Origin of the sequence: Nesterenkonia ebinurensis, assembly GCF_008711175.1 — a bacterium.
GTDB lineage: Bacteria > Actinomycetota > Actinomycetes > Actinomycetales > Micrococcaceae > Nesterenkonia > Nesterenkonia ebinurensis.
In genome coordinates, this window is record NZ_VWNF01000006.1 from 1 (window position 1) to 55,566 (window position 55,566).

The 55,566-nt window shown below is 62.7% G+C and carries 58 protein-coding genes and 3 pseudogenes (1 of these 61 only partly in view); 26 read left to right on the plus strand and 35 right to left on the minus strand.

Translation table 11 applies throughout. The features are described 5' to 3' along the window. Window positions 1–125: 125 nt before the first annotated feature. Window positions 126–651: pseudogene (locus F0311_RS02625) on the minus strand (IS5 family transposase); the annotation flags it as partial. A 47-nt stretch (window positions 652–698) separates the two neighbouring features. Between F0311_RS02625 and F0311_RS18335 the strand changes: the two are divergent. Beyond that, window positions 699–1,073 (plus strand): annotated as a pseudogene (locus F0311_RS18335) (transposase); the annotation flags it as partial. Here the strand turns inward: F0311_RS18335 and F0311_RS02635 are convergent. The 8 genes from F0311_RS02635 to F0311_RS02670 form a co-directional block, all read right to left on the minus strand. Then, on the minus strand, window positions 1,036–1,905 hold the full coding sequence (locus F0311_RS02635; RefSeq protein ID WP_150460414.1) for a hypothetical protein: 870 nt from the start codon (window positions 1,903–1,905) through the stop codon (window positions 1,036–1,038). The pseudogene F0311_RS18335 and the gene F0311_RS02635 sit on opposite strands and share 38 nt — an antisense overlap. Before the next feature lie 20 nt (window positions 1,906–1,925). After that, the gene (locus tag F0311_RS02640) at window positions 1,926–2,522 is read right to left on the minus strand and encodes a hypothetical protein (RefSeq protein WP_150460415.1); all 597 of its coding nucleotides are present in this window, start codon (window positions 2,520–2,522) and stop codon (window positions 1,926–1,928) included. A 319-nt stretch (window positions 2,523–2,841) separates the two neighbouring features. Beyond that, the gene (locus tag F0311_RS02645; RefSeq protein ID WP_150460416.1) at window positions 2,842–3,627 is read right to left on the minus strand and encodes a hypothetical protein; all 786 of its coding nucleotides are present in this window, start codon (window positions 3,625–3,627) and stop codon (window positions 2,842–2,844) included. Further along, window positions 3,624–4,262: a helix-turn-helix domain-containing protein gene (locus F0311_RS02650; protein ID WP_188686837.1), complete on the minus strand. Its 639-nt coding sequence runs from the start codon at window positions 4,260–4,262 to the stop codon at window positions 3,624–3,626. Before F0311_RS02650 ends, F0311_RS02645 begins: the two co-directional genes overlap by 4 nt. 37 nt (window positions 4,263–4,299) lie before the next feature. After that, on the minus strand, window positions 4,300–4,632 hold the full coding sequence (locus F0311_RS02655; protein ID WP_150460418.1) for an antirestriction protein ArdA: 333 nt from the start codon (window positions 4,630–4,632) through the stop codon (window positions 4,300–4,302). A 183-nt stretch (window positions 4,633–4,815) separates the two neighbouring features. Further along, complete coding sequence (locus F0311_RS02660) at window positions 4,816–5,337, minus strand: antirestriction protein ArdA (RefSeq protein WP_150460419.1); 522 nt, start codon at window positions 5,335–5,337, stop codon at window positions 4,816–4,818. 270 nt (window positions 5,338–5,607) lie between these two features. Then, window positions 5,608–7,455: a hypothetical protein gene (locus F0311_RS02665; RefSeq protein ID WP_150460420.1), complete on the minus strand. Its 1,848-nt coding sequence runs from the start codon at window positions 7,453–7,455 to the stop codon at window positions 5,608–5,610. After that, window positions 7,452–8,849 carry a hypothetical protein gene (locus F0311_RS02670; RefSeq protein ID WP_150460421.1) on the minus strand — a complete coding sequence of 466 codons (1,398 nt, stop codon included), beginning with the start codon at window positions 8,847–8,849 and terminating at the stop codon, window positions 7,452–7,454. Before F0311_RS02670 ends, F0311_RS02665 begins: the two co-directional genes overlap by 4 nt. A 166-nt stretch (window positions 8,850–9,015) precedes the next feature. Here F0311_RS02670 and F0311_RS02675 point away from each other — a divergent pair, with 166 nt between their 5' ends. Further along, a complete protein-coding gene (locus F0311_RS02675; RefSeq protein ID WP_150460422.1) occupies window positions 9,016–9,438 on the plus strand; it encodes a hypothetical protein in 423 nt (140 codons plus the stop codon). Here F0311_RS02675 and F0311_RS02680 read toward each other — a convergent pair. Next, complete coding sequence (locus F0311_RS02680; protein WP_150460423.1) at window positions 9,435–9,743, minus strand: hypothetical protein; 309 nt, start codon at window positions 9,741–9,743, stop codon at window positions 9,435–9,437. The two genes, F0311_RS02675 and F0311_RS02680, sit on opposite strands and share 4 nt — an antisense overlap. Before the next feature lie 135 nt (window positions 9,744–9,878). Between F0311_RS02680 and F0311_RS18925 the strand changes: the two genes are divergently transcribed. From F0311_RS18925 to F0311_RS02695, 3 genes are read left to right on the plus strand one after another with little or no spacing between them, the layout of a single operon-like run. Further along, entirely contained in the window at window positions 9,879–10,187 is a 309-nt protein-coding gene (locus F0311_RS18925) for an HNH endonuclease signature motif containing protein (protein WP_150460424.1), read from the plus strand. 2 nt (window positions 10,188–10,189) lie between these two features. Next, window positions 10,190–11,368, plus strand: a complete 1,179-nt coding sequence (locus F0311_RS02690) for a hypothetical protein (protein WP_150460425.1) — start codon at window positions 10,190–10,192, stop codon at window positions 11,366–11,368. Beyond that, a complete protein-coding gene (locus tag F0311_RS02695; RefSeq protein ID WP_150460426.1) occupies window positions 11,365–12,609 on the plus strand; it encodes an AlbA family DNA-binding domain-containing protein in 1,245 nt (414 codons plus the stop codon). The genes F0311_RS02690 and F0311_RS02695 overlap by 4 nt, the downstream gene beginning before the upstream one ends. 16 nt (window positions 12,610–12,625) lie before the next feature. On the opposite strand, the gene F0311_RS02700 is transcribed toward F0311_RS02695, so the two are convergent. Next, on the minus strand, window positions 12,626–13,186 hold the full coding sequence (locus F0311_RS02700; protein WP_150460427.1) for a hypothetical protein: 561 nt from the start codon (window positions 13,184–13,186) through the stop codon (window positions 12,626–12,628). An 83-nt stretch (window positions 13,187–13,269) separates the two neighbouring features. Between F0311_RS02700 and F0311_RS02705 the strand changes: the two genes are divergently transcribed. Next, complete coding sequence (locus F0311_RS02705) at window positions 13,270–14,046, plus strand: NAD(P)H-dependent oxidoreductase (RefSeq protein ID WP_191089700.1); 777 nt, start codon at window positions 13,270–13,272, stop codon at window positions 14,044–14,046. 179 nt (window positions 14,047–14,225) lie between these two features. On the opposite strand, the gene F0311_RS02710 is transcribed toward F0311_RS02705, so the two are convergent. Then, window positions 14,226–14,588, minus strand: coding sequence for a MerR family transcriptional regulator (locus F0311_RS02710; protein ID WP_150460428.1), 363 nt, complete (start codon window positions 14,586–14,588; stop codon window positions 14,226–14,228). Window positions 14,589–14,667: 79 nt separating this feature from the next. Here F0311_RS02710 and F0311_RS02715 point away from each other — a divergent pair, with 79 nt between their 5' ends. Then, window positions 14,668–15,864, plus strand: coding sequence for an MFS transporter (locus tag F0311_RS02715; RefSeq protein ID WP_150460429.1), 1,197 nt, complete (start codon window positions 14,668–14,670; stop codon window positions 15,862–15,864). A 100-nt stretch (window positions 15,865–15,964) separates the two neighbouring features. Here the strand turns inward: F0311_RS02715 and F0311_RS02720 are convergent, their stop codons facing one another. Genes F0311_RS02720 through F0311_RS02730 form a run of 3 tightly spaced genes read right to left on the minus strand, consistent with a single transcriptional unit; the run spans window position 15,965 to window position 17,642 of the window. Further along, complete coding sequence (locus tag F0311_RS02720) at window positions 15,965–16,372, minus strand: MerR family transcriptional regulator (RefSeq protein WP_150460430.1); 408 nt, start codon at window positions 16,370–16,372, stop codon at window positions 15,965–15,967. After that, on the minus strand, window positions 16,369–17,265 hold the full coding sequence (locus tag F0311_RS02725; protein WP_150460431.1) for a thioredoxin family protein: 897 nt from the start codon (window positions 17,263–17,265) through the stop codon (window positions 16,369–16,371). Before F0311_RS02725 ends, F0311_RS02720 begins: the two co-directional genes overlap by 4 nt. Before the next feature lie 29 nt (window positions 17,266–17,294). After that, window positions 17,295–17,642 (minus strand): MerR family transcriptional regulator, encoded by a 348-nt coding sequence (locus F0311_RS02730; RefSeq protein WP_150460432.1) that lies wholly within the window; start codon window positions 17,640–17,642, stop codon window positions 17,295–17,297. A 42-nt stretch (window positions 17,643–17,684) separates the two neighbouring features. Between F0311_RS02730 and F0311_RS02735 the strand changes: the two genes are divergently transcribed. Next, complete coding sequence (locus F0311_RS02735) at window positions 17,685–18,146, plus strand: VOC family protein (RefSeq protein WP_150460433.1); 462 nt, start codon at window positions 17,685–17,687, stop codon at window positions 18,144–18,146. 91 nt (window positions 18,147–18,237) lie between these two features. Here F0311_RS02735 and F0311_RS02740 read toward each other — a convergent pair whose 3' ends face one another. Both F0311_RS02740 and F0311_RS02745 read right to left on the minus strand, forming a co-directional pair. Then, window positions 18,238–18,441, minus strand: a complete 204-nt coding sequence (locus F0311_RS02740) for a hypothetical protein (RefSeq protein ID WP_150460434.1) — start codon at window positions 18,439–18,441, stop codon at window positions 18,238–18,240. 54 nt (window positions 18,442–18,495) lie between these two features. Beyond that, the gene (locus F0311_RS02745) at window positions 18,496–21,618 is read right to left on the minus strand and encodes an AfsR/SARP family transcriptional regulator (RefSeq protein WP_150460435.1); all 3,123 of its coding nucleotides are present in this window, start codon (window positions 21,616–21,618) and stop codon (window positions 18,496–18,498) included. A gap of 132 nt (window positions 21,619–21,750) precedes the next feature. Between F0311_RS02745 and F0311_RS02750 the strand changes: the two genes are divergently transcribed. From F0311_RS02750 to F0311_RS02770, 5 genes are all read left to right on the plus strand, one after another. Further along, window positions 21,751–22,389: an NADPH-dependent FMN reductase gene (locus tag F0311_RS02750; RefSeq protein WP_150460436.1), complete on the plus strand. Its 639-nt coding sequence runs from the start codon at window positions 21,751–21,753 to the stop codon at window positions 22,387–22,389. 41 nt (window positions 22,390–22,430) lie between these two features. Continuing rightward, on the plus strand, window positions 22,431–22,832 hold the full coding sequence (locus F0311_RS02755) for a RidA family protein (protein ID WP_150460437.1): 402 nt from the start codon (window positions 22,431–22,433) through the stop codon (window positions 22,830–22,832). Window positions 22,833–22,884: 52 nt separating this feature from the next. Further along, window positions 22,885–24,564 carry an MFS transporter gene (locus F0311_RS02760; protein WP_150460438.1) on the plus strand — a complete coding sequence of 560 codons (1,680 nt, stop codon included), beginning with the start codon at window positions 22,885–22,887 and terminating at the stop codon, window positions 24,562–24,564. Window positions 24,565–24,585: 21 nt separating this feature from the next. Then, window positions 24,586–25,470, plus strand: coding sequence for an NAD(P)-dependent oxidoreductase (locus tag F0311_RS02765; protein WP_150460439.1), 885 nt, complete (start codon window positions 24,586–24,588; stop codon window positions 25,468–25,470). A gap of 305 nt (window positions 25,471–25,775) precedes the next feature. Continuing rightward, window positions 25,776–26,327 (plus strand): RDD family protein, encoded by a 552-nt coding sequence (locus tag F0311_RS02770; RefSeq protein WP_150460440.1) that lies wholly within the window; start codon window positions 25,776–25,778, stop codon window positions 26,325–26,327. A 36-nt stretch (window positions 26,328–26,363) separates the two neighbouring features. Here the strand turns inward: F0311_RS02770 and F0311_RS02775 are convergent, their stop codons facing one another. Together F0311_RS02775 and F0311_RS02780 are read right to left on the minus strand one after the other, a co-directional pair. After that, entirely contained in the window at window positions 26,364–26,927 is a 564-nt protein-coding gene (locus F0311_RS02775; RefSeq protein WP_317982541.1) for an SAM-dependent methyltransferase, read from the minus strand. Beyond that, window positions 26,818–27,669 carry a helix-turn-helix transcriptional regulator gene (locus F0311_RS02780; RefSeq protein ID WP_150460442.1) on the minus strand — a complete coding sequence of 284 codons (852 nt, stop codon included), beginning with the start codon at window positions 27,667–27,669 and terminating at the stop codon, window positions 26,818–26,820. The genes F0311_RS02775 and F0311_RS02780 overlap by 110 nt, the downstream gene beginning before the upstream one ends. Before the next feature lie 164 nt (window positions 27,670–27,833). On the opposite strand from F0311_RS02780, the gene F0311_RS02785 reads away from it, so the two are divergent. The 3 genes from F0311_RS02785 (at window position 27,834) to F0311_RS18345 (ending at window position 29,497) form a co-directional block, all read left to right on the plus strand. Beyond that, the gene (locus F0311_RS02785; protein WP_150460443.1) at window positions 27,834–28,397 is read left to right on the plus strand and encodes a YceI family protein; all 564 of its coding nucleotides are present in this window, start codon (window positions 27,834–27,836) and stop codon (window positions 28,395–28,397) included. 17 nt (window positions 28,398–28,414) lie between these two features. Continuing rightward, window positions 28,415–28,957 carry an LLM class flavin-dependent oxidoreductase gene (locus F0311_RS18340; protein WP_223881090.1) on the plus strand — a complete coding sequence of 181 codons (543 nt, stop codon included), beginning with the start codon at window positions 28,415–28,417 and terminating at the stop codon, window positions 28,955–28,957. A 168-nt stretch (window positions 28,958–29,125) separates the two neighbouring features. After that, entirely contained in the window at window positions 29,126–29,497 is a 372-nt protein-coding gene (locus F0311_RS18345; protein WP_223881091.1) for a hypothetical protein, read from the plus strand. Between the two features lie 736 nt (window positions 29,498–30,233). On the opposite strand, the gene F0311_RS02795 is transcribed toward F0311_RS18345, so the two are convergent. The 3 genes from F0311_RS02795 to F0311_RS02805 all read right to left on the minus strand — a co-directional run bounded on the left by F0311_RS02795 (window position 30,234) and on the right by F0311_RS02805 (window position 33,298). Continuing rightward, the gene (locus tag F0311_RS02795) at window positions 30,234–30,995 is read right to left on the minus strand and encodes a TetR/AcrR family transcriptional regulator (protein WP_150460444.1); all 762 of its coding nucleotides are present in this window, start codon (window positions 30,993–30,995) and stop codon (window positions 30,234–30,236) included. Window positions 30,996–31,136: 141 nt separating this feature from the next. Then, on the minus strand, window positions 31,137–32,666 hold the full coding sequence (locus F0311_RS02800) for an MFS transporter (protein WP_150460445.1): 1,530 nt from the start codon (window positions 32,664–32,666) through the stop codon (window positions 31,137–31,139). Then, window positions 32,663–33,298, minus strand: coding sequence for an NAD(P)-dependent oxidoreductase (locus F0311_RS02805; protein ID WP_150460446.1), 636 nt, complete (start codon window positions 33,296–33,298; stop codon window positions 32,663–32,665). Before F0311_RS02805 ends, F0311_RS02800 begins: the two co-directional genes overlap by 4 nt. A gap of 118 nt (window positions 33,299–33,416) precedes the next feature. On the opposite strand from F0311_RS02805, the gene F0311_RS02810 reads away from it, so the two are divergent. After that, a complete protein-coding gene (locus F0311_RS02810) occupies window positions 33,417–33,989 on the plus strand; it encodes a PadR family transcriptional regulator (protein ID WP_150460447.1) in 573 nt (190 codons plus the stop codon). A gap of 273 nt (window positions 33,990–34,262) precedes the next feature. Here F0311_RS02810 and F0311_RS02815 read toward each other — a convergent pair whose 3' ends face one another. The 3 genes from F0311_RS02815 to F0311_RS02825 all read right to left on the minus strand — a co-directional run bounded on the left by F0311_RS02815 (window position 34,263) and on the right by F0311_RS02825 (window position 38,182). Further along, the gene (locus tag F0311_RS02815) at window positions 34,263–35,291 is read right to left on the minus strand and encodes a hypothetical protein (RefSeq protein WP_150460448.1); all 1,029 of its coding nucleotides are present in this window, start codon (window positions 35,289–35,291) and stop codon (window positions 34,263–34,265) included. After that, window positions 35,288–35,935: a MerR family transcriptional regulator gene (locus F0311_RS02820; protein ID WP_150460449.1), complete on the minus strand. Its 648-nt coding sequence runs from the start codon at window positions 35,933–35,935 to the stop codon at window positions 35,288–35,290. Before F0311_RS02820 ends, F0311_RS02815 begins: the two co-directional genes overlap by 4 nt. 780 nt (window positions 35,936–36,715) lie before the next feature. Next, entirely contained in the window at window positions 36,716–38,182 is a 1,467-nt protein-coding gene (locus tag F0311_RS02825; protein WP_223881092.1) for an MFS transporter, read from the minus strand. Window positions 38,183–38,310: 128 nt separating this feature from the next. Between F0311_RS02825 and F0311_RS02830 the strand changes: the two genes are divergently transcribed. After that, the gene (locus tag F0311_RS02830; RefSeq protein ID WP_150460450.1) at window positions 38,311–38,919 is read left to right on the plus strand and encodes a TetR/AcrR family transcriptional regulator; all 609 of its coding nucleotides are present in this window, start codon (window positions 38,311–38,313) and stop codon (window positions 38,917–38,919) included. A 15-nt stretch (window positions 38,920–38,934) separates the two neighbouring features. Here the strand turns inward: F0311_RS02830 and F0311_RS02835 are convergent, their stop codons facing one another. Next, a complete protein-coding gene (locus F0311_RS02835; RefSeq protein ID WP_150460451.1) occupies window positions 38,935–39,174 on the minus strand; it encodes a hypothetical protein in 240 nt (79 codons plus the stop codon). 253 nt (window positions 39,175–39,427) lie between these two features. Next, window positions 39,428–40,024 (minus strand): TetR/AcrR family transcriptional regulator, encoded by a 597-nt coding sequence (locus F0311_RS02840; protein ID WP_223881093.1) that lies wholly within the window; start codon window positions 40,022–40,024, stop codon window positions 39,428–39,430. 220 nt (window positions 40,025–40,244) lie between these two features. On the opposite strand from F0311_RS02840, the pseudogene F0311_RS18930 reads away from it, so the two are divergent. The 3 genes and pseudogenes from F0311_RS18930 to F0311_RS02850 form a co-directional block, all read left to right on the plus strand. Beyond that, a pseudogene (locus F0311_RS18930) lies at window positions 40,245–40,580 on the plus strand (MFS transporter); the annotation flags it as partial. Between the two features lie 91 nt (window positions 40,581–40,671). Continuing rightward, entirely contained in the window at window positions 40,672–41,352 is a 681-nt protein-coding gene (locus F0311_RS18355) for an MFS transporter (protein ID WP_223881094.1), read from the plus strand. Between the two features lie 319 nt (window positions 41,353–41,671). Beyond that, complete coding sequence (locus F0311_RS02850) at window positions 41,672–41,917, plus strand: hypothetical protein (protein ID WP_150460452.1); 246 nt, start codon at window positions 41,672–41,674, stop codon at window positions 41,915–41,917. 659 nt (window positions 41,918–42,576) lie between these two features. Here F0311_RS02850 and F0311_RS02855 read toward each other — a convergent pair. From F0311_RS02855 to F0311_RS02875, 5 genes are all read right to left on the minus strand, one after another. Further along, a complete protein-coding gene (locus tag F0311_RS02855; RefSeq protein WP_150460453.1) occupies window positions 42,577–42,927 on the minus strand; it encodes a hypothetical protein in 351 nt (116 codons plus the stop codon). Between the two features lie 244 nt (window positions 42,928–43,171). Then, the gene (locus tag F0311_RS02860; RefSeq protein WP_150460454.1) at window positions 43,172–44,053 is read right to left on the minus strand and encodes a hypothetical protein; all 882 of its coding nucleotides are present in this window, start codon (window positions 44,051–44,053) and stop codon (window positions 43,172–43,174) included. Next, window positions 44,043–45,155 (minus strand): site-specific integrase, encoded by a 1,113-nt coding sequence (locus F0311_RS02865; protein WP_150460455.1) that lies wholly within the window; start codon window positions 45,153–45,155, stop codon window positions 44,043–44,045. The genes F0311_RS02860 and F0311_RS02865 overlap by 11 nt, the downstream gene beginning before the upstream one ends. Before the next feature lie 77 nt (window positions 45,156–45,232). Continuing rightward, entirely contained in the window at window positions 45,233–45,769 is a 537-nt protein-coding gene (locus F0311_RS02870; RefSeq protein ID WP_150460456.1) for a hypothetical protein, read from the minus strand. Between the two features lie 116 nt (window positions 45,770–45,885). Then, entirely contained in the window at window positions 45,886–46,482 is a 597-nt protein-coding gene (locus F0311_RS02875) for a hypothetical protein (protein ID WP_150460457.1), read from the minus strand. A gap of 363 nt (window positions 46,483–46,845) precedes the next feature. Here F0311_RS02875 and F0311_RS02880 point away from each other — a divergent pair, with 363 nt between their 5' ends. Together F0311_RS02880 and F0311_RS02885 are read left to right on the plus strand one after the other, a co-directional pair. Next, complete coding sequence (locus tag F0311_RS02880) at window positions 46,846–47,040, plus strand: hypothetical protein (protein ID WP_150460458.1); 195 nt, start codon at window positions 46,846–46,848, stop codon at window positions 47,038–47,040. Between the two features lie 745 nt (window positions 47,041–47,785). Beyond that, the gene (locus F0311_RS02885) at window positions 47,786–48,499 is read left to right on the plus strand and encodes a YitT family protein (protein ID WP_150460459.1); all 714 of its coding nucleotides are present in this window, start codon (window positions 47,786–47,788) and stop codon (window positions 48,497–48,499) included. On the opposite strand, the gene solA is transcribed toward F0311_RS02885, so the two are convergent. From solA to F0311_RS02900, 3 genes are all read right to left on the minus strand, one after another. Then, on the minus strand, window positions 48,496–49,653 hold the full coding sequence (gene solA, locus F0311_RS02890) for an N-methyl-L-tryptophan oxidase (protein WP_223881095.1): 1,158 nt from the start codon (window positions 49,651–49,653) through the stop codon (window positions 48,496–48,498). The two genes, F0311_RS02885 and solA, sit on opposite strands and share 4 nt — an antisense overlap. Continuing rightward, window positions 49,646–52,138, minus strand: coding sequence for a GcvT family protein (locus tag F0311_RS02895; protein ID WP_150460461.1), 2,493 nt, complete (start codon window positions 52,136–52,138; stop codon window positions 49,646–49,648). Before F0311_RS02895 ends, solA begins: the two co-directional genes overlap by 8 nt. Window positions 52,139–52,253: 115 nt before the next feature. Beyond that, on the minus strand, window positions 52,254–53,045 hold the full coding sequence (locus F0311_RS02900; RefSeq protein ID WP_150460462.1) for an IclR family transcriptional regulator: 792 nt from the start codon (window positions 53,043–53,045) through the stop codon (window positions 52,254–52,256). A gap of 180 nt (window positions 53,046–53,225) precedes the next feature. Here F0311_RS02900 and F0311_RS02905 point away from each other — a divergent pair, with 180 nt between their 5' ends. The 3 genes in view from F0311_RS02905 to F0311_RS02915 are tightly spaced (at most 37 nt apart) and all read left to right on the plus strand, a layout consistent with a single transcriptional unit that may run on beyond the window. Further along, window positions 53,226–53,573, plus strand: a complete 348-nt coding sequence (locus tag F0311_RS02905) for a bifunctional 3-phenylpropionate/cinnamic acid dioxygenase ferredoxin subunit (RefSeq protein WP_150460463.1) — start codon at window positions 53,226–53,228, stop codon at window positions 53,571–53,573. After that, window positions 53,570–54,796 carry an NAD(P)/FAD-dependent oxidoreductase gene (locus F0311_RS02910; protein ID WP_150460464.1) on the plus strand — a complete coding sequence of 409 codons (1,227 nt, stop codon included), beginning with the start codon at window positions 53,570–53,572 and terminating at the stop codon, window positions 54,794–54,796. The genes F0311_RS02905 and F0311_RS02910 overlap by 4 nt, the downstream gene beginning before the upstream one ends. 37 nt (window positions 54,797–54,833) lie before the next feature. Then, window positions 54,834–55,566, plus strand: partial view of an aromatic ring-hydroxylating oxygenase subunit alpha gene (locus F0311_RS02915; RefSeq protein WP_317982542.1) — the 5' portion only. The gene runs 497 nt beyond the window's last position; only the first 733 of its 1,230 coding nucleotides appear in the window; the start codon lies at window positions 54,834–54,836; its stop codon lies off the right edge, out of view.

A 55,566-nucleotide genomic window follows, 5' to 3' on the forward strand; every position in this document is an offset into this window, starting at 1 on the left:
AGAGGCGACGCGCTGAAGGCCGCACCACCAAAGAGATTCGCCGATGCCTGAAACGCTACCTCGCGCGCCAGATCTACAAGATCCTCAACGCCACGACCATGACTGGACAAACATAGAAGGATCCCTAGGGGAATCAGTGCTGGGGCATCGTTGGCCTGACCCGGGGAAACGATGGTCGCTAAGGGTAGTCCGTGGCCGTCGACGAGCTGGTGAACCTTCGAGGTCAGCCCGCCGCGGGAGCGGCCAAGGGCATGATCAGGCGGCTCGTTGCCAGGATTCGTGTAATTCGATGAAGCCCCCTGTGTGGCGGGTGATGTTCGTTGCGTGCTGATGCGCACGGGCAGCGGTGGAGTCTACCGACACCGTCCAGTCGATGAGTCCTTCAGCATCGGCCTGGGCTTGTAGTTTCTGCAGGATCTGTTCCCAGGTGCCATCGGCGGAAAGGCGGCGGTGCCAGGTCCACACCGTCTGCCAGGGGCCGAAGGTATTTGGCAGGTCCCGCCAAGCGATCCCACACCGGTACCGGTAGATGATCCCCTCCACCACTGTGCGGGCATCAGCGAAGGGCCGTCCCTTACGGCCGGTGGGCTTGGGCAGCTGATCAGCGATCAGCTCCCACTGAGCATCAGAAAGCAACTGGAAACGAGACATGCCCTCCAGGCTTCCAGACCCTCCCTCACACAATTCTCAGACACGTCCTAGTCGAACAGATCGAAGTCCCCCGCCTCAGAGGCGGCAGGGCCAGGACCCGGCCCGATGAACTGCTAGGAGATAAGGCCTACTCGTCCAAAGCAATCCGGAAGTACTTACGGGACCGGGTCATCACCGCGACCATAGCTGAACCCAGCGACCAGGCCAGGCACCGGAAGAACCGCGGAAGCCGCGGCGGCAGACCCCCGGCGTTCAACGCCGAGCGGTACAAGCGCCGCAACATCGTCGAACGAGGCTTCTCCCACCTGAAGCAATGGCGAGGCATCGCCACCCGCTACGACAAACTAGCCACCACATACCGCGCAGCAGCCCTACTGCACGGAGTCATCGCCCGGACCAAACATTTATCAGACACGCTCTAGTTCCCTGGGCTTTCAGATCGTAGATCCGCTGCTGAAAGTCTTCGTGCCCGGATCCGTCATCTGGATAGTCACCACTTCCGGTCTCGAAGTGCGGGTACATGGCGTTGGCATCGACGATGTTCTCTCCGGTGCGGCGTGCGATGCGCTCAGATCCTGCCAGTGAACGGAGATCGGTTTGAGTCACCTGCTGATGGGCGGCGATGTCGCCGTGGGCGCGCCTGAGTTCGAACGTCTTCATCTTGTTGTGACTGCCGTCGGTGACCAGAAGCCACCGCTGGACTCGATCTCCGCGGTGATTGGTGTCCCCCATCTTTGCCAGCCAGCCGCGGGTCGCGTCCTTCGAGGCAGTGCTTAGCAGGGCTTCGTCGTCATCGATGCGGGCGAGATCAGTGACGTGATCCAGACCGTTGATCAGCTCTTCGGCCTGCTCATCGGTCATCGCTCGGTTCTCATCCAGTGTCGAAACGCTGTGGCAAAGCCGGCCAGCCAGCCCTCGGTTGTCGAAGTATCGACCGGCCATCCCTCCGGGTTCGGAAAGGGCATCAGCGAGTTCGTCAAGGTCCGAGCCGTTGCGCCACCCCAGGGTTTTGCCGCGCAGGTCTGCGCTGAAGAAGCGTGTGGGCACGCCTTCGAAGTCGGTGTTGAACTTCTCCTCTGCCTGCTCGAACTCTGCGGTGAACGAATAACGGATCTCGTTCTTCCGCTGTTGCTCTTCGAGGCCGAGGACGTCGACTGAGTCCTCAGCCTCACCGTGGGTTCTCTGCTGCCACTTGCCGGCCTCATCCCGGTTGTCGAGCTGGGCCTGCTGAGCGACCGAAAGCTGTGCTGCCATGCCTAGAAAGTGTCCGGCGGTCAGCGCGGGATGTGAAGCTTGCCGTCGTCGCCGATCTCGGCATTCTCGAAGGTGGAGCGGAAGGTCTCCGAAGCTGCGTCGTCGAGCCTCTGGGCGACCTCACGGTCCTTGACGTGCATCGGGTTGATCCGATCGCGGAAGCCGACTCCTCCCCCGGAGCCGGACAGATAGGCGTCTGCGCCGAGGTCGTGCATATCCTGGTCAGTTGCATCAGCGAAGGCCTTCAAATCGGTGTAGTTGTTCGACATGAAGGTCTCGGTGAGCTCGTCGAGCCGTGTGGAGGAGTCGTCGCCGAGCTCGAGCTCGCTGGCAGCGATCTCCTCGTCAGGGATTTCCCCGTCGGCGGAGAAGGCTCCGTCGTTGTAACTCATCGTGAGGTCCTGCTTCAGCGTGGATACCAGTCCGGCGCGCATGTCGCCGTAGCCCTTCTGCTGGACCGGCACGGACTCACCGGCAGATTCCTCCACAGCTTCGATGGCCGGCTTGTGGGCGCCGATGCGTTGGAGGGCCTGCGCTCCGCGGGAAGTGTAGCCGGGAACGGGCCGGCCATCTGCAGCACTTGGTTGGCGACCGGCATCTTGGACCCCCCAAGACACCAGCGGGGTCATCGGGCTCTGCGTGGGCCCTGGTCTTCCACCGCCCGGTCTCGTCGCGGTTGTCCATCTGGGCCTGCTGTTGTGCGGAGAACTGCGTCATGACCAGTGAGTGTCCGGGGTCGGCGCACTCACTGCCGCGGTCATAGCGGAGCACTGCCCGACGGCACGGCTCCTGTAGACACTACCGTTGCGCCTGCGATACACATGTGTCTATATCGAGGGGATCAGGCTCACCAATCTTCACTGACAGCCGCTGGTCTCCGAGTGATGCCCCCTGAGCGAACGACCCGGCTTCGGGCAATCTCGCAGACTTGCATGGCTAGGCTGTCGAGTGCCCCGCCTCCCCCGGACGCAGGGGCTTCTTCCTCGAAGGTGGGGTCGAGTTCTCCAGGATGGAGCGAATCATGTCCACGCCTTCTTCCGCCCCTTCAACATGGCCCCATAAGGCGGAGCGCTTGGCCATCCCCGCCAGCATCTTGGCGAGGTACCTGCGGTCGTTGCTGGAAGCCTCGTGCACTCTGTCACTTCGACGCATCACCGAAGCCAGTGCGGCGAAATCTTCGATATGACGCTCACGGCGGTCATCGACGGTGCTGGTGTATGCCGCCGCCTTCGAGACCAAGGCACCGAGCATATTCGGCCTCGGGACGAACCCAGTGCGCGAGCCCACGGTCATCTCGACCACCTCACTGCGATTGATCGCCTGCTGTCCGCCCGGACTCTGGATGGTGGGCGATCCCCCTGCACCCTTCTTCCCGGAGGCATGGTCGCCGAGATTGGTGGGGATGAGGACGTCGACCTGCGCCCCCTCGTCGTTGATCCATCGGTGCTGTCTCTCGTTCCTGCTGGTCCGGTCGATACGCATCCCGAACTCCTTCAGAACCGTCGTGAGCTCGAAGTGGATGTTGGGGCGACTACGTACGTCGAGGACTGCATCGGCGTCATCTGTCGACCGAGTGGGGAATACACCCCGCTCAGCGCAGTGCAGGTGGACCATCTGCCCGCCGATGAGAGTCCAGCCCTCCGGATGCCGCTTCTGAAGATCGAAGACTACACCCCAGGACTTCTCCTGCTTCGAGGTGGTGGCCGGGAGGATGAAGCTCAAACGCTCTCCTGAATCAACCGGCGTGCCTGGCCCAATTCACGGGCAGAATCGTAGTCAGCGAGGTCGGCGGCGATGAGCAGGGGCGAGACTTCACCGGGCAACTCATCGACAACGTGCAGGAAGACGTTCTGGCCGCTCCGTGAGCGCGGCACAACCAGCAGGTGCTCTGCTATGAGGCCTTCCAGCTCACCGGAGCGCACGTAGCCCTCCACAGCCGATCCGCCCGACATGCCCGAACGAGGGTCGAGGATTCCGGAGTGGTGCAGTCGTTGGTCGTGGGCGAGGTCGTCCGAGCGCGAATGCAGGACTAGCCGCGCTGCCCGACTGGAGACCCAGTCGCGCAGCAACAGTTCCGGCTCCGCGTCGCCTGCGAGCTTGCCTAGACGCTCCTTGACGCGCAGACGCTCTCGCGCCGAGATGAACTTCATTCGCTCCGGGTCAAGGATCGCCCATGCCAAGCGCTGGCTCATCGGACGAATGCGGCGCGGATATCTGGGCAGGGAGTCAGCCTCGATGAGCCAATGGCCGCCCACCTTCTGCCCTCGCATATGACCACGCTGAAGCTGAGCGCGCACCCGCGGAGGGCTTACGCCCAGGACATCTGCGGCATCAGCCACACTCAGCAACCTACTCACGGACACAAGGGTATCGATATCGATACCTCAGTGTCCATCAGTTGTAAAAGACGTGGACTCCGCCGAGTCCGTCGTGCTTATCAAGGAAGGTCGCCGATCCTTCCATCTCGGCATCACGGGCGTAGGACTCGTAGTCGAGGTTGGTCTTGATGGATTCGATGTCGCCGTTGTCCACCCAGGACTTCACCAGCTCCTCTGCCTCATCGGCGTAGTCCTTGGGCTCGATGTGCTGGTCGATCGCACCGTGATCCTCATCGGCGATCCACTCCTCGACCTTGGACTGGACAGCCTCGTCGAGATCATCAGGCACTTCCCCGCCGTTGTCTTCGATGATCTGGGATTCGACCGACTCCCGCTCGACATGTTCCATGACCTCGTCGAGGTCGTCGTAGTCGACTCCGGGGTCTTCGATCTCCAGGTCGCGTTCCAGACGGTCAGTGTCGACATGGTATGAAAGGCGATCTAGGGTTTCGGAATCTACATCACTGGGAAAGGTGTCGTCGATGAACTGTTCGGCCCACTCCTCCTTGGAGCCGTAGTCTCCCGCGTAAGCCTAGTAGAACTCGTCGGGTCCGGGCTTGTGGTCACCAAACCCCTGGTCACGGATCATCGCTTTGTAGGCCTCGACACCATCCTCGCCGTGCTCGGACTCGACGGTCTCGAAGTCCTGGGCGAGTTCGACTGCATGAGCAGGGGAAAGAGTGACATGATCGCCGACGTCGAAGCCCTCGTGATCCATGACTGCGATCTCATCCCCGGCATCCGGGTCGGGTTCTTCGCCATTGGCGCGGTACAAGTCGGCGACGGTGACATCCTCGGCGTCCTCGGCGGCGTACCAGTCGCCGACCAGGCGTCCGGCGGCATATGCCCCTTCGGAACCGAGCCAGACCTTCGGCTCTCCGCGGTCCCGGTTCGGTGACATGTCCAGTGGTTCGGGGCGATCTGCGTCGTCGACACCGACCCCGAGCACTCCTGCGGTGTCTTCGACATCGGTGTGAGACTTCTGCTTCCACTTGCCGAAGTCGTCGCGGTTGTCCATCTGGGCCTGCTGAGCGGCCGAAAGCTGTACGGTCATGGTCGGTAAGTGTCCGGCGGCGTACGAGGTCCCGAAGAGCGGGTTGTTCTCGGAAGCGGTCTGAACTTGTTCTCGGATCTAGCCTCGGAATGTTACGAAGCTGTCTGCAAGCTAAGTGTCCGCGGGCTAGATTCGGTCTGCGCCGCCGCAGTCCGCCGATTTCGCTGCCTGCGCAGTGAGTTCATCGGTTCCGAGCACGTTTGTGGGCATGAAAAAGCCCCGCCATGACGTGTCAGGGCATGACGGGGTTGGGTCGGAGCGGGTTTAGCTCTACATCGCGGATTCTCCTCTGGTGGGTGGGCTCCAGTCAGGGTCGCGTGATCGCTGCCGTCGCTTCTTCGGTGGTCGGTTCCAGGGTTTGGGTTGTTCCGCTCCCCAGGTCAGGTCGCGCAGGCGGGGCTTGTCTTTCCGCTCGGGGCCGCGGCCGCGGGAGTCGACATGGATGTTTTGTGCCATGTAGCGTTCGGTCTTGCGCATATTGGTAGCGATCAGTGCCAGAGCAGCGAAGAGGTAGTTGGCCGCCACGCCACGGACTCGGCGGCGATCGGGGTTTGCCAGTGCGGAACCGGCACCGTTCTTAGCTGAGGCGTTGAGGGATTCGATGGTGTTGCGGGCATGGGAGTACCAGGAATGCCATTCGCCGGTGCCGTACTGGATGCGGGGGTCCATCGCTTCACGGTCGTAGATGGGGCCGCGGATGATTTGGGTGCCTCCGGCATTGGTGCAGAGCCCGCCGCGGGTGTGCTCGGCGGGGACGTTTTTGGGCATGATCGGCAGCAGGGTCAGCTGTTTGCCGGTCTCTGCTTCGAGGTCGCGGGGCCGCAGCGGACAGTCTACTGTCGGGTTGGGGCCGGAGGCGGGGCAGCGCATTTGCTGGCCTCCACCAGGGCGAGGTGTGGCCTCATGGGGCTGGAGCATGTGTTTCGCACGCTGGTGAAGGCGTTTCTGCCAGGTGTCGTAGTCGATGCTCTTGTCCACCCGGTAGTGGTAGCTGGCATTGATGAGGGCCTCTTTGCCACGCAACCCAGGGCTGTAGAAGTTGCCTTCCAAAACGATGAAGTGACCAGCGTCGTGAACCTTGCCTATATCGTGCTGTTTCATGTCGAAGAGCAGCTGGTAGCCCATTTCTCGGGCAGGAATCTGGAAGTTCTCCGCCAGTGGGCTGTTGCCGTAGGCACGGTCCCCGATGAGCGTCCCGGCAGGAAGCCCGGCCTGGTGCATGTGGCTGATGGCGATGATGGCGTTTGGCCCGGGGTCCTTGGCGGGTTTGTCCATGCTCATGCCCACGGCAAGCTGTGGAAAGGTGGTTTCACGGCTGGGGTTGTTGGTCGCCATGGAGACGATCGCGGCGTCATAGCCGTAGATAGCCTTCGACAGCTCCTTGGAGGGGGCATCGCTGTCGAGGAAGTGATCACCCTGGCGTTTGTACCAGCCGGCCTCCCATTCGGTGGAGGCCCACTTACTCTTTCTGCGTGTTGCCCGTGAATGCACGGGCAACACGGTCCCGTCGACCACGGCGTTGCCCTTCCACCTGCGGCGCACATGACGCGGCAAATCGCGAAAGCACTGGACCAGCAGTGTGTTGCAGACCTGGTGAAGACGCTGCCAGCGCTTGGCCCTGGTGTCTTTGGTGATGGAGGCGCGGTGGTCTTCGAGTTCATCTTTGAGCAACCTCTTCCCACGTGGTCCAGGTTCGGGGTTGATGGTGTCCAGCAGGCGGTGCAGGGAGCCGTCTATGCGGTCGTAGATTGCCTTGCCAGTGGTGTCCTCGTCGATTTCGATACCAAGCCGTCGGCGGCTCTGCTCGCTCAGGCCGTGCTTGATCAAAGTGGCGGCGTTGCGGATGGTTTGAGCCTGACCGGCACAGGCCAGGGTGAGGAAGATGGCCAGCACACTGGCGAAGTCGACCGAGGGCCCCGGTCCGGCGTGTTTTGCTGCGACGATGCGGTCTTGTTCCATCCACTGGTGGAGTTCTGCGGTGATGTCGCTGCGTTTGATCAGACCCAGGGTGCGTTCGATATCGGCCTCGGTGGCATTGAGGCGCTGATCGAAGACCCCGCGCCACTGACGGTCCTTAGGCAGTACATAGTCATCCTCGAAAACAGGTTGCACAGTCATGTCTGTGCCCCTTCGAGCCCCATGGCTCGTTTGAGTTCCTTGCGTTCGCGGCGCAGCCGGTTGCAGTTCTCGCGGTTGGCCTTGCGGTATGCGGCCTTCCGTGTTGCGTCGTAGGCGCGCAATGCCGCCACAGCCTCCTTGTAGGGTTCCTCGTCGAGAAAGGGAATGACCCGATCCAGCGCACTGGGTGTCCTCAGCCCGGCGGCTTTGATGACGGTGTTCAGCCGCACTCCAGAGTTCAGCAGCCGGAGGTACCAGGTGGTGCGCAGACGCTTGGTATTGACCCGGATGCCGAATCGCCTGGCTTGGGTGCGGGTGCGGTTGATGATGTCGGTGGTGATCGCGTGCTTTCCACCGTGACTCTCAGGCCGGAAGAGGAACGCCTCAGGCTCGACGGCCTCGGACAGCACGATGGCATAGTCCTCCCACTCAGCCAGCACCGCCACCTGTCGAGGGTTCTTGCCTCCGACATGAACGATGACACCCTGGCTGGTCTCGATCACGTTGCGGCCACGCAGGGTACCGAGGTCGGCTGGTGTCAGCCCGGCACCGAGGCAGAAGGTCAGCAGTACCCAGCAGCAGTGACGCATATAGGAAGTCGTCGCCGCTGAGGCCCAGAGCTTCAGCGGCTCGATCTCCTCAGCGCTGTAGGGCGACTGATAGGCACTGTGAGGAACGGACTGGAGCTTGGTCAGCCGCTGATCGGTGGGCAGCAGATGGTTGGCGACCGCCAAAAGCCGTCCCCGGGTGGCGCCATAGGATTTCGGGGCCTCGGCCTTGCGTACGTTGACCGCGTAGTAAGCGATGAGATCCCTGTCGAACACCTCGGTATCAGCGAGTTCGATGCCCATGATGCGGTACGCCCAGTCCACGTACCGGGCAACTACAGACTGGGTGGGCTTGGGATGGGCACTGCTATAGACGGCGGTGTCGAGGGTGACTCGGATGACGTAGTCCCGGATAGGCGCATAGTGCTCCCCCACCCCCTCAGCGGTGGGACGATAAGCGTAGACATCGGCGATTTCGTCCTCGGTGAGTTCTCGGGGTTCAGACAAGAGATTCGTCCCCCGATCGGCCACCCCGTAGGTGGTGAACCAACCCTGCCCCCGCGGACTTGCATGGGCTCGGTACTGTCTGCGCCGGAACGGATCGACCCGCAGACCACGAGCCGCATCGGCGCGCTGGCGCACCCCAGTGTCGGTGCGACGCGCCTTGGTCGGGGCGAACCCGGCCGACTCCCCTTCGGCCAGCTCGGCAGGTAGGGGCCGATGACACCAGCGGACATACCTCAGGGCAGGGGCACCCAGCATCAGCGGCACCAGGTCCTGCCACGGACCAGGCAGGCCGCAGCGCATTTCGGTGGTCTCTGCGGAACTCAGTTCTCGTGCATCCATGCCTGGGAAGTGTGCGGGGCGCGACGTCGTTCACGCAGAACATGACTCGAACATACCTTCGAATGTCATGAAAGGACAAAAATGTCCTTAATGTGAGGCCGGAAATGTCCTCCTGCGTGGCGCCCCTGTTCGGACCCACAACGACTCCTATGCTGGAGATGCGCCTATGCAGCCCCGCGACTACCTCAATGAGCCTGGACTCTTCGCCGAACCGAGCATGTCGGTCAAGCCAGAGCTGCGCGAGGAGAACTCCCACCACCGCCACGACGCCGTGGCCGCCGAACTCCAGTCGGCGATCGCCTACCAAGTCAAGACCCGCATCAAACTCGACGGGCGCAACTACAAGAACGTCGCGACATCAGCAGGCATGGACTACAAGCGGCTCTACCGCCTCCTGTCCGGCAAGACATGGATAAAACTGGCCGACATGGTCGGACTCTCCTACGTGCTCAGCATCGACCTCGCCCGGGTACTGGAATACACCGGCAAAGAAGAGCAGTACAGCCACTACCGGCAGTTCAAAAACGCCCGTCGCTGGGCAAATGAACCCATCCTCCAACCCCACCAACGCCGCGACCAGATACGCTAACTTCTAAGGCCCGTTTTGAACGGCCTCGCCCAGCGAGTCACCGTCCCATACGGGATACCTGACCGCTCAGCGAACACCTTGAGAATTCGCTGATCCTTCACAGCCTCCCCGGTGAGTTCAACCTGCACAGCCTCCAACACCTCACGCACCACGGCCACCTCGCAGAAGAAATCCATCAGATCGAGGCTGCGGGACTCGTCGTCATGTCTGTCCAGAAGCTCAATCAACCTCTCCGAGACCTCACGGATCGACGTGATGGCCCGGTACTGAGGTTCGGACGGGTTGAGGGTGTTTTGATTCTCCATGCCCAGTCAGTGTCCGGGACTTCAGATCGAGTGTGTAGCCAAGCTAGGCGACACGTTGACGCCATCTCTCCATCTCAAGTCGAAGCCTACGGCTATGCTGGTGCCCGGAACTCGCGGAACTCTGGGGGGAGAAGCATGGCTGGCACGGCGCTCAACACCAACTTCCAGGCGGCAAAGAAGGCCAAGGGTAACGAGTTCTACACGCAGCTGACTGATACAGACAAGGAACTGCGGAACAATCGGCAGCACTTCCAAGACAAAGTCCTCTACTGCAACTGCCATGACCCCAGGGTCAGCAACTTCTTCCACTACTTCTTGTGCAACTTCCAGCTCAACCAAATGGAGGCTGACCACATCACACCATGGCGTGACAGTGGCAAGACCATACTGGAGAACTGCCAGATGTTCTGCCGAGACTGCAACCGCCGAGAAAGTGCCAAGTAACTGTGATTATCAGCGGGGCTGACTTCGACGAGGCAGACTTCACATTGCGCTGGCCCCGCGAGCTGTTCCTGTACGAGGTGAAACAGCTACTCCGCCGCTCAGACGTTGCTGAGTTCTCTGAACGAGTGGCGGCCCTCTGTGGTGAAGCGTTCATCGACGCCGATATTGAGCACATCCTAAAGAACGCATCCACAGCTTCTGCCTGGGGAGCATCACGAACCAGCTCAGATGATGTGCCTAAGATGTTTCTGGAACAACTGATCACTCAGCCCGATCTGCTCAAAGGGTATAGTCGCCGCGTCTACTATGCCGAGCGATTCGACAACGCCGAAAGTACTAATCGAGCTGACCTCACCGCCACCCTGGCAACGAGCTTCTACCATCTGATCTCAGAGCTTGCGGCAGCCGGCTACTTCCCAATGATTCTGCCGAAAATCTGCGTTGACGACGATACCGATTGGGAGCCGGACCCCAGCGACAAGATCAGCAAGAGCATCAAGGTTCCAGTTACATGGCCCGACGATGTGCGGGACAACAACCTCTCCAAGCCAGTGCTCTACTCTGTGATTGAGTACTTCCACGACGAGGCCCAACGCCCGCGCCGAAATCACTACCACAACTTCGGCAACTGCGGCACGCACCACTATGACTACTCCAAGCGATCCGGTGGAGTGGTCTACCGCTGGCACGTCAATGAGTTGCTCCAGAAGCACGAGGTTGACCTCAGGTTGGGAAACCAGGGCGAGGAAGAAGGGCTCCTCATCAGGCACGCATCGCTCTCCTTGGACAACCTTTCCCGTGACGTTATCGCCGCTGTGCCAAAGAACGACATCGACGAGAAGGGCAAGATCGAATCTGCCATCAGGCTCTATCGCCGCTGGGATTCGACTATCCATGACCGCCGCAAGGCCATTGCCTCTCTTGCCGATGTTCTTGAGCACTACCGGGATGAGTTCAAGCAGATTCAATTCACCCGCGGAGACGAGGGTGACCTGTTCCAGATCTTCAACAAGTTCACCATCCGTCACGGCAAGAAGACTGACCGGAACGACTACGGCGACGAATACCTGGACTGGATCTTCTGGACTACGTTGGCCGCAATCCAACTGGTCCACAGGCTTGGCATCAGCTCGGAGATCCAGGCTGAAGGTTCGACAGCTCAAGCGGTGAGGCACTCATGACAACGTTCACCGCCTTGCACCGAGCGTTGGGGCTCCCGCCCTCTCCTATCACCAGCAAGCTGCTCGACGCTGCGGTCGAAGCCGGCGTCGCCGAGACCGATGACCTGGACTGGAAGCGCGAACTACCGCAGACCAAAGGCCTCGCCGATACTGACCTCCCCAAAGACATCGCGGCGATGGCCAACTCCGGCGGCGGGATCATCGTCTACGGAGCAGCCGAGAGGCAGAAGTGTGCTGCTGAGCGAGTCAACGTCGATGTATTTACCGAGGGCCAGGAGCGGACGCTCAGGGCTGCGGCATACTCCGCCATCGTACCCCCGGTGATGAATCTGAAAATCCATCGGTTAGACGAGAGCGAACCTCGTGCCGTGGTCATAGAGGTACCGCCCAGCGCAGAAGGCCCTCACCTGATCTTGAAGAATCAATACTTTGGCGCACCCCTGCGCAACGATGCCGACACGGAGTGGATGAAGGAACGCCAGATCGAACACGCCTACCGTGCCCGGTTCGAGGAACGTCGTCATTCGGCTCAAGCCCTAGCCGCTCTCTACGACGAAGCTGCTGTAGGTCGGGGAGAAGACCGCGCCTGGCTCATCGCGGCGGCCCGCCCTCGGATGCCGTTCGTGGGCAAGTCAATGGATCGGAGCGACGCCAGTCAGCTCATCCAACGGGCCTTCAGCGTAGTTCAGAATTGGATATCTGGTCAGGCTCCACATCCCATGATGGAGACTAGCTGGCCCTCGCCGCGTCCCGGGTTACGTCGATGGACCGTCTCGTCTGATGGTTCCCGCCGCAGTTGGCAGGACACCCAAGTGGGACTACTCCATGATGGATCCGTCCTTCTAACAACGAGCCTAGGTGGTGCTCCCGGACGCAGCATGGACGACCTGATGGAACCGCACCAAATCACAGGCTCGCTGATTGAACTTGGAGTCGCAGATCACATGGCACTGGTCTGGTCCGTCGCCGAACACTATGGACTCGATGAATACGACGTCTGTGTGGGGATCGAGTGGGGCGGTTCCGAGCTGTTGGAGTTCTGGACCTCCGACAACACGAACTTCCTAACAGGCGACCTTGGCACTCCGGTCCATCGGTACACTCCGGTGGAGATTACTGCCAGCCCCAAGACAACGGTCCAGGACTTCCATGCGCAGGTTTATGAATTGGTCCAACTATGCATCAATCAGGGTGGGCTTTCGAGGCTTCGACTGATGCACGAACCTGCTCCACAGCAGTAGCGACCTCAGGCTCCGGTTACGCCCTGACTCTCGCTGCAAGAACCATCTGCTCGATCAGCCAGGCATATCCCATATAGAACAGCGCCATCTCACCAGACGCCACGAGGTACTGGAACTCGTACTCGTTGAGCTTGTCGGGTTCAGCTTTCAGCTTCTCGTACTCCTCACGCCGATCACCCCAGTAGATCCTGTCGCCGTAGAAAAACAGCTTGATCATCTCCGTTGGATCAGGCCTTTCGAGCTTCCACCTCGACACCTCAACCAGCTTATAATCGATCCGAGTGAGACGCCTTCCAGCCAATCGCGCTGCGAGAGTTTCAGCATCTGTGACCACGTTCTTCCCCAGGCTTTGAGCACCTGGAGGGCCGACGCGATGCAGGAATCCGACCTTCGCACGGCGGAACACCTGGGGAAACGCGTGGCACTCATTGCACAACAGTTGGCCAATGCCGATCACTCCGGTGCCTCCCGGGTCAGCGTTCCAGTTGGTTGAAATCTCTGCGAGAAAGGTCGGGAGCACGTCGCCGCAGAGCTGCACAGCTTTTGGCAGCATCACGCCGGGCAGCTCACTCACCATGACCTGACTTGTACTCGATGACCCTCTGATGACAAAAATGTCTGTATGTGCATCATGGTCCCTCATTCAACGAAGATGGCGGTATGACACAACGAACGATTCTATGGCTCAGTGCTCACCCTGAACATCGGTCCCTCAACGGCAGCCTGCGCCGCGACGGTATCGGGCACCTGGAATCGGCCGGACATACAGTTCTGGACTCTGACCTCTATGCCATGGACTGGAACCCGGTAGTGCGCCAGGCAGATGCTGGGACCCTGGAAGACGGACGGTTTCACGTCACCGCCGATGTCCGAGATGCCTATCTGCAGGAACGCTTGCCTAACGATGTGGCCTCCGAGCAGGAGAAGCTCCTTCGAGCCGATGCCGTCGTCGTCCAGTTCCCCCTGTGGTGGTATGGCATGCCAGCCATTCTCAAGGGCTGGTTCGACCGGGTGTTCATCAGTGGTTTCGCCTTCGGCAAGGACGCCTCAACCGGGCAAAGGCTCCGATACGAGCAGGGCCCCTTTACCGGGAAAAGAGCGCTGGCAGCGGTGACTCTTGGGGACCGTCCCGCATCCATCGGGCCCAGGGGTAAGAGCGGAGAGCTCAACGAGCTGCTCTTCGGTCTGCTGCATGGGACTTTCGCCTACACAGGAATGAGCGTCCTTGACCCCTGGGCGCTGCCCAGTGCGGATTTCACCGAGGATTACGACGACGTCCTCGCCGGGCTCACCGGCCGGCTGGAGAGCCTCTTCACCGAGGCGCCGATTCCTTACCGGCCCCAGTTCACCGGCCAATACACCGACCAATGGGAACTGGTCCCAGAGATCCTTCCAGAAGAAACCGGCCTGTCGATTCATCACGAGAGTACCCCTTGAGGCGTTCACCGTTTCTGGTGTGAACCACCACCCAGCCCAAAGGAAGCACCGCAAACAGGCGATTGCGCTGATTGTTGGTGTCAGCTGAGGGCTGGCGCAGTCTCCGCTGAAGGGCCTCGGCCACGTTCCGGCGTTTGCTGGCAAGGCTCGTAGTTCGCTGATGCGGCTGCAGACTGCGGTTATGCGATTGGCTGCCGGGCATCGTACAGAAACTGTGTCAGGGCTTCTCGGCTGGTGGTCAGACAGCTGATCTTCGAGTCCAGGTCAGCAATCTGGTCGCGGACCATACCAGCGAGGATCTCATCGCAACTGCTGGTCCACGCCGTCGTACCGGCCTGCCGGTCGAGGATGATCTTGATGAAACGGGTCGGCACCCCAGAGCTGCTCAGATCCCGGACGGTCGCGACGCGCTCCACCTCGGACTCGGTGTAGTCGCGATAGCCGTTGGGATGGCGTCCAGGCCTGAGGAGATCCTGCTCCTCGTAGTAGCGCAGCATCCGGGCCGTCACTCCCGTCCGACGGGTCACTTCTCCGATCCGCATTCGTTGTCTTTGCTCTCCTGTGTTCTAGACGTGTCCACAACTTGGCCTTGACAGTGATGTCAATGTTTAGCGTAGCGGCATGACCGAAGAACACGCCACCCCCTCACTCCAGCGCTCCAGACGGATATGGCCTGTGCTCGCGGTGCTCACCGCGGCAACGTTCTGGACTGTCACCTTAGAGATGCTCCCCTCCGGGCTTCTGCCGTCGATGAGCCGGGACCTGCGGGTGTCGGAGAGCGCCATCGGGGTGCTGGTCAGCGCGTGGGCAGTCACCATCGTCGTGGCCAGCATCCTCTTGGTCCGCTTGACTCTGAAGGTACCGCGCACCGTGCTGCTGACCATCAGCCTCGCCGCGACTGCCCCAGCCAATCTGCTCACCGCTCTCGCCCCGGACTACACCTTCGCGCTGATCGGCCGCGTTCTGGCTGCGACGGCACACGGACTGTTCTGGGCGGTGGTCGTCTCCTACGTCGCCACCATTGTCGACCCGGCACGCGTGGGACGAGCACTGTCGATCGTGCTGGCCGGACCCGCACTCGCTGGTCTTGCCGGGCTGCCCACTGCGGCGTTCATCGCCGAGCACTCCGGCTGGCGCGGGGTGTTCTCGGGACTCTCAGTGTTCCTGGCTCTGACTGCTTGCGCACTCTGGTTCATCCTGCCCCGGCACACCCAGACCCCCGGGGCGCAGGAGACCACCGGGGTCTGGGATCGCAGTGCGCGCGGCGTCGTGCTCGTTGCTTTTGCTGGCGGTCTGGTTCTGATGGGCCACTTCGCTGCCTTCACCTATATCACCACGCTGATCACCGGCCTCGGCGGGCTCGGCAGCAGTGCCATTCCTGCTGTACTGCTGGTCCTGGGAGCCACCGGCGGCCTCGGCGTCGCGGTCTCTGGGGTCGCCTCCGACCAGTACCCACGCGCTGCAGTCATCGCCGCGGCCGCCATGATCGCCACAGGTCTGATACTGCTACGCCTCGGCGATGGTTATCCGGTCCTCTTCGTGACCGGCACAATCGTGTGGGGCTTTGCGATCGGCGCATTTCCGCCGATCCTGCAAGCGCGGGTGCTCCGCCTCTCCAGCCCATCGTTCCGCCCACTGGCCGGCAGCATTGTTGTCTCGGTGCTCAACCTCGGCATCGCCAGCGGCGCGACTCTCGGCGGGATCATCCTAGAACTAGGACAAGCCACTCTGGTGCTCACTGCACTGATCTCAACCGCCATAGGAACCCTGGGCCTCGCGCTCAAACCGCCCACGCATCCCGCTGACGCAGGCACATGAACCTGATGGTCCGAGATGAAGATGCTGTTCCCTACCAGGCTCGACGTCGGAGATGACTCTGAGAAGCCGGAAGCGGTCGACTCACCACACGATCCCCACGTCAATCAGATGCTCCCAGGCCGGTGAACGGCATCGGGGACTCCGACACACAGATGCACTCCTGCAGGTCCGAACACCCGGCCTCCACAACGGAGACCAGATCAGCGCGCATGGACTGGAGATCCGCGATCTTGGCGTCGATGTCCGTGATCTTCTTCTTGGCATGTGCTCGGAGTCCCGGACGGGGGCCGCGATGTGAACCGATGGCGAGCAGGTCCTGGATCTCATCCAAGGTGAATCCCAGCCGCTGCGTGGCTTTGATCATTCGCAACAGGACGAGGGCATCGTGGCCGTAGTCGCGGTGACCACCGAGCGACCTGTCCGGTTCCGGTAACAGGCCGCGGCGCTCATAGTAGCGCAGCGTCTGGCGATTGAGGCCCGCTTCTCGGGCGAGTTGGCCGGGTCTCATTGGTCCGCCCCCACGAGGGCCGCTTTGGTTTTCGCGGAAATGGCCTGTTCCTCGATCCCCGTGAGCACCTCTGCACGCGATGGTGGAACCCGTACGTCCAAGATGAACGCCCCACGCGTCGGCCGGATGGAGAAGTCGAAGAAGTCACAGCACTCCGCCTCTCGCGCGGTCAGGTCTCGCACCTGGTCCTCGATCTGGGGAGCAGCGTCCAGGCGAAGGCGCAGCCAGGTAGGTTCGCGGCGTTCGGTCGAGTGGAGTGCCGCGGCGAACAGGTTTTCGAATTCGTTCAGGCGACCGGGCCGGTCGACGCTGGGTAGTCTGCACGCATCTTCTGGCACCCAGGTCGTAGCCGCAGCAGGCGATGTCCCGTGAGCGGCCGCGGTGAAGATGTCCTGAAGTACCGCCTTGGGCTGTGCTCCGATAACCTTCGCCAGAGGCCTCTCCCGCCCCAGGGCGATCACCGTTGGCGTTGAGGTGACGCCGTACTTCGCCACCAGTTCTGGGTTTTCCTCGGCGTTCACCTTCACCAGCTGCACCTGGTCTGCAAACTCTTTTTCCAGCGCATCGAGGACCGGCGCTATGCGGCGGCAGTTTCCGCACCATGGGGCGAAGAACTCGACGACGACAGGAACTTGTGATTCCTTCAGTGCGCTTGCGAGGTCTTGGTGTGTCACGTCGATGGTCATGGGTCTCGCCTTTCTTCTCTGCCGGTCGTCTTGTTCGACCGCACCACCAGCGTAAATCGGTACCTGGGTACTGATTGCAAGTCCCCATTGCAGAATCAGCGAGCCGGGGCGGAGGCGACGAAGCGTCGCGCTCTTATCGGCTGGGCAGCTCGAGAAGAACAGGCCGCCCTCGATCGCATCTCGGTTTGCCGACGAATGACGAGGCATCCGGGCCGAAGGCCTGGCACTCACCGGACTCAGCTCAGTTCAGGCGAAACCTCAATGATCCTTGTGAGAGCTTCGCGCGTTGCTACGCGCTGGTCGATCTCTTCGTTGAGCCGGTCCCGCTCCTGCACCAGACGAGCAGTCAGAAGCGATGTCTGGGTCGAAGGTTCAGTCATGCACGGCAGCACATCATCGATTGCCGCAGTTCCCAGGCCGGCAGCAAGCAACTGCCGGATCACCGTGATCCGGTCAACGTCTGACTCCTCGTAATACCGTTGCCCGCTGGCACTGCGCGTTGGCAAGATGAGCCCGCACTCCTCGTAGTAGCGCAGCGACCGGATGCTTGCCCCGGTGCGCTGAGCGAGCTCACCGATACGCATGACTTGCCCCTCACATTGATGTCAGGTTTTATCCTCATCAGCATGACACATTCCACATCTGAACAGCAGCCCCCGGTGAAACAACTTCGCCTCATCGTCGAGGCTGAGGACTTCGACGCCGCCCTCACCTTCTACCGCGACGTGCTCGGCCTCCCTGAGAGCGCCGCCTTCGAAGGTGACGGCGAGGCCCGCGTCGCAATCCTCGAAGCAGGCAGAGCCACCCTGGAACTCTCCAACCCCGCGCAGGTGAAGATGATCGATGCCGTTGAGGCCGATGGGCGACCCAGCGCCCGTATCCGCCCCGCTTTCGAGGTCGACGACGGCCCAGCGAGGACCGATGATCTCACTGATGCCGGGGCCGAGCTCATCGCAGCACCGCGGGAAACCCCTTGGCGGTCCTTGAACTCCCGCCTCAACGCCCCAGCAGACCTCGAAATCACCCTGTTCCAGGAACTCGAAACTCCCGATCAACGGCACACGAAACCCGGTTTCAAGCAACTCTGAACGGAACATTCCCCACACTTAGGTGACGATGCTCGTGCCGCAAAACGCCTCGGCCGGCTTGTCCCGACGGCGCTCTAGCGCCGTGCGTCAATCATGAGGCGTTCTGCAGGAGCGCCTCGGCCATCTTCTTGGCTTGCCGGGCGGGGCGGTCGGTTCGTTCATAGAGTTCGGTGACTGCGGCCCCGTCCATCAGGAGCAGGAGCCGCCGGGCCAGGTCGGGATCGTCGGGGTATCCGGCATCGACCAGCAACGTGCGAAGGTATCCGGCGACGGCGTCCTTGTGCTGATTTGCCATGGCGCGGATCTGACTGTCCGGTTCCGCCACTTCGGCAATGGCGTTGATGAAAGCTCAGCCTCGGGTGAACTCCTCCGAGGTGGGCAGAGCCTCTTCGCCCAGTATTCGGGTCACCCAGCGGGCGCCATGATGCTTTTCGGCGGCAGAGAGAGAATCGAGGATCTCTACCGCGTTGATTGTGTCTCCGCGGGCCGTTGCCCATGCCGCCTGAGCCGCCCTAGCGAATATTTCAACGGGCCGGAAGGCCATCGTTCTTGTCAGGGTCAGTGCTTCCTCGATGGCCTTCTCTGCGGCATCAAAATCACCGGCACGGAGACTGTTCAGGGCACGGATGAGAAACCAGTATGCAGCTTCACCGTTGAAATCAAGATTAACAGTCAGTTCCAGGACCTCTTCGGCGATCTTCTCAGCGGCTGCCGTCTGGCCGTCGTTCTCTGCCTTGATGTGAAGTACCGTGAGCAGTTGGCTAAGACCGTAGTCGTCGCCGCTCTCACGCAAGATCGTCTCCGCATCATGGCCACCCGGCAACCCCTGGGGTGGAACATTCCAATGGTCCAGCAGGAAAAAATCCCGCTGAACAGCGGCGAAAGCTGCACCGTGCAGGTCTCCATGCGCTGCTAAGTAGTCGATGGCTTCCTGAGCCAGCTGTTCGCCAATGTGTCGGTAGTCCTCCGAAGTAATCAAGGCTGTGGCGGGGAACCACTGCACCTGCATACGGGCTCGCACAGACTCCTCGTCGTCCCCGAAAGCAGCCAATGCAGTGGTGATCTCTCTATACCGGGGACTCATGTCCATGTCAGGACTCTCATCGACTCTGGCCACCAGGACTGCTGCTTGCTTATGTGAGTTGTCGCGAGGCCCCTGACAGGCCACAGTGGACCGCAGGGCATGGACCAGGCCCCCTAGCTGTCCGGTCATCCAGCGGTACCAGAACGTGGAGAGAATCAGCGCCACCGCATTGGCTCCGTCCCCGGTACGCAATGCTTCGGCATGGGCATGGCGGAGGTGTTCCCGTTCCTCATCGAGCCAGCGTATCCAGTCCCGGGCATGGGGGCCGAACACGAAGTCTCGGGCGCATTCCGCCATTGTCCGGTGGTATGCGATGTGGCGGGCCGCGACCTCCGGCCTTTCCCCGGTGTTTTTGAGCTTCTCCGCGGCATAGGTCGCCACTGTTTCCAGCAGCCGGTAACGCACAGTAGTACCGCTTTCGGCCTCGATGTGCACTGTGGAGACCAGGCTGCGGTCCACCAGCCGAGCGAGTACAGGCAAAGCCTCAGTTCGAAGCAACAGACTGCTCCCCAGCTCATCCGCGCTCTGTCCAGCCTGGCTATGTTCAACGGGGTTCTGCGTCTGGGCGGTTCCTGCCGGCATACCGTAGTCTGAGCAGATCGCCTCGATGGTGTCCAGTGTCCAGCTGGTCGGGTGAACGGCGAGCCTGCGCAGGAGGGCTTGTTCGGTCTCGTCAAGCAGCTCCCAGCTCCAGTCGAGCATGCCACGCAGAGTCTGCTGGCGCCGCGGCGCGCCCCTGACAGAACCCGCAAACAGATCGAGCCGGTCGGTGATGCGTTCAAGCAGATCCTGGGGCGTCAAGGTGTTCATCCTTCCGGCGGCGAGCTCGATCGCTAGCGGAAGTCCGTCCAGGCGACGGCAGAGCTCGGCGATGATGCTGTGGTCCTGTTCGCTGAGCTGAAGCTGCGGAGCGACTGCACGAGTCCTGACCAGGAACAGCCTGACCGCCGGCGCATCGCTCGGCTGCACCGCACCACCCTGGGCGGGAGAGCCTTGATCGTCGGGGACAGGACATTCCACTGCGAGCGGCATGAGAGGGAGTCGCTGCTCCTCCGGAAAGCCCAGCGGCTCGCGGCTGGTTGCCAGCACTCGCACATGCTCTGTTCTGCTGAGCAGCTCTGCGGTGAACAGCGGTGCAGCGTCGATCAGATGCTCGCAGTTGTCCAGCACCAGCAGCGCCCTGCGCTCCTCCAGTGCAGCGGCTACACGGGAGAGCAGCGTTTCATGATCACCCTGGGCCGCGGGCAGCTTGAGCAGTGTGACCATCAGCTCCGTGATGGATTCGATGGCCCCGCCCCCAGCCAGGCCGGTGAGATCGACGAACCAGGCCGAGCTGAGGTCCGGTGCACTCTCTTGCGAGCCCTCATCTTGGTCCGCGAGGATACTGACTGCTGCAGCAGTAGCCAGGCGCGTCTTGCCTACACCACCGGCACCGAGCACCGTGACCAGACGCTGGTTGAGGATGAGCTCTTTCAGAGTTGCTAACTCTGGCTCTCTCCCGATCAGTGCAGAACTGAGCTGCGGGAGGTTCCCTTGCAGGCGCCTTGCATCGGCGTGAGGACTTGACGGCACGGAGACTGCTTGAGTCCGGCCACTTGGTACCGGAGCAGGTGTGAGTTCGGGATCTTGCCGGAGAATCTTCTGGTGCAGTTTTTGGGTCGTGGCGCGTGGGTCGGCTCCGAGCTCCTCAGCCAGATGTGTGCGCAGCCGTTCGTACAGTCTCAGGGACTCCGGATGTCTGCCGGTCAGATAGCAGGCATGCATCGCAGTGGCCACCAGCGCTTCCCGAGTGGAGTGTTCACCCAGTAGCGGCTGCACCACCGCATAGGCGGGTTGGGGCCGTCCGGTCGCCAGTAATGCCTCAGCCTGCAGCTCTGCTGCCTGCAGACGGATTTCCTCCAGTGCCGTGGTGTCTGCAGTGACCCACAGCTCGTCAGCGAACTCGCCGTAGGGGCGGCCGCGCCACAGTTCTTGGATGCCGTCAAGGGTCTCCAACTGTTCGGCAGGCTCGGCGGCCGCTTGTGCCTCGAGGACACGCCACCGCAGCTCATCAGCATCGGTGCGGACGGCTTCCCCCGCTCCCTGAGATTTACCATGATTGATCTCGAGGCGGTAGCCGCCAGGCTCACGCGTCAGAACCCCGCGACCACCAACGGCTGCGCTGTCCAGCAGAATCCGAAGTTGAGAAAGCTTGGACTGCAGGACCCGGGCTGGATTCGCAGGCAGCGTCTGGCCCCAGACCTGGTCCAACAGTGTCTCGGTGGGCACTGCCTGCCCGTCAGCGGTGACCAGGGCCGCCAGTAGGGCGCGGACTTTCCGCTCGGGCACCTCGACCACACACCCGTCGTCGTCCCGGATGCGGATTGGTCCCAGCACCTCAATTCTCATGGTGCGATTCTACGGAGTCAGTGCCAACCACTTCTTGCGGAGACTCCTCGGAGATTTTTCGGAGACATCCCGGAGACACCACGGTCCACGATCAGTGATGACACGTTCACCGACTCATAGGAGCCATTGACTATGCCCACCGCCGAGACCCCTACCCTGGCTGTGATCATCGGCAGCATCCGCCCCGACCGCTTCGGCCCCACAGTGGCCACATGGTTCACCGCAGAAGCCCAGAAACACGGGGCTTTCGAGGTTGATGTGATCGACCTGGCCGACTATAAACTTCCCGTGGAGCTGGCCGGCAACGATTACAGTGTTCCGCCTCCAGAGGGCGTCGTCCGGCTCGGCACGAGGCTGGCCAAAGCCGATGCCTACACGCTGATCACCCCGGTCTACAACCGCAGCTATCCGGCCTCATTGAAGACCGCGATCGACTGGTTCTACACCGAGTGGGTGCTCCGGCCGGTCTCCTTCATCTCCTATGGCGGGGTCACCGGTGGGCTGACCGCGGTGGAGCACCTGCGGGGGATCTTCCCGGAGTTCCCTGCTATCACCACCAAGAGCTTCATCTCCCTGGCGAACTTCGAGAAAGTCTTCGACTACGACGGACGCCCCGTAGACACCGCTGGATTACGTGTCCCGGCCACCGCGGTCCTCGACGAACTTGCCTGGTGGGCCCCCATGCTGCGACAAGCCCGGAAGGCCCGTCCCTACCCGGGCCTGGACTTCGAACCATCGGCCAATGGGGAAACCCACGCGGTCCCCACATAGCGGCTCAAGGACCGAAAACGTCAATGAGGAGACCTCCCACCATGACCCATCAGATACTTAACCCCGGTGACCTGCATAACCCGGTGAGCTTCGGCTACAGCCATCTCGCGGTGACTCACGATCTCGTCTTCGTAGCGGGTCAGTACGCCTCAGACGCGCAGGGACACGTCACATCCACGGACTTCACCGGGCAGGTCAGGCAAGCGTTTCGCAACCTCCGGACCGCTCTGACCGCAGCCGATGTGACACCAGCACACGTGGTCCAACTGCGGACCTACGTGGTGGATCTCGACACCGACAAGCTCCGCACTCTGGTCGCCCAGATCGAAGCACTTTGGGGCAAGAAACCACCGACCCAGACACTCCTGGGAGTCGCTGGCCTCGCCCTGCCGGGAATGCTCTTCGAGGTCGAGGCCATCGCGGTCACCGATGACTCTCGGTGAACGACAACAGAACACACCCGAACGACGAACACCAAGCGAAAGAGACGATCTCATGACCCCGGCCGATAAAACCGCGAACGACTATGAGGGACCACCGACGACGCCGATACCGGTATCTGACACTGATACACGAGCCACGTGGAAGGAATGGGCTGGACTGGCCCTTCTGGTACTGCCGATGCTGATGGTCGCCTCTGACCTGACCGTGCTGTTCCTGGCGCTGCCCACCCTCAGCGCGGACCTGGACACCAGCGCCTCTCAAGGGATGTGGATCACTCACATCTACACCTTCGTCATAGGTGCCCTATTGGTGACCGCGGGACGTGTCGGAGACCGTATTGGTCCCCGCCGGCTACTACTGATCGGAGGGGCTGCTTTCGGAGTACTCTCTGCCGTTGCCGCGTTCTCAGTCAACGCCGAGATGCTTATCATCGCCCGAGCCCTGCTCGGTGTGGCCGGGGCGACATTGATGCCCTCACTGTTCTCACTGCTCAGGACAATGTTCACCAACGAGACCCAGCGCCGATTTGCCGTGGCGATCATGTTCAGCTCCTTTTCAGTAGGCGGCGCGCTCGGTCCCCTGATGGGTGGGGCGCTGCTGGAGTTCTTCTGGTGGGGTTCAGTGTTCCTTATCAACGTCCCCTTCATGGCCTCGCTGCTGCTGCTGGGGCCCTGGCTGCTGCCTGAACGCACTGAGCGCAACACCGGCGGCTTCGATGTGCCCAGCATCGTCCTCTCCATTGTCGGGATCTTCGCCCTTGTCTATGGACTGCAGGAACTGGCCACCGGACAGCAGACCGGTGAAGGAACAGTCTGGGTCAACATCAGCATCGCGACTGCGGGCGTATTGGCGCTGTGGTTTTTCATCCGCCGCCAGCGCCAACTGACTGAACCGCTGTTCGACATGGCCCTGCTGGCCGACCGGCGCGTCGGGCCCTCCCTGGGCGCAGTGCTGGTATTCACCATCGGTGCTATGGGAATCTACTTCCTGGTCACCCAATACCTCCAGCTGGTGATCGGTCTGACCCCACTGCAGGCCGGCCTGGCGACCCTACCCTTTGTAGCGTTCAACATTCTCGGAGCCCTGCTCGCGCCAGCTCTCGCCAAAAAGATGCGCCCGGCGGTGGTGGTGGCACTCGGGCTCGGCACCGCCACGGTAGGCGGGATTTTAGTCGCAGTTACCGCCGGTGCCGACACTGGACTTCCGGCCATCATCGCCGCACTATCAGTCATTGCTATCGGGCAAGGAGGAGGCTTTGCTCTGATCGTCGATCTGATCATCTCCAGCGCACCGGCGGAAAAGGTCGGATCAGTCAGCGCTGCACAAGAGGTCAGCGCCGAAATGGGGCATGGACTCGGAATCGCGGCAGGTGGCGCCCTCGGTACGGTGTTCTACCGCGCCTGGCTGGAGACGTCGATACCATCTCAGGTACCCGAGACCGCTGCTGACTCAGCGCTGGCCAGCCTCCACGGCGGAGTCACCACAGCAGAAAACCTCGGCTCCACCGGACCTGCTCTACTCGAGGTGGTGCACGAAGCGATCGGCACGGGACTGCAGAACTTCGCGATCATCGGAGCAGCGTTCATGGGACTCGCCGCACTGCTGATTGCCGTCGTCCTCGTCTTCCGGGACCGTCCCCGTCACCGCGGTCAACACAGCCGCGACGATGGCCAGGAAACCACCTCCGTGGAGCACGAACAGGAGACCCTCATCAAGCAGAAGGAGAGATGAACATGCCGGACAACGACAATTGTGGATCTCAGTCTCGAAGGGTCCGTAGCCGTACTCGGTACTGGCGCGATGGGAAGCGCCATCGCCAAGGCGGTACTCGCCGCAGGGCGGCCGACAACGGTCTGGAACCGCACATCCGGACGCGCACAAGCACTAGGCGCCCATGGGGCGATCATCGCTGACTCACCTAGCCAGGCAGTCAAGAGTGCCGATGTGGTAGTGGTCTGCGTACTGGATCACACCGCTGTCATGGAAGTCCTCAGCTCCCTGGGGTCGGCTATAAATGGCAGGCAACTGGTGAATTTCACCAGCAGTAACCCCGCCCAGGCGCGTGAAGCAGCCCGCTGGGCCGAAGCACAGCATGCTCAGTATCTCGATGCCAGCATCATGGCCGGCCCTGAAAACATCGGAAGCGAAGAGGCCATGCTGTTCTACAGCGGATCAGAGACCACCTACCAGGAACACAAACGATTACTGCAGAGCCTCGGCGGTGTCTCGAAGTTCTACGGACCCGACCCAGGATCTGCGGCCGCGTACTTCACCGCACTGGTGACCCTAGGATACGAGACCTGGGATTCCTACCTTCGCAACCTTGCCTACGTCGAAGCCGAAGGAGGAGACCTCAGTGATTTCTCTCCGCTCGCGGTGGACTCTGTGGTCTCCTCCGGCCCACTACTGAAAGCCATGGTGCAAGCGGCGCAGACTGGCGTCCATCCACTGGAGATGGGGCCACTACGAACCCATGCCGCGCTGATGGGCGACGTGATCGACAGTCGCGAGCAGGCCGGTGTCGGCGCCGCACCGTTACGCCAGCTCAAGGCCTGGATCGATCAAAGCGTTCACAAGGGGCATGTCAACGACGGCTTCTCGCGCCTGATCGATGAGATCCGGCTGACACGTCACTAAAACACCAACCATGCCAGAGAAATCCCCCTGTCACGCTCACCCGCGTCACGAAACACTGCCCGGTTGCCCACTGGAATCGTCGTCGTTCTGTACGGTCTCTCTTGGCGGGGCCTTGCGCTACCGCGCCATTCCCAGGGGCAGAACCTGATGCACCGCTATCTTGGAAGACTCTCAGGAATATTCAGTGGTTCTGCGATGGGACCCCGTTGGGGCAGCTCCTGGTGACCATTGGTAAGAGGACGTCCGCGCGTTCGGTCCGGTCGAGACGCTCGGAAGCGAGGCGGTTGTCTAGAGAAAATGTGAACATGAAGTTCAACCAGCTGGCGGCGCGTCGGCTCGCTGCCTACGCGCTGGATGTGGCTGGATACCTTGGGATTGCGGCCGCCACAGCGCCGGTCGGTGCGTTGTCCACGAGTGCTGGTTGGGACAAGTCCCAGGCGTTCGTGATCTCCGTAAGCGTTGTCCCAGTGATCATCGCCACAGGCGTGGCTGCACGTGCGGAGGTACGTGGCGCGACCTGGGGGAAACGACGGCTCGGCCTGCGAGTGGAGCGATCTGATGGTCAGCCTCTTTCGCTTGCTAGGGCTATCAGTAGGAACGTTCTGAAGATCGCCGTGCCTTGGCAGTTGGGACACATCGTCGCTATTGGTACCGTGTATGGCGGCTTTGAGAGTTCAGACCGACGCCTGATTGCAGTTTCGTTACTCACCTACGGTGTGATCGGCATCGGCTTCTGGGGCTTGCTGCGCCGCTCTGGGATCGCCATGCACGACATGGCCGTGAACTCTCGCGTGTACTGTCGTCCAATCTGCACCAGGGTGGACCAAGCTGAACTGCGGTGTCGGGGGGGGGTGTAGGGCTTACTGACCATTCCGATGTGGTTGGTGGCAGCCTCACCAGTAGTCACGCATCAACTCGGTCGACCATTCGGGCTGCTGAACAACGCCACGAGGGCCAAACTCGGCCATCCAGGGTTTAACATCGAGCACGGGTGTGCTGTCAATGGCATCGAGCCCGTCGACTCGAAGAATCTTGCCTTCGATTCCAATGATCCGGCAGACACTGATACCGAGACGATTGGGACGGTTCTTCCCGCGTTGCGCGAAGATCCCGACTGCTCGCCAGTCCTCGTTGCCGCGAGGGTGGCGCGCACCGTGCTCAATTTTCTCGTCAGGGACTCGATGAAAGTAGTAGACGATCTCGACGTGGCTGAAGGTGTCCAATCCGACAAGGGCATCGGACGCGAAGTCCTCAGTTAGTGCTATTGAAGCGGTCTCGGAGTCCCAGTGATCATCACGTGCCTCAGCCCGAGTACTTGTGACGTACCCGATGGGCGAAAGCAGCACCTCAGCCTCCGACAATTCGTAGGGTCGGCTGGGGGACAGCTGTGAGTTGGGTGAGGAGGGATGAGGTGTGCTCGTCAGCGGGGAGCTGCACCAGCAGGCGCTGGTCGTCACTATCAGGAAGTTCAAGCACCTCGTAGGCAAGGCTCAGTTCACCGGCCTGTGGGTGGATGACCCGTTCATGACCGTTGCGCGGCGGCACCACCGGGGGTCCGTTCCACCGATCGTTGAATCCCGGACCAGCTGTGACTGAGAGTTCTTCAGCGAGTTCTGCCACGTACGGGTCAGGGCGAGACAAACCCTCACGAAGTTCGGCGCTCCATCGGTCTGCCACGGTGTCCCAGTCCGGGTAGACAGTTCTGGCTCGACTGTCATTGAAGACGAACCGGGGGATGCTCGGCAACGTCGAATCGAGCATGCCCGTCGGCCCGGAGATGGACTCATAGCCGGTGGTCCAGGCCAGAATTTCACCAGCCCGGTTCAGCACCGCGGCGGGGGTCGCTTCGAACTGCTCGAGCAGCAGCTGAATGGTCGGGCGGATCTGCCGGGCAGGTGGGTGCGCCACAGGGCAGTCCCGGTTACCAGCGGCTTTGGCTGCCCGGTGCAGCAGCTGCGCCTCAACTGGCGAGAGCTGCAAAGCAGTCACTAGAGCATGAAGCACCGGTGGTGAGGGATTTCGGTCACGCCCCTGTTCGAGACGGCTGAGATACTCCACGCTCAGGCCCGCCAGGGTAGCCAGTTCAGATCGGCGCAGCCCCGGGGTCCGGCGTCGAGTGCCCGGGACCAGCCCTACCTGCTCGGGAGTGATGGCCTCGCGACGGCTGCGTAGGAAGCATCCCAGTTCGTTATCAGGCATGTATCGCAGTCTACCGAGGCTTCTTATGCGGTACATCCGCGAGGGTAGCCCTGTGACTACTAGTCTCAGCGTGGTCTGGTTGCCCGGTGGTGTCGCCACCATGCTGGTTCTGTCCACATGGTGTGCCACCGTCTCAGTGGCTGAACGTCCCTCAGGAGGATTCTATGACCAGCAAGACCGTCACCAAGTTGCCGCTTGCACCAGGTAAGTGGGAGCTCGACCCGTCCCACTCAAACATTGGCTTCGCGATCCGTCACCTCGGAGTATCCAAGGTCCGTGGTCGGTTTGCCCAACTAGAGGGCAGCCTGCAGATTGCTGAGAACAGCGGTGATCACTCCGTCGCCGCAACTGTCGGTCTAGGATCGATCGACACCGGCAATGCCGACCGCGACACCCATATCCGCGGCGCTGACTTCCTCAACGTCGAGAAACGTCCCACGATGACGTTTCGTTCGACCCGCGTGCGTATCACCAATGACGACGGCGAGCAGGGACAGCTCGACGGTGAGCTGACCATCGGCGGAGTCACCCAGCCGATCACATTCGATGTCGAGTTCGGCGGAGTCCAGACCAGCGTGGTCGATGGACTTCCGCATGCCGGATTCGAGGCCACAGGTCAGCTGCGCCGTCGCGATTTCGGGCTTCATTTCGGTGCCGGTGAGGCCGTTCTCGGCGACCGGATCGCCATCGAACTCGACGTCCAGTTCATTGAGCCCCAGCACACATGAGCGAGAGGATCCCTGCAGTGTCTGAGTCCCCCGTCCAGCTCGGAGTGCAGAGCTTCGCCGGTGTATCGATGGAACCGGATGGCTCCCGGCCTTCAGACAGCGAGGTGCTCCGGCGCGTCGTCGAACACGGGGCGCTCGCAGAACAACTGGAGATCGACGCCTACGGCCTCGGCGAGCATCACCGTGATGATTTCGTCTCTTCGTCGCCGGAAGTCGCACTGGCCGCGATTGCCGGACGTACTGAACGCATCACACTCAGTTCGGCGGTGACCGTGCTCACCACCGACGGTCCCTTGCGCGCCTATCAGCGGTGGGCCACTCTTGATGGAATTTCCTCTGGGCGTGCCGAGCCGATTCTTGGGCGCGGTTCATTCACCGAGTCCTTCCCGCTTTTCGGCTTCGACGTAGCTGACTACGAGACTCTTTTCGAGGCACGCCTCAACCTATGGGCGCAGCTGCGAGAGGAGGGGCCCATACACTGGCAGGGAAGTACGCGCCCCGCATTGGAGGGCCAGGCGGTGTATCCGCGCAGTGAGACTACCGATGGCATCCGGACCTAGGTCGGGGTGGGCGGTAGCCCGCAATCAATCCTTCGCGCCGCTCGCTATGGGTTCAACCTCATGCTCGCCAACCTCGGAATGTCAATGTCGCGACTAACGGCATCGACTGAGCTTTTCCGACGAGGGGCCGACCAGTACGGGATGCCGCGGCCTCGGGTGGGGCTGGCCATGAACGGATACATTGACGACACCGACCAGGGTGCCCGTGACGCTGTGTGGCCGTATCACCGGGCCATGTTTTCCAGAATCGGCCGGGAGCGTGGCTGGCTACCCCAGTCGAAAGAGAATTTCGAAGCGGCCATTGACTCTGGGGCGAACTTAGTGGGATCGCCTGAGACTGCCGCTAACCAGCTGACTGAACTGATTCTGACTTTGGGCTTGGATCGGGTCGACATCAACTACGACGTCGGCCCCCTGCCGCATGACATGAAGACCCGTTCCCTGGAACTGTTCGGTAGAGAGGTCTACCCGCGCGTGCGCGAACAGCTCGCAGGCCGGGGCGATCGCACAGTTCATGAATACAAGCAACTCCAGCCCTAAAGTTGAGTAGACACAAGGAGTGCGTGCACATCCAAACCTACGCTACTGCGCTCAGTAAGCATCGGAGCCTGGCACAAATGTCGGCGCGACCGGGCAAGGGACTTCTTGCCGGTAACCCACGAGCGAGGCCCAGACCCCGCGGCCCATCATGGGCAGATGAGCTATCACATACCGTCTAAACCAGCTGAGCACTGTCCCGACACTCACGTGCCTGACGGTCAGACAGATTGGCGACAGCGACGACCTCGCTATTCCGCGTGGCTGGGCTGGTGTCGTCCGTCAGCGTACACTTCGCCTTTGCATATCCATATGCCCGAGGTCAAGGCATCGGAGCAGAGATCACGGCCACCGCATTCCGCGGCGGGGCCTCCTCGGAGACTAAAACTGTCATTTTGAACTCATCCGAAGTGGGCTACCTGCTCTACCGGCATTCCGTTTCCAAGAAGAATGCACTTTTTTATGTGCATCTGGCAGCCGCCCGGCTACACTGCTGAGCGCATGACCGCAGTGTGAGGCCTTTAGGGGCCGCTCTACGTCCAAGGCCCTCCAAAAACGGGCGGCTGCACTATTGTTGGCATCGACCATCTGGCGGTATGGCCTGGTCACCGGAGGTCGGGAGATGACTAACTGACCGACAAAAACCCCTGACTACCCGTTTTGGTGGGAGCGCGGCGAACAGTGATGCAGGGAATCAGATGACCGCGTTGGCGGCCTATCGATCACCCACATTTCCAGATTACTCGAGTTCGGGGTCGCGGTCTGGTGCCTGGTTATCGATGAACTGCTCTAGACCGTCCAGGAGGCGTTCGAGCCCGAAATCGAAAATCTTCTGCCAGTTTGCGCCGAAGGCGCTGTCGGACAGTACTGCCAGTGTCGGGTAGTTGCCGGTTGCCACGGCGGTATCGAGAATGGGGGTCATATAGTCCCAGTGCTGCTGATCGCTGATCTCAGAATCCTTGGAAGCATCCTGGCTGAGCACATAACTCCGAGCCAGACCAGTGACGTAGCCGTCGACGACGTTGTGGATCATGACGCGTTCGACGTCCTTTAGACCAAGGCCGTCGAGTGCAGCGAGGGCGGCGTCGAAGTCGGCGACCATGTGCGGGCCGGGGACCGGACGGGACCAGTTGACTTGGAGCAGCCAGGGGTGGGCGAGGTAACGTCGCCAAGTTTGCCGCGCATGGGCTTCGGTGACCTCACGCCATGTGCACCCTGAAGCATCGGTGGGCGCATGGACGTGATCGAGCATCAGGTTGAGTAGTTCGGTCTTACTTGGCACATAGCGATACAACGACATGGCGCCCGCGCCGAGCTCATCGGCCACGCGGCGCATACTCAGTGCCTCGATACCCTCGTTGTCAGCGATAGCGATCGCTGCAGCTACGATTCCCTCGATAGTGAGGGTCCGCTTGGGGCCTGGCTTTGGAAGCTGACCAACCCGCCATAGCAGACCCAAGCTGAACCGTAAACGATCTGCTGATTCATCCCCAAGTGTCATTCTCTACTCTTCATCATTGGCTGGCATTACATCTACATACGCTGTACTCCGTCTATTCAAAGCACCTGATTGAACACAACTCTTTCGGCAGGACTTGAGAGGACCCTTCTGGTAAGCGGCACGATGGTCACAGTAGAGCCACTATTTGTCCGTTGATTGTTCGGTGTAGCCGCGCAACCCGAGGAGCAGGAGCGCGATGAGCGCCACCGTCAGGGCAGCTGCGATGAGCAGGGCCGATTGCAGTCCGAGACTCATGGACTCGGCGATCGAGGACAGGAAGCTGGTGCGGTCTGCGGCGTTGAGCTGGTCGGCGAGGCTCGCCGCGGCCCCGGGATTCTCGGCCGCCACTTGTGCGTCGGCGCTGCTGAGGCCTTCGGGTGGGGTGAGGGTATATCGGTAGACCAGGGCGCTAATGGTGCCCAGCAGGGCCACACCGCTGGCGGCTCCCAGCCCGCTGCTGACGTCCTGGAGGGCGCTCATGCTGCCGGTGCGCTGGATGGGAGCGGTGGTGATCAGCAGCTCGCTGAGCAGAGTCATAGCCGCACTGGCCAGAGCGACCAGAGACATCCCGACGGTCAGAACCACCAGGGTGGTGGTGTTGCCTCCGGTAAGCAGCGCGGATGCCGAGGTGACAAACCCCGCTGCGGCCAGTGCTAGGGAAACAGCGGTGCCGCCGCGGATGCCGAACCGTCTTTTCAGCGCGGGCGCTACCAGGGTGGCTGGAATCGAGATCACTGCGGGGATGAACAGGATCATGCCCGCCTGCAGTGCGGTGAGATCCAGGCCGAGCTGGAGGAAGGGTGCGATGAGGATCTCGGGTCCGGCGAAAGCGATCATCACAAAGAACAACGCGATCAAGGTGACCCACACGGCACGGTAGTCGAAGAGGGTGAGGTCCAGCAGCGGCTGGTCCAGGCGCCGTTGGCGACGCAAGAACAGGTATCCACAGACCAGGCCGAGAATGGTGACCAGGATGTGCTGGAGAGCGATGGAACCCTCGGCCGCCTGCTGGATACCGTAGATCACACCCATGATTGCCACCACCGACAGCAGGATGCTGAGCGGGTCGAGACGGACCCGCTGGTCGTCACGGAACTCCGGCAGCGTCCACGGGGCGACCGCCAGCAGGATGAGTGCTGCGGGCACGTTGACCAGGAACACCGCACCCCACCAGAAGTTCTCGACCAGCAGCCCGCCCATGGGCGGACCGAAGGCCATCCCGGCAGAGAAGGCGGTCATCAAGATGGCGAAGGCGCGGGAGAATTCACCCGGGTCGGTGAACATGGAGCGCAGCAGCGCCATGGCTGAGGGAGTGACAGTAGCGGTCGCGACGCCCAGGATCGCCCGGGCGGCGATGAGTGCCTCGCTAGTGGGGGCGAAGGCAGCGATCATCGAGGCGATGCCATAACCGGTGATCCCGATCATCAGCAGGCGCTTGCGGCCGATGCGATCCCCGAGCCTACCCATGGTGATGACCAGACTCGCGGCCAGAAACTCACCGACATGGATGATCCACAATGCCTGCGCCGCGGTCGGGCGCAGGTCAGCGCCGATGTGCGGCTGGGCGATGAAGAGCATGGTCAGATCGGTGGACATCATGAACAGCGCGATCGACATCGCACCCAGGCCACACCACTGCCGCCAGGACGCCTTCACTACGCGAGTACTCATCGGCTGCCAATCCCGAAGGCACGACCCGCGGTGGAAGGGTCGCCAGCTACGGCTAGGAGCCCTGCGGCGAGGTCCGGGCGACGGGTGTTCGCCGGGTCGTTGGCCCCGGCCACAAGCCGGTAGCGCCCGACCTCGGTGGCGTTGGTGAGGTAGCCGGGACGGATGATCGTCCACGCACACCAGTCCCCGGCTCCTTGGAGCACCTCTTCCATACGTGCGATGTCGGGATAGATGTGGCGGCCCCACAGGCGCACCAAGGGGCCGAGCACCCACCGGGAGAATCGGCCCTCGCCTTCTCCTGAACGCAGCACCGGGGCGGCGGAGATGACCACGATCCTGTTCAGCCCTGCCTGCTGCATCGCAGCCAGCAGATGACGCACCCCCGACTCGCACACCGGGGCCTTGTCCTTGGCCGAACGCTTTCCCAGCGCCGAAATCACCACATCAGCGCCGGGGGGAAGGTGGACGCCACCCCCGGAGACCACATCAGCCTCAACCAGACGCACCGCCTTGGGTCCGGTGAACCGGGCAGCGTCCCGCACCAGGGCGGTGACCTCATGGCCGGCCTCGATGGCTTGCTCGACCACCAGGCGGCCGGTGGCTCCAGTTGCTCCTGCGACGACGATATGCATCACACACTCCCACTAGTACGACTTGACTACACAGATGAATGTAGACGAGGTGAGACAAGTAGTCAATGTTGACCAGTGTTGCGTATGCTGAACCTAGGTCAAAACATTGAGGAGCACGATGATCGCAACAAAGCTATTGGTGCTGGGCTCAGTACGCGAGCTCGGCCAAGCGCACGGCTACCAGGTCCGCCGCGATCTGGGTACGCGCGGTGTGCATCTGTGGGCGAACATCCGTCAGGGGTCGATCTACCATGCGCTGAAGAAGCTGACCGTGGACGGACTCCTGGAGGTCGCGACAGAAACGGCAGCGACCTCCAGTGGCCCTGCGCGCACCAAGTACGTCCTCACAAAAGACGGCGAGAGGGCGTTCTTCGAATTGCTGGAGCAGTCACTGCGCAGCCACGAGGGCGACATCGCCGACACGATCACAGGAATCGGATTCATGACCGAGCTTCCGCGCCCCCGAGTGATCGAACTGCTCGAAGAACGCGTCGATGCCTACCGGGCCTGGCGCGAACAGGTCGTCGGCGAGTACGAGGGCACACAGGAGGACTGGCTTCACCACGTCGAGGCCATCCGACTGTGGGCACATACCGCCGACAGCTCGATCACCTGGACCCAGGGCCTGATCGCAAGACTCCAACGCGGCGACTACACCATGGCCAACGAGACACCCCAGGCCCAGAACTGACCCGACCGAGTCATCGCTCACCCTCATCGCAATTGACACGCTGTGAGGCACCTCCCCTGACCGAGAGAGTCACACGTGCTGGCGGGTCGTCGTCACGTCAGAGCGCGAATGAGTCTTCGCGCGCTCTCCGGAGTGATCAGGAGCTCTCGATGATGCCTGGGTCTACCTCGGAACGGAACCCAGGTCGCTTCGACGTCGAAGGAGGCTTCATTGATGGGGCCACCTCGCGGCACCGTCTGCCCAGTCCTTGCACAGAGAGGCTTATAGCTTTGGTCATTGCCGCTCCTTATCTGGAGCGGGTGAGTTCACCCGGTGAGGGCTTGCGGGTGTGTCGATCGTTTTTCTGGTGCGGGCTACAGTGATCAGTACAGTGGTCGCGGCGCTAACCGCCCCGGCTGCGGTGATGAGGCCCGCGGTGAGGGTGGGAGTCGAAGGAGAGACGATCGATTCACCGCTCAGTGCCTGCCAGGTGAGGATGCCGAGTACGACGGTGAAGGCAAGTGCGCCGATAAGCACTAGCCGGTAGCGCACCTGCTGTTCGCGCAAAACGAGAAACCGGACAGAGAGCAGTTCGATCGTGAGCAGGCTTAGCGGGATGGCCTGCAGGGCGTGAATTCCGGCGAAGTGCGGGATGCGCAGATCACCGCCCTCGGTGCTCCAGCCGAAGAACGGCATGCCAGCTCCGCCGTCGTCGACGCCCACCGCGTGGGCACCGGCCACCCCTTGGAAGTCATTGAGCTGATCCTCGCTGGGACCGGTCATCAAAAACGCCAGTGCCATCCCGACGACACCGAGGATGACTCCGGCGCGCACGGCGAGGTTCCGTGCGGGGTCGGGGCCGGGGCTAAGTGCCACGGCGGCACCCACGACTAAGCTCGCCAGCCAGACGATGGTGATCGAGACGGCCATCACCGCCCACAGTGTGGTGTTCAACGGGGTAGCGACGTTGAAGTGACTCGTCGTGCCGAGTGCAGCCGCGCCGACGATGATCACGATCTCCACCACCAGCGCGAGTGCGGTCACGGTGCCCAGGGCATCGGCGACCCGTCGCAGGCGACGCACCTGGCCGATCAGCCAGGCCAGGGTCACCGCGTAGATTGCGATGGAGAGGGCGAACTTCAATGGCTTGAACCAGGCATTCTGGCCAAGGATCTCGCGCGGATCAATGATCGCCAGCACCACGGTGACCACCGAGAGCGCAACCATGACCAGAGCCAGGCCGATCAGTGGCCGGTGCCAACGGTCGGGGCGAGGCAGCGGGCTCGGGGGCCTCGCTTCAGCGGTGGTGCCAGAGAAGCTCATGTGGGTTCCTTGTTCTCTGTGGGTACGACTCCGTCGTTGTACCGGCGGTGAGTGTGGGATTCCTGGGCGATGCGACGCAGACCCGCCAGCAGAGCATCGCCGAGGGCGATGCCCACCACCACCGTCTCTGCCATCTGATCGCTATCGCCGCTGGAGGCCACAGCATCGAGGTCCGCCTCGGCCACCAGATCCATCGCCGCTGCGTACCGGGAGAGCCGATCGGTCACCTCAGTGTGCCCAGTCCGGGCCAGGTCATCGATCACACTCCCAGCCAGTGGGATGCCCGGGTTCTGCGCCACAGTCGCCCAACCACACTCGCGCATCACCTCCCGAACCGCATCCAGCGCAGACTCCGAAGGAGCGTTGACCTCACGCGGCACGGCCTGCTGAGCGATGCCGAACACCTGCGGCAACGACACATCAGGATCATCGAGCGCAGCGATCACCCGACCGGCGGCCGCGACACTCAGCCCACCGGAATCGATCAACGCCCGGACCAGACGAAGGCGAGCCACGTGGGCCTCGCCGTAGTCGGTCGAGTTATAGCCAGTCTGCTCCCCAGCAGGAAGCAGTCCCTCCCTCGTGTAGTACTTAATAGAAGGGACGCTGACACCGGTGCGTTCGCTGAGTTCAGAGACGCGCATAATTGATAGTATCACTATCGATCGTGAAACTATCAATAGTGTCGTGCTGCGCGCCACATCGCTCCTCAACCGCCCGCCTAGACCACGCGGCCAGCAACGACGGCACTGGAGGCCGGCTCATCAGTACATACAGCCGCAATCGCAGTCACTGCGCCTCGATCAGCAGCACGCCATCTTGCCCGCTGCCCACGGCACCGTCAGCACTCTGCGCATATGATGCACGTTGCCACCGTTGGTGGGGCGTGCACCACGGCCCTGCCGTGGCATCCGTGCATCCGCTTTGGGTTTGTGATGTCAGGACACTGGTGACAGGCCTGTATCAGGACATCGGTGACACGTCGGGGTCTGGGTCGCCGGGTGTGGAGGCGGGGAGCTTGCGGTTGTAGCGGACGTAGCCGACGTGGTCGATGCCGGGTTCGGGGAGTTGGCGCTCGGCGATGGGCGGCGGTCTTGCCAGGGCTGATCTCCGGCCTTCGGGAGCATGGTTCCAGCCCGGCGGTCTGAGGTCGCGATGACGTGAGGAGGAAGCAGTTCTGGCCAGTCACGTGGTGGGCTTCGCGTACTTGGGGGTCTTGTCCGAGAACTCAGCGCCCAATGGACAGTACACCGAGCTTGAATGAATGGGCACCTTGAGTCTACCAACGCAGCGCCTGGCACCGCCGATTCCCCTGAGGGCTGGTATACCCCTCGGCAATAGGCTTGCTTACAGAAGCGGGCCGAGGAAGACAGCGAGGTTCCAGGCATTGTGTCGTGGTCTCGAGAGCACAGGTTCTTCTGCGCCTATGGACCTGCTGCAGCTGTTGCTTTTTCTTTGCTGCGGGCGGCGTCGACGCCGATGAGGGTTGCTGCCAGGGCAGCGAGTGTGAATGCACTGCCAACGAGGAACGCCGAAGTGACACCTTCGGTCATCACGACATTGGCACTTGCCCCGGAGGCCTCGGCGGCGCGGGTGGCGGTGCCGAAGACGGTGACGAGGATGGCCAGTCCGAGTGCACCGCCGATCTGCTGGAAGGCCTGGAGCATGCCTGAGGCAGCCCCTGAATCTCCCGGGGGCACGTTTGAGACGATGATGATGTTCAACGGTACGACGCTGAAGCCCACTCCGGCGCCGAAGAGGATCATCGGGCCCAGGACGCTGATGAGGTAGCCGGATTCAGTGCTGAGCAGTGTCAGCCACAGCGATGCAGCGCTGATCACTGTGACACCGATCGCCGCGATCGGTTTGGGCCCCGTCCGGGGTGCCAGCTTGGTGACAATCTGTGCGCCCAGGAGCACCGAGGCCGCCATGGGGAGGAAAGACACACCGGTCAGCAGGGGTGAGTGTTCCAGGACTTCTTGGAGGAACTGGACCAGGAAGAAGAACATGGCGAACAGGGTCGCGGGTACCAGCAGCATGTTGAGGAACGCTGCGGCACGGCTGCGGTCAGCGAACAGGCGCAGCGGCATGACCGGCTGGACGGCCTTGCGCTCGATGAGCACGAAGAGTCCTAGCAGCAGCACCCCACCGATGAAGCAGCCGATGGTGATCGGATCGGCCCATGCTCCTTCGGCAGCACGCAGGAACCCGTAGACCAGCCCACCCAGACCGAGCGTGGAGGCCAGCGCTCCCGCCAGGTCGAATCGGCCCCGGTTCCGTGGCGCCTCCACCAGCGTAAGCGGAGCGAGGACAGCAACTAACACTCCGATGGGAACGTTGATGAGCAGAACCCAGCGCCAGTCGGCGAGGTAGACGATCACGCCTCCGACGAGCAGCCCCAGGGCCATCGCTGAACCGGTGACCGATGAGTAGATCGCCAGCGCACGGTTGCGCCGGTCACCCTGCTCGAAATGGGTCATCAGCAGAGCCAAGGTGCTAGGGCCAGCCAGGGCCGCACCGACCCCTTGCAGGGCGCGGGCGGCGATGAGCATCTCAGCCGAAACCGCCAGCCCACCCATCAGCGAGGCGAGAGTGAAGACCAGCACCCCGAGGATGAAGACCCGCCGCCGCCCAAGGATGTCGCCTGCGCGTCCGCCGAGCAACAGCAGTCCTCCGAAAGTCAGCGCGAAGGCGTTGATCACCCACGCCAACCCGGCCGAGCTGAATCCTAGGTCGGAACGGATGCTAGGCAGTGCGATGTTCAACACGGTGATGTCGAGCATGAGAATCATCTCGACCCCGACGATCACCGCCAGCGTCAACGCCGGCCAACGTGGCATCCCATGCTCGGAGTGTCTCTGCTGTGAAGTCGGTGTAGGGGTTGCGGCCACGAGCTTCTCCTGACTTCCCTCAGTAGTGTACGTATACGTCCACTATATAGTGGACGCTGGCGTCCACTGATGTCAAGATCGTAGACTCGTGGTGTGAAGCATCGGGCGTAGGGAAGGCGGCAACTAGGATGCCTCAGGATGTCGGGACATCGACTAAGAGCGAGGGTCCTTTCTCGCGGCGTCGCGGCGAGGAGCTTCGTCAGGCGATCTTCGCTGCAGTCTTCGATCAATTGCGCACAACGGGCTATGCGCGCCTGACCATGGAAGGGGTGGCCGCAGCCGCAGGCACCGGCAAGTCAGCCTTGTACCGGCGCTGGCCTGATCGAGACGCCCTGGTGCGCGAAGCGCTCGCTGAAGCGCTACCTGACCCCTCTGCCACGACACTAACCGGTGAAACCCGCAGCGATCTGCTCGCACTTCTTAGCCTCCTGCAAGAGGTGTTCAACCGTTCCAGTGGAACCGTCTTCCAGGTTCTGGCCTCCGAGGTAGGCACGGACACTGATTTCATGCGTTCCCTGGTCCACCACCATGTAGTCGAACCCTGCACCGAACGCATCGGTGAAGTTCTGCATGCGGCGACCCCGCCCGCAGCCACCCCGTCTCGTGAGATGCAACTACTCGCCCAGGTCGGCCCGGCGATGCTCACCCACCACTGCCTCTCAGGGAATACCACGATCCCCGATGACTACCTAGCAGAGGTCGTCGATCTACTGCTCATGCATCTGCGTAGAGCATGAGCGGCAACAAAGTGTTCAAGCAAAGACTTCTCCACCTCCGCGATGTCCATCCAGCATGAGTTTCTCTGGGTCGTTATGGACGGGGGCTGCACTTTCGCCGACGCTGTCGCGCAAGTAGACCAGGATCTCGGGTTCTTCATGCATCCGGGCGAAGAACTTCCCAGAAACACTGAGCACCGGGGCCCTACCGACGATCAGTCCACTCACCTCGGATAGCACCGTAGCCAGTTGGTCGACACTGCTCTCAATGCTCATGGTCGGTGCGGCCTGTCACGATGGTGACCCGACCAGGCAGTGCATCGCTAAAAGTGTAGTTGTCCTCTCGCACGCCTCGTAGAAGGACTTTCCCGTTCTGAGGGCGAGGCGAAGCCGGATGAAGGCGGTGAGCGGATAACCAAGCTTGGCGGGGTTGATCACTACGGTCTCCCCATGGATCACGCTGGCCTCGGTGATCTGTGACGCGTGGAACGACCCGACAGCCTGCCTGGCCCCAGCAGTTCGGCTCGTCTTACCTGCCGCCGAGCCCGGTGATGAGCACTCGGGCACCCTCGGTGGCCTGGCGCCTACGTTCGGTGTGCTGGTCCTCGGGTGCGGCGGTGACCCATCGGGAGGCGTCGACGAGGGCGCCGTTGATCAGCACCGCCGGTGCTTCGGGCGGGACTGTGGTGGGGATCAGTTCGGCGGTTTGACCTGCTTCGATGAGGCGGGCGATCGAGGCGATGCATGCGGCCGTGGAGGTCTCCACCGCGTGGGGCAGCACTGCGGGGGCGTCATGGAAGAGGAGCTGCTGGACCTCGGGTGCTTGGGTTAGTTCGATGTATGCCGCGCCGCGTTCGGCCAGGGCGGCGAGTGGGTCGGGTGCCTGGGCGGTGATCTGGTCCAGTTCGGTGTCGATCTCGGCGTCGACGGCGGCCACCACCGCGGCGAAGAGGCCAGACTTGCCGCCGAAGTGGTGGTACAGCGCACCACGGGTCAGACCGACCGAATCGGTCAGCTGGTCCATCGATGTCGCCGCGTACCCGACCGTGCCGAAGAACTGCCGACCCGCGTCCAGGAGCAGGCGGCGGGTCTCATCGAGCATCTGTTCGCGCGTTCGCCGGGTCATGACACCTCCTTCGACCACGCTAATTGACATACGTAGCGTAGGTCAACTAGCGTCATTCACATACGACACGTATGCAGATGGCGTCGATGGGCGTCGGGAGGAGGATATCGTGTTCACGCATTACCGGTCCTTGTTCGCACGCCCGGGCACGGTGTCGATGACGCTCGCAGCGCTGTTGGCGCGGATGCCGCTGTCGATGGTGGCGGTGGGTCTGATCACGATGATCGCTCAAACCCATGCCAGCTACGCCCTCGCCGGCGCGGTGGCGGCAACCTATGCGCTGACGGCGGCGCTGGCGACCCCGCAGGTCGGACGGCTGGTCGACCGGAATGGGCAGCGCCGGGTGGTGCCGGTGGCGGCGCTGGTGAGCGTGACGGCCCTCGCTGTGCTGGCCGGGATCTCGGCCACCGGTGGCCCCAAGGCGTTGCTGTTCGTCTTCGCCTTCGTCGCCGGGAGCACCCCCAGCGCCCCGGCGCTGGTGCGCTCGAGGTGGAGCCACCTGCTCGGCGACGGCGACCAGGTGCACACTGCCTACTCCTGGGAGACCGTGCTCGATGAGGTGTGTTTCATCCTGGGTCCTCCGGTGGCGATCGGGTTGAGCGTGGCGCTGTTCCCCCCAAGCTGGACCGCTGGCAGCCGCGGTGTTCATGCTCGTCGGCGCCCTGTGGCTGGCCGGTCAACGCGCCACCGAACCCCCAGCCGCCGGGTCGGGAACCACCGCGCGCACCGGAGAGCGGACGGGGGCGTTGCAGGTGGTCCGGCAACCGACCGTAGCCGCGGTCGTGGTGGTGATGATCGCCTTGGGCGTGATCATCGGCACCGTCGACGTCGTCTCTGTGGCTTTCGCCGAACAACAGGGCAGTCCCGCCCTGGCCAGCGTCGTGCTCTCGATCTACGCGCTGGGCTCATGCCTGTCGGGATTCGTCTTCGGCACCCGCACCCTCGCCTGGCCGCTGGGGCGGCTACTGCGCATCGGGCTGATCGCCACCGCACTGACGACCCTGCCACTGCTGGTGGTGACCTCAATCACCAGCCTGTCGGTCGCGGTGTTCATCGCCGGAGTGTTCTTCGCCCCCACCATGATCCTGGCCGCCCAACTGATCGAGAAGAACACCCACACCGGCTCCCTGACCGAGGCGCTGACCTGGTCCACCGCCGGACTCGGACTCGGCACCGCGATCGGCCCGGCCACCGCCGGGCCCCTCATCGACACCCACGGCGCCTCCACCGGCTTCTGGGTCGCCGTAGCAGCCGGCGCGGTGCTACTCGTACTCGCAGCAGTCACGGGGCGAGCACTCACTGTCCAGACCGAGGAGGCCGCGCCATGACATCACACCCGCGGGCGGGCCGTCGCAGGCGAGGAGTACCGCATCACCGCAGTCTGCCGCGTACCGGCGCCCGTGCGACGATCGTCGCGAGCGAGCAGTCACCAGGCGTCGTGCAATGGGCTGCAGCCACCATGACCGCGCTCGGGCTGATCGTCTGCGCTGTCGCCGTCACGACGCCCCGACGCCTCCCAGACAGTCGTAGGTCCGGCGGTCATGACGACCGTGGTGAAACTGAAGCGGGGTCCACGGCGCAGCTTGAACGGCAAGCCCAGTCACCGCCGGCCGAGTAGCTCCCAACTGGTGGGCCAGTCGAGCCGAGGTGCTCGCTCAATTCCACCGCGAAACCACCACCTACAAAGAACTGCAACACCACGCCGAAGTCGTGACGATCAACCACAACATCACCCAGGAGCAGGCACAAGAGTCCTTCACCGTCTTCCTGTTCACCGTGTGGGGCTGGATCGCCTCCGAGAAACTCTGCGCCGAACAACCTGGCCACCAGAGAATCTTCACCGCCATGCTCGACACACTCACCCGCGGACTCCCTACGTCACCGAGTCACTGATAGTGCACAGACGACACACCGGCAAGTCCCTGAATACACGACTGTTCAACGGTGGACAGCAGTCGACACCACCTTTGAGGCGATGCCGTGTGGCGTCACCGGTAGACACCAGGATGTGGTTGACTCCGAGCAGGGCGGCTCCGTTGTGTGCGCGTCCGAGACGCCACAGAGCGAGACTCTTACAGATCACTAGGATGATCGCACCTGGTCCACCATCCGCGTCAGCACGCGGATAAGTCTCCGCGCGTTCTATAGGGTGATCTGGAGCCCGTCGACAGCACCCAGATCTCCTCATCCGAGGAACTGAAAGACACCAACATGAAGAAGGATCTCCGATACCGCCACCGTTAGGGTGCACTCGTCGTGGACTATCCGTATCACCGTCGGAACATTCTCGGTATCAGCCCGGTGCCGCTGACCAGCAGTCCTCAATTCTTCATGATCGGCGGTGTACCACGCTCGGCCGGGCTCTATCGGCTCCGAATCACTCATCGTGGCCCCCTCCCCTGCCATGTCCCAAGTACTCGATCAACCAGATGGGACAGGACCGCCGGACCGTTGGTTTCCACCCCACCAGAGGTGAGTCGATCCGCCGGTAGTGATGAGCCAGCACCCGCCTATGCGCCTCGGTCAGGTTCTCCTCTCGTCGACACGGGCCCTCATAGAGTCTCATCGCCAACCTCCTCGGGCTCATCGTTGGCCAGCCGTTCAATAGAGCTCACCACCGAGTTGAGCCGAAAATGTTCAAAGAACACAGGGTCCTCAGGATCATCGAACCAGACCCACGGACGTTCCCCGACCTTTGGCAACCATTGCACCCGGTTGATCTTCAACGGCTGGCCATCAAAAGGCATCGCACCCGACTTCGACTCTTCAGACGGAAACCTGGTGTATTCCCAAGCATCCAGATCCCAGATGTGCTGACTGCCCGCTGTGGTGACCAACCAGCTCCCAGAGTCTCCAGCGCTGAGCTCCTCGACGGTCTCACCAGTAGTGTTGAACTCAGACACTGCGCCCACTCCTAGCGTTTTCGCTTCCTCCCGGCGCCAGCCGCTCCGTCTGGCCTCACCGAGCCGTGACCACCACTGTTCCGGCCGCCGGAGGCGCCTCCGAGAAATGTGACGTGGGAGATCTTGGGAGAATGCCAGCAGAAGTGTGGGAAATTGCTTGGGAGGGCTCAGGTGAGGTCACCAAATGTGCTGGTCAGCGGCTCGCCGTCACTTCCGAGAACAACCCAGAGCGGCCAAGAGACTGCTACTGCCCGGACGCCGCCCGTCCGAATCTGGCAGTCTCCTGTTCGACTCGGCGGATCATCTCCTCATGAGCCTCGGTGAGGTGTTCGATCTCGTCGAGCATCTCGGAGAGTTCACTGAGATGCCGGCGGCGGTGCACGTTGACCTCGGAGCGGTAGATCCGCCGATGCTCTGGGGCACTTTGAGACTCTGTCAGCGCCTCAGCCTGACGGCGGGCGGTGATCGCTGAGACAGTGCGGGCGCTCAGGGGATGGTGTTCTTCGACCCACCCGTGTTTGTCGACGCTCGGAACCAATGCCGGAGCCAGCCGCCACTCCCGTCCGGGGTCGGTCAGGCAGATGTGCCGGGCCGGACTGTGTTTAGCGCGGATCATCTCGGCACGGACGATGCCCCTCCCCCATTTCCGATAGGTACCCAGGGTGGACAGCCAGCCGATCACCGCGCACCCGGGACAGGACAACGGAGCCTGAGCCATTGGCACCTCAGCGCCACGCAGGATCAATCGCTTGTCGGTGATGACGTCCTGATGCGTCATCAGGCGCAGCTCGTCCCGAGTCATGCCCACTGCAGCGGCGACCAGCACGAAGGCGTCGCGGCCTCCACGCAAGCCCGATACCCACCCGGATCGAGGCGTAGTCGCCAATGACTGGGTCAACGACCCCCACTGCTGACCCTGTCGCCAAGCCGGCTGTGATCCGATCAATTCAATGCGTTCTGCTCGTCGCCGTTGGTGTCCGAGTCGGGCGAAGATGGCGCGCGACCTACTCACCTGGGTGGCGGCTGCGACCGGCACATCGTCGAAGAACTCCTGATGGAGGGTGTCGACCTCGCGTCCAGTGGCGATGCACCAGTCGCGGTAGATCTGCCAGTGATCAGAGGCCAAGATCTGCGGCCGCGTTGTCGATCAACGGGGAATGCTCACGGTCGTAGCGGTCGACCAGGGCATCCGAAGAGTGTCGGGTCTGCCGTCGGACTGCCCGGTGGTCGGCACCGTTGCGACGGGCCTGGGTGACGAACCCCGCTCGAAGTGAGTGGAAGCCAATCGGTCCGATGAGTCCAGTTTCGGCTGCGCGGCGCTGGACCATACGGTGCAGTCCGTCTCCACTGATCGGTCCGGCCATGTTCCCTCCTCTGCGGATGATGCGCAGCACCGGTGCCTGAGCGTTGTCGTGCCGTGCGGCGGTATCGCAGATGTGCTTCTGGCGCTGATCGAACGCCGGGGTCTCGAAGACTGCGGCCATCGCCTCGGCACGGGAACTCAGAGCTGCGCGGCTGGCGCTCATCCAGCGTAGGTAGGCACACGGCGGGCAAGTCTGGGGGTTTTCCCCGCGCGGCATGACCACCCTCGCTCCATATCCGGCTTGACCCCCCTTGGACTGCGGGATGGTGACCAGCAGTCCGACCTCCGGGTCGTGGCGGACATGGCCCTGCAGCATCGCGGCCATTTCAGATCGTCGCATCGCGGAGGCGAAGCCGCCCAGCAGCACGAAGGTGTCTCGCAGTCCGGCCAGGCCAGCGGGCCAGCTGGAGGAGTCGATGTCGCTGATGATCGAGCGGATGTCAGCAAGCAGCAGAGGGCGCATCTGCCGGGTCTGTGAGCCCAGGGCTCGGCGTATGCCGCGCATGACGTTCTCGACAGCCGGGTGTTTGGTCGGCGGCGAATGACCGGCGGCGGTGTGGGCGTATCCGATGGCGACCAGATGGCGCTCGATCGTTGCCGGTCGATATCCGGAGTCCTCGCCCCCGAGGGCCATCGAGGCGGCGTAGGATCGGACGGTCTCGACGGCGGCAGGCATCGGCTCGACTCCCGCGGAGGAGCACCAGGCGGTGAACCTCCGCCAATCAGAGGCGTAGAGCCGCCGGGTCTGTTCGGACAGGGAGTTCGCTGCTGCCAGCTGGGCCGCCTCGGCCAGCATCGCCATCGCGTGCTGGGAGTTCAGGCGGTCCAAGCCCGCTGCGGCAGGCTCCAGTGTGCCGGTGGTCATGACTCCACGGTAAAGGGCTCTGCTGTGAAGCGCTCAGATCTGCGGCTGGCTGAGCTCGCCGCGCATCACCTTCAGCATCAGGTCCTCGGTGACCACCGGGACCGGGACCAGCCAGCCAGCCAGCCATAGCCGCGCAGGTACTCTTCGTCGATCCCGACAGCGCGCATCTGAGGGCTGGGAAGCATGTGGCCATCTGAGCCGTAGACCTTCGACCCATCGGTCCATCGCATCACCTGGTGACCGGCCATCTGGTTCTTCTCAGTGCGTTCGACGCCTCGGGCGAGGACCTCGACGATCTCTGCGGAGGCACAGGCGTAGGACAGTCCCTCGTCGAAGTCCTCATCAGCGACGATCTCCCCGATCGGGGTCACTCGGTAGAGGTCTCCGTGACCGGCTGCGGCGGCGAAGAACTCGGCGAAGTCCGCGTCGGGGGTGATGAAGACCGCCGGAGTCTCTGGATGCATCCCCAGGGTCTGAGCGCCAGCGGACTCGGTCGGGTCCTGCCAGTGCTTCTTGTCCAGGATCGCACCGACCTCCAGTCCCGGGACTCCACCGTGGAAGAACGTCTGTGTCTTCACCCGCTCCGCCTCGGTTTGGTCGTGCTGCTCTTTCATCCGAAACCCTTCCATGGCTCACACTGTGTTTTGGCCGTCACTCTGCTGATCAGCCTCTCGTCAGATGAGATTACCGCCGCAGGTCAAACGGGGCTCCGACATCCGACTGACACATCTCAACGCGGTGCAACAGGCAGTTGGCCTGTGATCAACCGCTGAGTGAGATCCGCATCGACTATCTCAAGCGGGGGCAGGAACCCATACCCTCGCAGATGCTCGCGAGTGATTCCCATGGACTGCATCTCGGGGCTGGGCAGCATGTGTCCTTCGTCGTCATAGACACGGCCTCCACGGGCCCAGGTTATCGCCCTATGGCCTGCCATCTGGTTCTCACGGGTCTTCGCCACTCCGCGCTGGACGACATCGATGATCTCGGCGGAATCACAGGAATAGGACAGACCCCTCTGGAAGTCGGGGTCCTCCCGAAGATCACCAAGTGGCACAACTTTGTAGAGGTCACCCAGCCCGGCCTCAGCGCTGAAAGACTCGGCGAACTGCTGGTCAGGAGTGATGAACACCGCCGGCTCTCCGGAGGGCATTCTCAGTTTCCGCCCCGCGGCGGTGGCATGTGGGTCCTGCCAATGCTTCTTGTCCAGCACATCGCCTACGCTGAGTCCGGCAGCACCGCCATGCCAGAACTCCTGCGACTTCAAGCGTTCCTGCTCGGCGCGCTCCTGCTGACGCTCCTTCTTCCTTCTCGAACCCTTTCCCACGGATAGCACCGCCTCTCTGTCGCGTCCCAGGTGACCAGCCTATCGCCGCCCGGATGTGGGGGTAGGTCAGATAAGGCCCATTATCGGGGGTTTCGATGCGCAGGGGCTGAAGTGAGCTCTCCAGACGCTGTGGCAGCGGGCGGAGGTCGTCTCGACGTCCCACGTATCGCAGACTCGCGGTAAGTTCCGTGACCGCGTTCAGGTGAGTCCGCCGCCGTAGAGAAACCCGAATGCCGGAGCTCGTCGCGGTCACGGGGCGACGACATGCGCGGCCGACACGGATCCCACATCTGCCAACAGATGCCGGACACTGTGGGAGTGTCAGATCAAACGAAGCCACCGGATGAGAACGAAGGACAAACCATGAACGTCAAGAAGGCTCTGAGCACCCCGAAGTTCTGGATCATCGCCGTTTCGCTGACACTGCTGGTGTTCGCTACGACCGCTGCCGAGCCATTCAGCCTGTTCGCTTGGATCTCCTGGACCGCCCTCCTGGCCGCCATCGCCGCAGTCGCCTATGACTCTGCGGTCCCGGCCCCAGCCTCAGCATCCCGCTGACAGCCCACAGGGTTCCCGCTGAACCGACTCGGCCGCCTCACCGCTGTGATTGAACAGTCGGTGAGGCGGCCGGTTCGGTCTGAGGCCTATCGCCCCTCGTGGTCAGTCCTGACGGGAACGGATCCTGGCGAGCCCGTCGGGGCTTTGAGGTTGCGCAGTCTCTCGCTGCCGACGGATTCGCTTCCGACTCGGCAGGGGGTTCAGGCATCAGGTCCTCATCGATGACATCGACATCCACGACATCATCGTCGGTCGACGACTGAGACGGCTGCGCCGCGATCTGCTGAAGCCTGAGGCGTGTCCATGATGACGCCCGTCCGCTCCCTCGCCTCGAAGCTGCACCTCGGCCACACGTCGTACATCCGAGAGGATCCACTCCTGCTGTGGGCTGGAGATACATGCGCCGGCGAGAGTGGCTAGGGTGTCGGACGTGGTCAGGCAACGTCGGCAGCAGAGGTGAACCTGGCTTCACCGGAAGCAGCCCAAACCAGGGTGTCCCACTTTTGTCACACTTTTCGGCGTGATCCAGCGGGATTTGGAGGGCATTGTAGGGAATACCTAGACTGGCGCAGAAGAGCGATCTGGCGGGCCAAGACGCCTCGTTTCGGGCTTCTTGGGAGAACTTCATATAGCAGAGGCCCTCCTCACTGTTTCTGCACGCGTCTCCCGTTAAACACACTCAACGTGATTACTCTCACCTACGTTTTCAACCTCTGCGAAACATCGCCGCACTACGCTGTTGCGCATGTCCACACCAGACTCCCCGTCCGAAGCAGCATCACCCCGCAGCTCGGACACCTCTCATGAAAATGACGGCGCTACCGCACCGTCCCACCATTCCAATAATGTCCAGCCTCTGGCCGGGCAGGTGATTCCACACTCGGCCGCAGAGGATGTCCTGGGCATTCTTATCGGCACCTTTATGGCCGCCCTGGGCCTGTACCTGCTGGAGCAGGCCGAGGCGGTCAGCGGCGGGACCGCGGGACTGGCTCTGCTGCTGACCTTCGGCACTCCGCTGAGTTTGGCCTGGCTGTTCTTCCTGGTCAATATCCCGTTCTTCGCCCTGGCGGTATGGCGCAAGGGCTGGAAGTTCACCCTGCGCACGGTGCTGGCAGTAGGCATCGTCTCGGTATTCACCGCGATCTGTGAACAGTTCTTCCCGGTCCCGGAGATGAACCAGATCTTCGGCGTGGTCGCCGGCAATGTGCTGGTCGGCGTGGCACTGCTGGCAGTGTTCCGGCACGGCAGCACGCTGGGCGGGTTCAACATTGTGGCGGTGATTGCCCAGGAGCAGTTCAACCTTCGGGCCGGCTATGTGCAGATGGCCCTGGATATCAGCGTCATTCTGCTGGCCTTCACCGTGATCGCCCCGCAGAACGTGCTGCTCTCGGCCGGTGGTGCGGTGATTATGAATATCATCTTGGCCTTCAACCACCGTCCCGGCCGTTACCGTGCTTAGCTGAACCGCATGGGGTTAAAAAGCTCAACCGGGTGCTTCGTCTTACCGTGTTCGACCAGATCGGCGAGGATCTCTCCCACTACCGGTACGAATTTGAATCCATGCCCGGAGAACCCGCAGGCAATCGCCACCTGCTCATGCTCCGGGTGAGATCCGATCACAAAGTGCTCATCGGGGGTCACGGAGTACAAGCAGGTCTTTGCGGTGACCACCGGATAGCCCAGGTGCGGGAAGAGCTGTCGAGCCCGGTCAAGCATCCGCTGGTTCTCTTCCTCGGCCACCTCCCGGTTCACCGTCTGTGCTGTGGTGGGGGTGCCCAGCCGGAAGAAACCGAGTTTGAACCCGCCGGCAGACCCGTCAGTCATGGGGAAGCCGTAGATCTGAAGGTTGTCGTAGGTCTGCTCCACATACACCGGGTGCTCACGTTCGTCCCAGGCGGGCTGCGGCACTGCGGAGAAGTCCGGGGTGAACCAGTGGAAGACCATGCGTTCGATGCTCAGCGGCAGGCGCAGCTCCGGCAGCAGTTGGGGTGCCCAGGCTCCGGGCGAGATGATCAGTCTGTCAGCTCCGTAGTGCCCGACCGGGGTCCGCACTTCAACTCCCCCACCGGCAGCAGCTCCCCACCAGGTCACCGGTTCGCCGAACTTCAGCACCGCGCCCTTTTGAGCAGCGACCTCCGCATTGGCGATCACTGTCTGTTCAGGGCGCACATACCCGGCATTGTCCTCATAGAGGCCCAGAGCGTCCTCGTGCGGCTCGAAGGTGGGGAAGCGGGAGCGGATCTGGGCTGCGGTGAGCACCTGGTGGTCCAGGCCCCACTGTTCGGCGGCCGCCTTGGACCCGGCGAAAGTCTTGGACTCCGGATGCCCAATGTAGATGCCGCCGCACAGCTCCATCAGCTTCCGGCCGGACTCCTCCTCGAGCTGGCGGAAACCGCTGTAGGCGGAAAAAAGCAGTGGCACATAGGCCGGATCCTCGAAATAGGACTGCCGGATGATTCGAGTGCCCCCGTGAGCGGAGCCCTGATCATGGCCGGGCTGGTAGGTCTCAAGTCCCAACACCCTGAAGCCGCGGCCGGCCAGCTCATTGGCTGCGGCCGCTCCCATGGAGCCCAGGCCGATGACGATTGCCTCGAAGGACTCCACCTCAGCCACGCATCCTCTCCCCGCTGGGGTCATAGAGCGGCTCCGCGGTCACCGTACCAGCGTACCGCTGGCCGAAGTAGGCTGCCTCTACCCGGGTTCCGGGGGCGCTGAGCTCCACCGGCAGCCAAGCGTAGGCGATTGAGGCTCCCACGGTGTACCCCTGGTCGGCACTGGTGACATATCCGGCCACATCCAGCTCACCCTCCGGGTAGACCGGTTCATGACCCATCAGCACCTGCGCCGAGTCATCCAGTACCAGGCAGCAGAGCTTCTGGACGGGCTGATCTGCTCCGAGCTCGGCCAACCGTTGTGCTGCCGGACCTCGCACGGCAAAGTCCACGCCGGCCTCGGCTGGAGTGTGTTCGCGGGTCATGTCCTGGCCGTAGAGCCGGAAGCCCTTCTCCAGGCGAAGCGATTCAAATGCACGCCGCCCCACCGGCAGGATTCCCTGCTCCGCCCCGGCCTCGAAGAGCGCGTCCCAGAGGAAGCCACCGAACTCAGCCGGCGTGTAGAGCTCCCACCCCAGTTCGCCCACATAGCTGAGCCGCAGTGCCAAGGCCGGCACCCCGGCAACGGATATCTCCTGGGCCCGGTAGAAGCGGAATGCCTCGTTGCTGAGGTCGGCCTCGGTCAGTACGCTAAGCACCTCGCGCGCCTTCGGCCCCCACAGGCCCAGCCCGCAGGAACCAGAGCCGGCGTCCTCGATCCTTACCTGTTGCCCCAGCTCGGCTGCCCGACCGCGCAGCCAGGCGATGTCCTGATTCCCATTGATGCCCAGGTGGTAACCATCGGGCAGTGTGACCACGGTGATATCGGAGAGGATTCCGCCGCGCTGGTCCAGCAGCAGCCCGTAAACCACAGTGCCGGGCTTCTTGCCCACCGGGCGGGAGAGCAGGGTGTTCAGCAGTTCAGCGGCGTCCGGACCAGTGACCGTGGCCCGTGGCAGTGAGGACATATCGACGACGCCGACTCCATCTCTGAGCGCCCGGGCCTCCACCGCCACGGTGGGGCTCCAGTGCTGGGCCGACCACTCATCTCTGACCGGCAGCGAGATATCACCCAGCATAGGGGTGTCGCGATCTGCGTTGGAGTCGAACCAGAGCGGGCGCTCCCAGCCGTTGGCCGAGCCGAAGACTGCCCCGAGCTGCTGCTGCCGCTCATAGAAGGGTGAGATGCGCAGTCCGCGCAGCCGCAGGGTGGAAGCCTTGGGATGGATGATGTCGTAGACCTCGTCATAAGACTCCTCGCCCTGCTCGCGCGCCCACCGGGCGGAGACCAGCCGGGGATCGAAACGTGAAAGATCCAACCCGGTGGTCTCGATGCCGGGATCCCCGGTGGTGATCCAGTCGGCCATCACCTCACCCACTCCAGCGGACTGGGTGACCCAGACCGCCTGTGCCATCCACAGGCCCTTGATCTCCGGCACCGGGCCCAGCAGCGGGCCGCCGTCAGGGGTGAAGGAGAAGATGCCGTTGAAGCTCTGGGATGTCTCCAGCGAGGCTCCGCGCAGCCAGGGCACCAGTTTCTGGGCCTCTGCCCAGGTGGGCGCATAGTCCTCCTGGGTGAAGGGATGCACGGCAGGGTGGACCCCGGTGGCGGCGAACTCCTCGGGGCTTGCGATCTGCTGTGGCGCTACTGGAATAGGCCGGTGTTCGTAGGCTCCGATGGCGATCTGGCTGCCCCATTCGCGGAAGTACATGGCGTGATCCTGGTGGCGGATCATCGGGCGGATGACCTCTTCTGCCTCAGCGATATGCGCCAGCTGGGGCAGCGGGGTGCTGCACCCGAATCCGTGCTCCACCGGCAGCATCGGGATCTCATATCCCAGCAATTCGCGGCTCAGCCCGGGCCCCCACAGTCCGACGGCGGTGACGACGATATCGGCCTGCAGGGTCTGAGGCTCGGCACCGGCGGCCGCCCCCACCGGAAGGGTTCGCACCCCGGTGACCGTGGACTCCTCGATGCGCAGTCCCACCACTTTGGTGTTCGGCAACAGGGTCGCGCCCCCGGACTGGGCACGGCGAGCCTGGAACTCTACGGCGCGCACGCCTTTGACGATGGCGTCTGTGGGAGTGTGCAGTCCGCCCAGAATGTGCTCGGCAGCCAGGCCGGGCCAGAGCTCGGCGACTTCCGCTGGGCTGATCAGCCGGGAGGGGATGCCCCAGGACTCAGCGAAACCGTGGCGCCGGGAGAGTTCGCGGAGGCGCTGGACGGTGGTGGCGATCTCGATGCCGCCCACCTGTTTGGCGATCCACCGGCCGTCAATCTCGAGTCCGTCGAGCTTGTCCAGGGTGCGCTGAGCCAGCTGGGACATTGCTCTGCTGGGCCCGGTCTGGAAGACGAAGCCTGGGGCGTGCGAGCTGGATCCACCGGTGACGTAGAGCGGCCCTTGGTCGATGGCGGTCACCTTGGTCCAGCCGCGCAGCACCAGCTCATCCGCCAGTGCCGCACCGACCACGCCCAGGCCGATGATCACGGTGCGAGGTCCAGCCATTGCAGCTCCTCTCCCCTCAGATGAATCGCTATACGCAACATCATGTGCATAACGCAACTAGCGTATGCAGCAGAGCCAGGGAGCGACAACCCCACAGACCGCCGGAGGGAGAAATTTACCTGCCCGCAACACCGGTGCTCACCACACCCAGTTTGGCCTCAAGCTGATCGGCCGCCTGGCGCAGCACCTGGATATGCTCGGCGAAGGAGGACTCCGGCAGCCGGAAGGCCGGGGCCGTGGTGGAGAGTGCGGCCACCACCGCACCCTCGGGACCGTGCACCGGCACCGCCAGCGCATTGATCCCCTCCTCCCACTCGGTCACCGCAGACGCCCAGCCCCTGTCCAGCACGATTTCCAGCTCATCGGCCAGCAATGCCGGGTCGGTGATGGTGGAGGAGGTGAACGCCTCCAGTGGCGCGTTGAGAATCAGGCGCTGCTCGGCCGGGTCGGCATGGGCCAGCAGAATCTTGCCGGTGGAGGTGGCGTGCAGTGGGCCGCGCTGACCCACATACTGCCGGGCGACCCCGACCATCCGCTCCCCCTCGGTCTGGGTGATGGTCACCGCGGCATGCTGGTCGAGGATGGCCACATTGACCGTTTCATTCAGCTCAGCGGCCGCGACTGCGCAGCAGGATTGGGCATCCCGGGTAAGGTCGATCCGGCCGGTGACCGCATTGGCCATCCGGAGCAGCCCGAAGCCCAGCCGATAAGCACCGCGAGCACTCTCCTGCTCCACCAGATCGTGGGACTCCAGGGTGACCAGCAGGCGCAGCGCGGTGGAGCGGTGCACGCCCAGCTCGCGGGCTATCGCGCTGATGGTTAGCGAGGGCTGCTCGCGCAGCAGGGAGAGGATCCGAGCTGCCCGGTCCACCGACTGCACCGAATGCGCATCTGTCCCCGCTGCCATTCCCGCACCTTTCCATGTTTCGTTCCCGTGAATTCTTGCTCACTGCGGCCGCGTGGGGTTGACGCACCCCAGGCTGGACCGCGATTCTTCTCTCAACACTGTTGTGCAGAACGAACAGCGTTGCACTATAAACAACATTACCATGTGGTGATGTGACCCGATGGGAGGGGATCAGCACATATGTCCCTCAGAGTCTGCTCCATAGATGATCTGACTCCCGGCGAAGGGCTGCGTATCGATGCGGTCAGCCCGCCGATCGCGGTGTTCCTCACCGAAGACGGTGAGGTCTACTGCCTCGATGACACCTGCAGCCATCAGGATGCCTCTCTAGCATCCGGCTGGGTAGAGGACTGCAGGGTGGAGTGCCCCCTGCATGAGAGTACCTTCCATCTGGCCACCGGGCAGGTGGACCAGCCTCCGGCCAAGCGGAGCGTACGCGCCCACCAGGCCCAGGTGCTCGACGGCGAGGTGTACGTGGAGCTCTCCACCGCAGAACCGGTTCTCCCTCCGGGGGTGAGGGTTCCATGATGACATCAGGCTCGGCGCCACAGCTCTCCTTAGATCCTGATGACCGTCTGCTCATCATCGGTGCCGGACTCGCCGGCTACCACACCGCCCGCGGAGCACGCCTGAACGGGCACCAGGGGCAGATCACCATTCTGGGCGCAGAGCACCGGCTGGCCTATGACCGGCCCGCACTGAGCAAGGCGTATCTGACCGGTGCGGTCTCCGAAGACGACCTCGCCCTGGACGATCCCGATCAGCCGCTGGACGCCCAGTGGGTTCCCGGTGCCGATGTCATTGCGCTCTCCGCGGTGCCGCTGGGCGTTCACACACTCACCGGAGAGTTCTGGGCCGCCGATGCCGTGGTGATCGCCACCGGGGCCGGTGCCCGCACCCTGCCGCAGACCAACCCCGATGACGAGGTCGCCCGCCCCTATCTGCTGCGCAGTATGGACGATGCCGCCGCCCTGCGCGCCACCTGCCTTCAGGGACTGGGGGTGGCAGTGGTGGGCGGCGGCTTCCTGGCGCTGGAGGCCGCCGCCACCTGCACCCAGCGCGGGGCCGAGTCGGTCACCGTCATCGCCGGTGAGCAGCATCCTGGTGCCACCCGGCTCGGCACACCGGTGGGCCGAGCCCTGCGGTCGGTGCACGAAGCCCATGGGGTGCGCTTCGCTTCAGCCGCCCGGGCCGTCTCGGTCACCAGCACCACTGCCGGACACACCGTTCACCTGGCTGATGGCAGCGCCGTGGCCGCCGATGTGGCCATCCTGGCCTGCGGTGCGGTACCGGCCACCGGCTGGCTGCAGGGCGGGCCGCTGCACCTCTCCCCTGCCGGAGCGGTTCTCTGCGATGACTTCGGCGCCACCGGCATCGCCGGGGTGTGGGCCGCCGGAGACTGCGCCGAATGGGCTTCTCAGAGCAAAGGTCTGCGCCCAGTAGGGCACTGGCAGGAGGCCCTCGAGCAGGCAGCCGTGGTGGCCGCCCACCTCACCGGGGCAGAGCCGCAGCCGATGCAGGAACCCTATTTCTGGTCCGATCAGTACGATCTTCGCCTGCAGGGTGCGGGTCGGATCGCCGCTGCCGATGAGGTACGCGTCCTGGAAGGCTCCGCGGAGACCGGCGATCTGCTGATCAGCTATCTGCGCGGGGGCACAGAGGTCGGGATTCTGGGATTCAACCGGCTGCGCGAGGTCAAACGCTGGCGCAAGCAGCACCAGATCAGGAAAGCCCAGACCGTGGCCGCCTAGAACCCGTCCCCTCCCGCTCGCGTCGTATCCGAACCCCGTGCCTGAAAGTGAGGCAGCTGCACCGATGATCATCGACCACCTGGACGATCCGCTGCCAGGCTCCAGCCTGCGCCCCACACCCACCGGCGCCGCCTACACCGACCGGGAAGTCTTCGCCCGGGAACAGGCCGATATCTTCGAGAAGATGTGGAACTGTGTGCTGCGCGCAGACGCCATCAGTTCCCCCGGCGAGTGGAAGAAAGTCACTGTCGGCCGCGAGGAGCTGATTGTGGTGCGCACGCGCAAGGCCGGGGTCAAGGCCTACTACAACGTCTGCCGGCACCGGGGAATGCGCGTCTGCACCGGGGATGAGGGCAAGGCGAAGAAGCTGCAGTGCGGCTACCACGCCTGGACCTATGCGCTGGAGGGCGAGCTGGTGGCTGCCCCGAATCTCACTGCCATGCCGGATGTGGACCGTGAGGAATACGGCTTGAAGCCGGTGCATGTGCGCCAATGGCTCGGCTATGTGTGGGTCTGCCTGGCCGGTGGTGACAGTACCGCTGAGCCGCCGGACTTCGATACCGAAGTGCTCGGCGAGGTGCGCACCCGCTTCGGCCAAGTGGAGTCGATCGACAACTACGGAATCGAGAACCTCAAACTAGGCCAGACCAAAACCTACGATGTGGCGGCCAACTGGAAGCTGATCATTGAGAACTTCATGGAGTGCTACCACTGCGCGACCATCCACCCGGAGCTGACCGAGGTGATCCCGGAGTTCGCCGACGGTCTGG

Coding starts and splice junctions, on each gene's coding strand:
- F0311_RS02795 (WP_150460444.1), bottom strand. CDS start 30,995: ATGACACTTGGGGATGAATCAGCAGATCGTTTACGGTTCAGCTTGGGT.
- F0311_RS02760 (WP_150460438.1), top strand. CDS start 22,885: ATGACCCCGGCCGATAAAACCGCGAACGACTATGAGGGACCACCGACG.
- F0311_RS18355 (WP_223881094.1), top strand. CDS start 40,672: ATGCTCGTCGGCGCCCTGTGGCTGGCCGGTCAACGCGCCACCGAACCC.
- F0311_RS02840 (WP_223881093.1), bottom strand. CDS start 40,024: ATGACCCGGCGAACGCGCGAACAGATGCTCGATGAGACCCGCCGCCTG.
- F0311_RS02675 (WP_150460422.1), top strand. CDS start 9,016: ATGCAGCCCCGCGACTACCTCAATGAGCCTGGACTCTTCGCCGAACCG.
- F0311_RS02660 (WP_150460419.1), bottom strand. CDS start 5,337: ATGACCGTACAGCTTTCGGCCGCTCAGCAGGCCCAGATGGACAACCGC.
- F0311_RS02700 (WP_150460427.1), bottom strand. CDS start 13,186: ATGGTGAGTGAGCTGCCCGGCGTGATGCTGCCAAAAGCTGTGCAGCTC.
- F0311_RS18925 (WP_150460424.1), top strand. CDS start 9,879: ATGGCTGGCACGGCGCTCAACACCAACTTCCAGGCGGCAAAGAAGGCC.
- F0311_RS02910 (WP_150460464.1), top strand. CDS start 53,570: ATGATGACATCAGGCTCGGCGCCACAGCTCTCCTTAGATCCTGATGAC.
- F0311_RS02735 (WP_150460433.1), top strand. CDS start 17,685: ATGACACATTCCACATCTGAACAGCAGCCCCCGGTGAAACAACTTCGC.
- F0311_RS02750 (WP_150460436.1), top strand. CDS start 21,751: ATGCCCACCGCCGAGACCCCTACCCTGGCTGTGATCATCGGCAGCATC.
- F0311_RS02730 (WP_150460432.1), bottom strand. CDS start 17,642: ATGCGTATCGGTGAGCTCGCTCAGCGCACCGGGGCAAGCATCCGGTCG.
- F0311_RS02745 (WP_150460435.1), bottom strand. CDS start 21,618: ATGAGAATTGAGGTGCTGGGACCAATCCGCATCCGGGACGACGACGGG.
- F0311_RS02800 (WP_150460445.1), bottom strand. CDS start 32,666: ATGAGTACTCGCGTAGTGAAGGCGTCCTGGCGGCAGTGGTGTGGCCTG.
- F0311_RS02695 (WP_150460426.1), top strand. CDS start 11,365: ATGACAACGTTCACCGCCTTGCACCGAGCGTTGGGGCTCCCGCCCTCT.
- F0311_RS02785 (WP_150460443.1), top strand. CDS start 27,834: ATGACCAGCAAGACCGTCACCAAGTTGCCGCTTGCACCAGGTAAGTGG.
- F0311_RS02725 (WP_150460431.1), bottom strand. CDS start 17,265: ATGCCTCGTCATTCGTCGGCAAACCGAGATGCGATCGAGGGCGGCCTG.
- F0311_RS02740 (WP_150460434.1), bottom strand. CDS start 18,441: ATGGCAAATCAGCACAAGGACGCCGTCGCCGGATACCTTCGCACGTTG.
- F0311_RS02635 (WP_150460414.1), bottom strand. CDS start 1,905: ATGGCAGCACAGCTTTCGGTCGCTCAGCAGGCCCAGCTCGACAACCGG.
- F0311_RS02820 (WP_150460449.1), bottom strand. CDS start 35,935: ATGCGCGTCTCTGAACTCAGCGAACGCACCGGTGTCAGCGTCCCTTCT.
- F0311_RS02815 (WP_150460448.1), bottom strand. CDS start 35,291: ATGAGCTTCTCTGGCACCACCGCTGAAGCGAGGCCCCCGAGCCCGCTG.
- F0311_RS02710 (WP_150460428.1), bottom strand. CDS start 14,588: ATGCGGATCGGAGAAGTGACCCGTCGGACGGGAGTGACGGCCCGGATG.
- F0311_RS02895 (WP_150460461.1), bottom strand. CDS start 52,138: ATGGCTGGACCTCGCACCGTGATCATCGGCCTGGGCGTGGTCGGTGCG.
- F0311_RS02655 (WP_150460418.1), bottom strand. CDS start 4,632: ATGGAACATGTCGAGCGGGAGTCGGTCGAATCCCAGATCATCGAAGAC.
- F0311_RS02870 (WP_150460456.1), bottom strand. CDS start 45,769: ATGAAAGAGCAGCACGACCAAACCGAGGCGGAGCGGGTGAAGACACAG.
- F0311_RS02780 (WP_150460442.1), bottom strand. CDS start 27,669: ATGCCTGATAACGAACTGGGATGCTTCCTACGCAGCCGTCGCGAGGCC.
- F0311_RS02770 (WP_150460440.1), top strand. CDS start 25,776: ATGAAGTTCAACCAGCTGGCGGCGCGTCGGCTCGCTGCCTACGCGCTG.
- F0311_RS02755 (WP_150460437.1), top strand. CDS start 22,431: ATGACCCATCAGATACTTAACCCCGGTGACCTGCATAACCCGGTGAGC.
- F0311_RS02835 (WP_150460451.1), bottom strand. CDS start 39,174: ATGAGCATTGAGAGCAGTGTCGACCAACTGGCTACGGTGCTATCCGAG.
- F0311_RS02830 (WP_150460450.1), top strand. CDS start 38,311: ATGCCTCAGGATGTCGGGACATCGACTAAGAGCGAGGGTCCTTTCTCG.
- F0311_RS02705 (WP_191089700.1), top strand. CDS start 13,270: ATGACACAACGAACGATTCTATGGCTCAGTGCTCACCCTGAACATCGG.
- F0311_RS02880 (WP_150460458.1), top strand. CDS start 46,846: ATGAACGTCAAGAAGGCTCTGAGCACCCCGAAGTTCTGGATCATCGCC.
- F0311_RS02680 (WP_150460423.1), bottom strand. CDS start 9,743: ATGGAGAATCAAAACACCCTCAACCCGTCCGAACCTCAGTACCGGGCC.
- F0311_RS02670 (WP_150460421.1), bottom strand. CDS start 8,849: ATGGATGCACGAGAACTGAGTTCCGCAGAGACCACCGAAATGCGCTGC.
- F0311_RS02905 (WP_150460463.1), top strand. CDS start 53,226: ATGTCCCTCAGAGTCTGCTCCATAGATGATCTGACTCCCGGCGAAGGG.
- F0311_RS02900 (WP_150460462.1), bottom strand. CDS start 53,045: ATGGCAGCGGGGACAGATGCGCATTCGGTGCAGTCGGTGGACCGGGCA.
- F0311_RS02715 (WP_150460429.1), top strand. CDS start 14,668: ATGACCGAAGAACACGCCACCCCCTCACTCCAGCGCTCCAGACGGATA.
- F0311_RS02805 (WP_150460446.1), bottom strand. CDS start 33,298: ATGCATATCGTCGTCGCAGGAGCAACTGGAGCCACCGGCCGCCTGGTG.
- F0311_RS02720 (WP_150460430.1), bottom strand. CDS start 16,372: ATGAGACCCGGCCAACTCGCCCGAGAAGCGGGCCTCAATCGCCAGACG.
- F0311_RS18345 (WP_223881091.1), top strand. CDS start 29,126: ATGAACGGATACATTGACGACACCGACCAGGGTGCCCGTGACGCTGTG.
- F0311_RS02865 (WP_150460455.1), bottom strand. CDS start 45,155: ATGACCACCGGCACACTGGAGCCTGCCGCAGCGGGCTTGGACCGCCTG.
- F0311_RS02665 (WP_150460420.1), bottom strand. CDS start 7,455: ATGACTGTGCAACCTGTTTTCGAGGATGACTATGTACTGCCTAAGGAC.
- F0311_RS02810 (WP_150460447.1), top strand. CDS start 33,417: ATGATCGCAACAAAGCTATTGGTGCTGGGCTCAGTACGCGAGCTCGGC.
- F0311_RS02885 (WP_150460459.1), top strand. CDS start 47,786: ATGTCCACACCAGACTCCCCGTCCGAAGCAGCATCACCCCGCAGCTCG.